Source organism: Alteromonas sp. 07-89-2, assembly GCF_013113925.1.
Classification (GTDB): Bacteria; Pseudomonadota; Gammaproteobacteria; order Enterobacterales; family Alteromonadaceae; genus Alteromonas; species Alteromonas macleodii.
The window spans coordinates 173,015-221,331 of sequence record NZ_VTYM01000005.1; the positions used below are offsets into that span (position 1 = coordinate 173,015).

Annotated in this window: 44 protein-coding genes and 1 pseudogene (1 of these 45 cut by a window edge); 16 read left to right on the forward strand and 29 right to left on the reverse strand. The window is 46.1% G+C overall.

Features of this window, described 5'->3' with window-relative positions; genetic code table 11:
- Positions 1-494, forward strand: partial view of a 16S rRNA (guanine(966)-N(2))-methyltransferase RsmD gene (rsmD, locus tag F0261_RS05690; protein WP_171337432.1) — the 3' portion only. It extends 190 nt beyond the left edge of the window; the window shows 494 of its 684 coding nt (coding positions 191-684); the start codon falls outside the window, past its left edge; the stop codon is at positions 492-494.
- Between the two features lie 132 nt (positions 495-626).
- Here the strand turns inward: rsmD and F0261_RS05695 are convergent, their stop codons facing one another.
- Together F0261_RS05695 and F0261_RS05700 are read right to left on the reverse strand one after the other, a co-directional pair.
- Positions 627-1,205 (reverse strand): YjaG family protein, encoded by a 579-nt coding sequence (locus F0261_RS05695; protein WP_014977586.1) that lies wholly within the window; start codon positions 1,203-1,205, stop codon positions 627-629.
- Complete coding sequence (locus F0261_RS05700) at positions 1,206-1,808, reverse strand: YhgN family NAAT transporter (RefSeq protein ID WP_014977587.1); 603 nt, start codon at positions 1,806-1,808, stop codon at positions 1,206-1,208.
- A gap of 437 nt (positions 1,809-2,245) precedes the next feature.
- On the opposite strand from F0261_RS05700, the gene F0261_RS05705 reads away from it, so the two are divergent.
- A complete protein-coding gene (locus F0261_RS05705) occupies positions 2,246-2,428 on the forward strand; it encodes a hypothetical protein (RefSeq protein ID WP_014950994.1) in 183 nt (60 codons plus the stop codon).
- A gap of 179 nt (positions 2,429-2,607) precedes the next feature.
- On the opposite strand, the gene pepB is transcribed toward F0261_RS05705, so the two are convergent.
- A complete protein-coding gene (pepB, locus tag F0261_RS05710; protein WP_014977588.1) occupies positions 2,608-3,891 on the reverse strand; it encodes an aminopeptidase PepB in 1,284 nt (427 codons plus the stop codon).
- A 202-nt stretch (positions 3,892-4,093) separates the two neighbouring features.
- On the opposite strand from pepB, the gene sfsA reads away from it, so the two are divergent.
- The 7 genes from sfsA to panC all read left to right on the forward strand — a co-directional run bounded on the left by sfsA (position 4,094) and on the right by panC (position 10,119).
- Positions 4,094-4,810 carry a DNA/RNA nuclease SfsA gene (gene sfsA / locus F0261_RS05715; protein ID WP_171337433.1) on the forward strand — a complete coding sequence of 239 codons (717 nt, stop codon included), beginning with the start codon at positions 4,094-4,096 and terminating at the stop codon, positions 4,808-4,810.
- Between the two features lie 239 nt (positions 4,811-5,049).
- Positions 5,050-5,499: an RNA polymerase-binding protein DksA gene (gene dksA / locus F0261_RS05720; protein ID WP_014950997.1), complete on the forward strand. Its 450-nt coding sequence runs from the start codon at positions 5,050-5,052 to the stop codon at positions 5,497-5,499.
- 73 nt (positions 5,500-5,572) lie between these two features.
- Entirely contained in the window at positions 5,573-6,496 is a 924-nt protein-coding gene (gluQRS, locus tag F0261_RS05725) for a tRNA glutamyl-Q(34) synthetase GluQRS (RefSeq protein ID WP_014980492.1), read from the forward strand.
- A gap of 98 nt (positions 6,497-6,594) precedes the next feature.
- Entirely contained in the window at positions 6,595-7,914 is a 1,320-nt protein-coding gene (gene pcnB / locus F0261_RS05730) for a polynucleotide adenylyltransferase PcnB (protein ID WP_171337434.1), read from the forward strand.
- Positions 7,907-8,404: a 2-amino-4-hydroxy-6-hydroxymethyldihydropteridine diphosphokinase gene (gene folK / locus F0261_RS05735; RefSeq protein WP_014980493.1), complete on the forward strand. Its 498-nt coding sequence runs from the start codon at positions 7,907-7,909 to the stop codon at positions 8,402-8,404. Before pcnB ends, folK begins: the two co-directional genes overlap by 8 nt.
- Positions 8,405-8,461: 57 nt before the next feature.
- Complete coding sequence (gene panB, locus F0261_RS05740) at positions 8,462-9,256, forward strand: 3-methyl-2-oxobutanoate hydroxymethyltransferase (RefSeq protein WP_014980494.1); 795 nt, start codon at positions 8,462-8,464, stop codon at positions 9,254-9,256.
- Between the two features lie 11 nt (positions 9,257-9,267).
- On the forward strand, positions 9,268-10,119 hold the full coding sequence (panC, locus tag F0261_RS05745) for a pantoate--beta-alanine ligase (RefSeq protein WP_014980495.1): 852 nt from the start codon (positions 9,268-9,270) through the stop codon (positions 10,117-10,119).
- A 115-nt stretch (positions 10,120-10,234) separates the two neighbouring features.
- Here the strand turns inward: panC and panP are convergent, their stop codons facing one another.
- Positions 10,235-11,869 carry a pyridoxal-dependent aspartate 1-decarboxylase PanP gene (gene panP / locus F0261_RS05750; protein WP_171337435.1) on the reverse strand — a complete coding sequence of 545 codons (1,635 nt, stop codon included), beginning with the start codon at positions 11,867-11,869 and terminating at the stop codon, positions 10,235-10,237.
- A gap of 563 nt (positions 11,870-12,432) precedes the next feature.
- Here panP and F0261_RS05755 point away from each other — a divergent pair.
- A complete protein-coding gene (locus F0261_RS05755; RefSeq protein WP_014951004.1) occupies positions 12,433-13,164 on the forward strand; it encodes an EAL domain-containing protein in 732 nt (243 codons plus the stop codon).
- Positions 13,165-13,260: 96 nt separating this feature from the next.
- Here F0261_RS05755 and F0261_RS05760 read toward each other — a convergent pair whose 3' ends face one another.
- From F0261_RS05760 to F0261_RS05770, 3 genes are read right to left on the reverse strand one after another with little or no spacing between them, the layout of a single operon-like run.
- Complete coding sequence (locus F0261_RS05760) at positions 13,261-13,929, reverse strand: tRNA (guanosine(46)-N(7))-methyltransferase TrmB (protein WP_168533207.1); 669 nt, start codon at positions 13,927-13,929, stop codon at positions 13,261-13,263.
- Positions 13,929-14,744, reverse strand: coding sequence for an ABC transporter permease (locus F0261_RS05765; protein ID WP_014980497.1), 816 nt, complete (start codon positions 14,742-14,744; stop codon positions 13,929-13,931). The genes F0261_RS05760 and F0261_RS05765 overlap by 1 nt, the downstream gene beginning before the upstream one ends.
- A gap of 26 nt (positions 14,745-14,770) precedes the next feature.
- Positions 14,771-15,703, reverse strand: a complete 933-nt coding sequence (locus tag F0261_RS05770; RefSeq protein ID WP_014980498.1) for an ABC transporter ATP-binding protein — start codon at positions 15,701-15,703, stop codon at positions 14,771-14,773.
- Between the two features lie 741 nt (positions 15,704-16,444).
- Here F0261_RS05770 and pdsR point away from each other — a divergent pair.
- The 4 genes from pdsR to F0261_RS05790 all read left to right on the forward strand — a co-directional run bounded on the left by pdsR (position 16,445) and on the right by F0261_RS05790 (position 21,588).
- Positions 16,445-17,134 (forward strand): proteobacterial dedicated sortase system response regulator, encoded by a 690-nt coding sequence (gene pdsR / locus F0261_RS05775; protein WP_014951008.1) that lies wholly within the window; start codon positions 16,445-16,447, stop codon positions 17,132-17,134.
- A 61-nt stretch (positions 17,135-17,195) separates the two neighbouring features.
- Positions 17,196-19,364, forward strand: a complete 2,169-nt coding sequence (gene pdsS / locus F0261_RS05780; RefSeq protein ID WP_014980499.1) for a proteobacterial dedicated sortase system histidine kinase — start codon at positions 17,196-17,198, stop codon at positions 19,362-19,364.
- Between the two features lie 227 nt (positions 19,365-19,591).
- Entirely contained in the window at positions 19,592-20,359 is a 768-nt protein-coding gene (locus F0261_RS05785) for a methylamine utilization protein (RefSeq protein ID WP_014980500.1), read from the forward strand.
- A complete protein-coding gene (locus F0261_RS05790; RefSeq protein WP_014980501.1) occupies positions 20,359-21,588 on the forward strand; it encodes a hypothetical protein in 1,230 nt (409 codons plus the stop codon). Before F0261_RS05785 ends, F0261_RS05790 begins: the two co-directional genes overlap by 1 nt.
- Positions 21,589-21,608: 20 nt before the next feature.
- On the opposite strand, the gene F0261_RS05795 is transcribed toward F0261_RS05790, so the two are convergent.
- The 18 genes and pseudogenes from F0261_RS05795 to F0261_RS05880 form a co-directional block, all read right to left on the reverse strand.
- Positions 21,609-22,787: an energy transducer TonB gene (locus tag F0261_RS05795; protein ID WP_171337436.1), complete on the reverse strand. Its 1,179-nt coding sequence runs from the start codon at positions 22,785-22,787 to the stop codon at positions 21,609-21,611.
- A gap of 51 nt (positions 22,788-22,838) precedes the next feature.
- On the reverse strand, positions 22,839-23,918 hold the full coding sequence (locus F0261_RS05800; RefSeq protein WP_014951013.1) for a CNNM domain-containing protein: 1,080 nt from the start codon (positions 23,916-23,918) through the stop codon (positions 22,839-22,841).
- Between the two features lie 147 nt (positions 23,919-24,065).
- Positions 24,066-25,105 (reverse strand): annotated as a pseudogene (locus F0261_RS05805) (permease).
- Between the two features lie 271 nt (positions 25,106-25,376).
- Positions 25,377-27,068, reverse strand: a complete 1,692-nt coding sequence (locus tag F0261_RS05810; RefSeq protein ID WP_014951015.1) for a carbon starvation protein A — start codon at positions 27,066-27,068, stop codon at positions 25,377-25,379.
- A 370-nt stretch (positions 27,069-27,438) separates the two neighbouring features.
- Positions 27,439-28,836 (reverse strand): flavodoxin domain-containing protein, encoded by a 1,398-nt coding sequence (locus F0261_RS05815; RefSeq protein WP_171337437.1) that lies wholly within the window; start codon positions 28,834-28,836, stop codon positions 27,439-27,441.
- A 112-nt stretch (positions 28,837-28,948) separates the two neighbouring features.
- The gene (locus F0261_RS05820) at positions 28,949-29,782 is read right to left on the reverse strand and encodes a DUF4198 domain-containing protein (RefSeq protein ID WP_171337438.1); all 834 of its coding nucleotides are present in this window, start codon (positions 29,780-29,782) and stop codon (positions 28,949-28,951) included.
- Positions 29,783-29,837: 55 nt separating this feature from the next.
- Positions 29,838-30,368: a DUF2271 domain-containing protein gene (locus tag F0261_RS05825; protein ID WP_171337439.1), complete on the reverse strand. Its 531-nt coding sequence runs from the start codon at positions 30,366-30,368 to the stop codon at positions 29,838-29,840.
- A 46-nt stretch (positions 30,369-30,414) separates the two neighbouring features.
- Positions 30,415-31,014 carry a PepSY-associated TM helix domain-containing protein gene (locus F0261_RS05830; RefSeq protein WP_039227019.1) on the reverse strand — a complete coding sequence of 200 codons (600 nt, stop codon included), beginning with the start codon at positions 31,012-31,014 and terminating at the stop codon, positions 30,415-30,417.
- Between the two features lie 144 nt (positions 31,015-31,158).
- Entirely contained in the window at positions 31,159-31,509 is a 351-nt protein-coding gene (locus tag F0261_RS05835) for a DUF3325 domain-containing protein (RefSeq protein ID WP_171337440.1), read from the reverse strand.
- Positions 31,506-33,122 carry a PepSY domain-containing protein gene (locus tag F0261_RS05840; RefSeq protein WP_253819197.1) on the reverse strand — a complete coding sequence of 539 codons (1,617 nt, stop codon included), beginning with the start codon at positions 33,120-33,122 and terminating at the stop codon, positions 31,506-31,508. Before F0261_RS05840 ends, F0261_RS05835 begins: the two co-directional genes overlap by 4 nt.
- Before the next feature lies 1 nt (position 33,123).
- Positions 33,124-33,426 (reverse strand): hypothetical protein, encoded by a 303-nt coding sequence (locus F0261_RS05845; protein ID WP_171337441.1) that lies wholly within the window; start codon positions 33,424-33,426, stop codon positions 33,124-33,126.
- Entirely contained in the window at positions 33,423-34,796 is a 1,374-nt protein-coding gene (locus tag F0261_RS05850; RefSeq protein ID WP_171337442.1) for a tetratricopeptide repeat protein, read from the reverse strand. Before F0261_RS05850 ends, F0261_RS05845 begins: the two co-directional genes overlap by 4 nt.
- 76 nt (positions 34,797-34,872) lie before the next feature.
- Complete coding sequence (locus F0261_RS05855) at positions 34,873-35,493, reverse strand: energy transducer TonB (protein ID WP_014977608.1); 621 nt, start codon at positions 35,491-35,493, stop codon at positions 34,873-34,875.
- Between the two features lie 18 nt (positions 35,494-35,511).
- Positions 35,512-35,919: a biopolymer transporter ExbD gene (locus F0261_RS05860; RefSeq protein ID WP_014951024.1), complete on the reverse strand. Its 408-nt coding sequence runs from the start codon at positions 35,917-35,919 to the stop codon at positions 35,512-35,514.
- Positions 35,920-35,921: 2 nt separating this feature from the next.
- A complete protein-coding gene (locus F0261_RS05865; RefSeq protein ID WP_014951025.1) occupies positions 35,922-36,308 on the reverse strand; it encodes a MotA/TolQ/ExbB proton channel family protein in 387 nt (128 codons plus the stop codon).
- Positions 36,308-37,684 carry a MotA/TolQ/ExbB proton channel family protein gene (locus F0261_RS05870; RefSeq protein WP_171337443.1) on the reverse strand — a complete coding sequence of 459 codons (1,377 nt, stop codon included), beginning with the start codon at positions 37,682-37,684 and terminating at the stop codon, positions 36,308-36,310. The genes F0261_RS05865 and F0261_RS05870 overlap by 1 nt, the downstream gene beginning before the upstream one ends.
- A complete protein-coding gene (locus F0261_RS05875) occupies positions 37,681-38,457 on the reverse strand; it encodes a DUF3450 family protein (RefSeq protein ID WP_014980512.1) in 777 nt (258 codons plus the stop codon). Before F0261_RS05875 ends, F0261_RS05870 begins: the two co-directional genes overlap by 4 nt.
- Before the next feature lie 102 nt (positions 38,458-38,559).
- Positions 38,560-40,851, reverse strand: coding sequence for a FepA family TonB-dependent siderophore receptor (locus F0261_RS05880; RefSeq protein WP_171337444.1), 2,292 nt, complete (start codon positions 40,849-40,851; stop codon positions 38,560-38,562).
- 373 nt (positions 40,852-41,224) lie between these two features.
- On the opposite strand from F0261_RS05880, the gene F0261_RS05885 reads away from it, so the two are divergent.
- On the forward strand, positions 41,225-42,322 hold the full coding sequence (locus F0261_RS05885; RefSeq protein WP_014980514.1) for an alpha-hydroxy acid oxidase: 1,098 nt from the start codon (positions 41,225-41,227) through the stop codon (positions 42,320-42,322).
- Positions 42,323-42,379: 57 nt separating this feature from the next.
- Here F0261_RS05885 and F0261_RS05890 read toward each other — a convergent pair whose 3' ends face one another.
- The 3 genes from F0261_RS05890 to F0261_RS05900 all read right to left on the reverse strand — a co-directional run bounded on the left by F0261_RS05890 (position 42,380) and on the right by F0261_RS05900 (position 46,592).
- Positions 42,380-43,060, reverse strand: a complete 681-nt coding sequence (locus F0261_RS05890) for a Fe2+-dependent dioxygenase (protein ID WP_171337445.1) — start codon at positions 43,058-43,060, stop codon at positions 42,380-42,382.
- Positions 43,061-43,151: 91 nt separating this feature from the next.
- A complete protein-coding gene (locus F0261_RS05895; RefSeq protein WP_014980516.1) occupies positions 43,152-45,365 on the reverse strand; it encodes a TonB-dependent siderophore receptor in 2,214 nt (737 codons plus the stop codon).
- Positions 45,366-45,626: 261 nt separating this feature from the next.
- The gene (locus tag F0261_RS05900) at positions 45,627-46,592 is read right to left on the reverse strand and encodes an alpha/beta hydrolase fold domain-containing protein (protein ID WP_171337446.1); all 966 of its coding nucleotides are present in this window, start codon (positions 46,590-46,592) and stop codon (positions 45,627-45,629) included.
- Positions 46,593-46,996: 404 nt separating this feature from the next.
- Here F0261_RS05900 and F0261_RS05905 point away from each other — a divergent pair, with 404 nt between their 5' ends.
- Positions 46,997-47,884 (forward strand): TraB/GumN family protein, encoded by an 888-nt coding sequence (locus tag F0261_RS05905; RefSeq protein WP_039234928.1) that lies wholly within the window; start codon positions 46,997-46,999, stop codon positions 47,882-47,884.
- Between the two features lie 353 nt (positions 47,885-48,237).
- Here F0261_RS05905 and F0261_RS20190 read toward each other — a convergent pair.
- The coding region (locus F0261_RS20190) for a hypothetical protein (RefSeq protein ID WP_171337449.1) at positions 48,238-48,317 on the reverse strand (80 nt) is incomplete at its 5' end.

Here is a 48,317-nt window from a genome sequence, read left to right on the forward strand (position 1 = left end):
GGTTAAGGCCAACCACAGACAGAAACAAAGAAACCTTGTTTAACTGGTTAATGCCGTACATAAACGATGCACGCTGCTTAGATGTATTTGCGGGTTCTGGTGGGTTAGGTTTAGAAGCTCTGTCTCGCTATGCAGCACATTGTGATTTTATAGAGCTGGATAAACAGGCAGCAAGCCAGCTAAAAAGTAATCTTACCTTATTAAAAGCAAATGAATTGGCATCAGCAACCGTTCATCAAGGGGACGCACTAGGTATTTTAAAAGGCATCAGCCAAGCGCCTTACGATATTGTTTTTGTCGATCCGCCTTTTGCGAAATCATTGGTAGCACCTACGCTGGCTGCGCTAGAAGATAACAAACTTGTTCATAGTGGTAGCGTGGTGTATCTGGAACACGAAAGTGCGCTAACAACACCCGCTCTCCCCGCCCATTGGCAAATTATTAAAGACAAACAAACTAGCGCTCTGCGCTATATGTTAATTGAGGTATGTTGATCGATAACAATTGAAGTGCCTCAATTGAGGAGAGATAAGCCGTGACCTATGATTAAGCTCACGGCTTTTTTGAGCATAAGAGCTAAGGATCTGTTGCTCGTTTTACCTAAGCAAGACCAAGTTGCGTTGTCATTAAAGCTCAAGACCAATATTGGAGATTCCAGCTTCCAAGGCAAGTGCTTTCATTTCATCTGCCGCTTTCGCTGGGTATTTGGCTTGCTCTACATAATCAAGCAATTCGTTTTGTACCTCAACTTCAAACTCCATCAGCGGATGCCCTTTTACAGTCTCGTCATCGGCTTCTTCGCTTTCTAGCAAATAGGCTTCTACGCTGCCTTGCGATAACTTGCTGATGACCACTGCACCTTGCGGATCGTCGCCTGCCATCAAATTTAGCAAACCAGCTAGACCAATAGCTGCATCAATTGCTGGATAAACGCCATAGTTGTCATGCTCACTGGTATCAGGTGTAGCCACTTCAACTTTCTCAAGCTGTACCGCAATGTTGAATTTGCTCTTGGGTGATTTCAACGTTTCCCACACCAAATTCAAACAGTTGCGCAATGCGCTTGCATCACCACTTTCCGTTAATTCACAGAAAAGCGTGTAGTTGGGTAGCATACGCTCAAGTAATGCAGCACCGAATGCAACGGCTTTCCAGCCTTCCAAGGCGCGAACGCGCCCAAAGGTATTAAGTTTTTGCTTTGCCATTTAAAGGGCTCCAGTGGCATGCATGAAATATTGGGTAACGCCATCCAGCAACATTTGGATAGCAATCATAACTAGGATCATACCCATTAATCGCTCCATCGCAACTAGACCGCGCTCCCCCAGAATTTTATGGAACACATTTGAAAATAGTAAGATCACTGCGCTTATCGACCATGAAGCCGCAAGCGCAATCGACCAGTCAGCCATTCTGTCTGGCGCTTGGTTGGCAAGAAGAATAAGCGCAGCCAGCGTTGAAGGGCCCGCTATCATAGGAATAGCTAGAGGTACTAGAAAAGGTTCTTCACCTACAGCTAATCCACTGGGGTTGCCAGATGATGGAAAAATCATTTTAAGCGCAATAAGGAACAGAATAATTCCCCCAGCGATACTTACAGTCTCTTGTTCCACGTTCAGAAAATTGAGAACCGATTGGCCACTGAACAAAAAGAGAAACAGGATGCCAAGAGCGAATAATAATTCTCGAATTAGGATGACTTGACGACGCTTTGGTTCTATCGATTTGAGTACCGACATGAACACAGGGAGGTTACCTAAGGGATCCATGATCAAAAAGAGCATGATGGCAGCAGACCAAGTATCCATTTTTTTACTGTCTCCGGTTGTGAGGCTAAGCCCGTTTGCGCGTAAACCATTGAGTATAACTCAAAGTTCTTACAGATGGTCGTTTTAGGCGCGCAATGGTAAACCAAGCTGACTTAGTTAAAAACACCTTTTAAGGCATGATTGTTTTTCATTTATCTAGAGCCTGCAAAAAATACTCGAAAAATAACGAAAGTGCGCTTTACTAAAGCGTAGGGAGAAGTGTTTGTCATTTCTAAGCGGTGTTTTCGCCTTATTCACGGTCAGAATTCAAACAGCCCAATTGGCTTTTTCTACACCTTTTGGATAATGTCTTATCTCCAGAGCTTTTGATGTAATAGTGGGTAACATCATTTTGTTTAACGTTTTGTTCTGCGCATTGTTCGGCGTTGGAACCTGTTAATCCTCAATAAGAACAACCAAAAATAGGAAATATTGCAATGAGTTTGATGACTGTTAAAGAAGTGGCTGCTTTTCTTGGCGTACAAGAAGTGCGCGTAGAGCGCCTTGAGCGTGAAAGCCTTTTGGTTTCGAAAGATAAAGACACCGACGGTAACCCACTTTTCGACAGTGGCGACGTTGAACGCTATAAAACGCTAGCTGAGCGTTTAGGCGGGATCTAATTTACAGAAAAAGGGCGTGATTTTTTGCAAAGTCACGCCCTTTTTATTTTTTTGCGCGAAGCAACGTTAGTTCAAGTAACGTTATTCGCTTTGCCTCTACTCATCCACGTGGCACAACGTGCGACGTTTAAAAATAGAGCAGCGTTCGACAGCCGTTAGGGCGTCGAACGCTATTTTATTTATGCACTGAAGTCTTTCAGCATTCTCGCAATCGAGCGAATACCTTTCGCTGTTGCCCCTACCGGCATTTCAGATGTTGCCCCGCCATGGTAAGCAGCGGCTAAATCCAAATGTACCCAGCCTTCTGGCTTAACAAAGCGTGATAAGAAGCCCGCAGCGTTTGATGCACCGCCACCACCGCCACCTTTCATCGGGCGACTGTTTGCTGTATCTGCGAACGCCGATGGACAGCGCTCTGCGTGGAAATCTTCAAGTGGTAGCGGCCAAAAACGTTCGTTTTCTGCCTTTGCTGCTTTAAGCATTTGTTCGCGGGCATTATCATCTAACGAGAATACGCCATGGTAGTCAGAACCCAGTGCAACCACTGCAGCACCGGTTAGCGTTGCTGCATCAATAATCAGCGGTGCGCCCGTCTCTGTTGCCGCCATAAGGCCATCAGCCAACACTAAACGTCCCTCAGCATCGGTATTAACCACTTCAACGGTTACCCCATTTTTATAGGTAAGCACATCACCCAACTTATAAGCGTGACCGCTAATAAGGTTTTCTGCACAGCATAAAATAAGCTGAATACGCTTTTCACTGCCTTGAGAAATAGATAGCCCTAGTGCCCCTGTTACCGTCGCTGCGCCGCCCATGTCACATTTCATATCTAACATGCCTTCGCTTGATTTAATGCTGTAGCCACCGCTGTCGAAGGTGATGCCTTTTCCAACTAGCACGGCATCAACGGGCGCATCTGCATTACCTGTTGGGTTGTAATCAAGTACCAGCATTGCAGGCGGACGTTCACTACCGCGGCCCACATTATAAATGCCAATCCAGCCCTGCTCTTTAAGATCTTCACCTACCGTCATTGAGTAGGTTACCTTGTCACCACCCAGTGACTTAAGCCACTGTGCTGCTCGGGTTGCTAAGGTTTCAGGGCTTAGATCTTCAGGTGTTTCGTTTACCAGCTGACGGGTAAATAGTAACGCCGCATATTCTTGCTCTAGCGCTTCTTTGTCAGCCGTTTCGGCCCATTTTATTGATGCTGGCTTGCGCGCGCGCGTAAAGCTTAGTGCAAAAGCCCACTGCTGCTCTTTGTGCCAATCACCGCTTAGCGTAACTGCTGGCAGGCTTAAGCCATCTAGCTTTCTTGCCGCTTGCTGAATTAAACGCTCATTAAGCTTGTCGTCAGGCAGGTGAATAACTGCACCTGATTCAGTGAAAGAAAGCTTAGCACTCTCGCCCCACACTGTTTCAGCACTGTTTCTAGAAAGGCTAACGGTAAATTCTGCCATCGCGTTTTATTCCTTATTACATCGTTATATTATTGCAAAGCGCTTTTTGCGCTTGCACAAATGTTTGTTACTCTTTGGCGCCTTGTTTACTGCGCTTGTTGTTCGCTAAGCGCATACGCTATATGTGCTCGTTCAAAAGCACACATATCAATTAGCGAAACACACTAACGTGTTTTCACCTACATTCTAAAAAAGGCGACACATGAAGTTTTCACCTTCCTTATTACGCGGCACCCTTATAAAAAGGTACAAGCGATTTCTTGCCGATGTTGAGTTAGACGACGGCACTATTGTAACTGCACATTGCCCAAATACTGGCGCTATGACTGGTTGTGCTGTTCCTGGATACACTGTCTTTTTAAGTGAGTCCATCAACCCAAATCGAAAACTCAAGTATACATGGGAGCTAGCCCAAACATTTGATGGTCACTTCATCGGCATTAATACGCACAATGCTAATAAACTGGTGGCGGAAGCGCTAGATAACAAGGTGCTAAGCGAATTTTCAGACATCACAGATTGGAAAGCAGAAGTAACACCGCCAACCGCCAATAGCCGGTTCGACTTTGCATTAACCCGAAAAAATGCCGAACATCAGAGTGTTACTGAGTATATGGAAGTTAAATCCGTCACCTTAGCAGATGAAAACAAAGGGTTCTTCCCCGACGCAGTCACTCAACGCGGCGCGAAGCACTGTCTAGAACTTGCTCGTTTATCTGACAGTGGTATAAAAACCAGTCTATTATTCTGTGTACAACACACTGCTATAGAAAGCGTTCAAGTGGCTGAGCATATTGATCCAACTTATGCAGAAAGCGTAAAGATTGCCGCTGACGCTGGTGTAACAGTTTTAGCAGCAAGCTGTATAATAGACGAACAAAAAATCCTATTAAATCAAACACTCCCTTTGATTTTATAAAAAATAGGTTGATTTTTTTCATTTCGGCTTCATATTTGCGCCTTGTTTTAGTGGGACAACGCACTAATGCGTTTGCTGGTAGCCAACTGGTTAAATGAAAACACCTGGCTAATTTATGAAAGCAATACACCAGCATAATAATTACATAGACACGATTGATTGCCTGAAGTTGTCGAGTCTGATATAGATATCGGTCCAATCAGGACAAGATGGATGTCGTAGTGTAGGAGATGTGGCAGATGCCAACAGGAAAAGAAACAAAATCCCTAGGACTATTAGCGCTGGCAGGTTTACAGCCGTACGAGCCAAAAGCTGACGAAGAGTACATGGGCGAGCCCCAAATGGAGCACTTCCGTCTATTGCTTAAAGCATGGCGCAACCAACTTCGTGAAGAAGTTGACCGTACAGTAACGCACATGAAGGATGAAGCAGCAAACTTCCCTGATCCTGTAGACCGTGCAGCTCAAGAAGAAGAGTTCAGCCTTGAGTTACGTACACGTGACCGTGAGCGTAAGCTAATAAAGAAAATTGAAAAAACGCTTAAGCGAATTGAAGAAGACGATTTCGGCTTCTGTGATCAGTGTGGTATCGAAATTGGTATTCGTCGCTTAGAAGCTCGTCCTACAGCAGATTTATGTATCGACTGTAAGACCATGGCTGAAATTAAAGAAAAACAACTTCAAGGTTAAGTTACTAGCCTCGATTACGTTGATATAGAAAGCCTCATCCCGAAAAGATGGGGCTTTTTGTTAAGCCTTTATTATGCATAACCACTATGTAGGGCGCTTTGCTCCCTCTCCATCCGGCCAACTTCACTTCGGTTCGTTAGTTACCGCTGTTGCCAGCTACCTAGATGCTAAAAGCCATAACGGAAAATGGCTGTTACGCATGGAAGATATAGACGAGCCGCGCTGTATTGAAGGTGTAGATAAAGACATACTCACTACCCTAGAAGCCCACGGCCTGTATTGGGACGGCGACGTCATCTATCAAAGCCAACAACATGCCCGTTATCAAGCGGTTCTCGATGACTTGCTTACACAAGAAAAAGCCTATTTTTGTACCTGCACACGTAAGCAAATTAAAGCCATGGGCGGTGTTTATAACGGCCACTGTCGGACTGAGCCAGTGCACTCAGCTACACAGGACTGTGCCGTTCGCTTAAAAGTAGATGCGCAACTTGAAGCCTTTGATGACGTGCTTATGGGCAAAGTTATGCCCTCTAATTCAAGTACTGATTTACTAGCGGAAGACGTAGTGCTGAAACGACGAGATGGCTTATTTTCGTACAACCTTGTCGTGATTTTAGATGACGTATTTCAGCAAGTTAACCATGTCATTAGAGGGTGTGATTTAATTGATGTCACCCCTTTACAGCGCGCCGTGTACCACACGCTGGGCTATTCTGCTCCTGAATACGGTCACGTGCCGGTCGCTGCCGTGGCGCCAGGCAGAAAACTAAGTAAACAAAACCGTGCAGCGCCGGTTAAAAACGAAACAGCTTTAGATAACCTCGTGCGTGTGATGCACTTTTTGGGCTTTTCCTTTCCAAATGCGTCAGAATTTGGTGATATTGATTTGGCGCTTAAGACGGCTATTTCAATGTGGGATAGGAAAAAAGTAGTGAAAACACCCGAAATTATTGTTCCACAGCATGAATCCACTTATTATAGCGAACCTTTATAGTCTGCGGAGATACCATCATCATTCATCGTGTTTTTAAATCTGTTAAGCGCGCTTTTTCAAAAGAGAGTTCGTCTCCTAACGCTTTAAAGCCAAGGACTATGACCCGTGGAGAACACGGTATATCTCGCGAAGACGTAAGCGCAAATGCATTGAAAGTAATGTATCGCCTTAATGGAGCTGGCTTCGAATCCTATTTGGTAGGAGGCTGTGTACGCGACATTTTGATGGGTCACGAACCAAAAGATTTCGACGTGGTGACGAACGCCACACCTGAACAAATTAAAGGCTTGTTCAGAAATTGCCGCCTTATCGGCAGGCGATTTCGCTTGGCCCACATTGTATTTGGCCGTGAAATCATTGAAGTTGCCACGTTCCGTGGGCATCACCAAGAGACTGACGAAGACGAAAACCTTCCCAAGGGCAAGGCTGTCGCAAAGCGCGACGCTCACGGTCAATTAGTACGCGATAACGTATTTGGCACCATTGAAGAAGATGCTGAACGCCGTGACTTTACCTTTAACGCCATGTATTACAGCGTGGCAGACTTTACGGTAAAAGACTTCGCTAATGGCTTAGCCGCCATAGAAAAACGAGAAGTTGAGCTTATTGGCGACCCGGAAACACGCTACCGTGAAGATCCGGTACGCATGTTACGTGCGGTGCGCTTTGCCGTTAAGCTTGGCATGCGCATTGAAGCAAAAACCGCTGCACCGATTAAATCTCTGGCCAACCTTTTACAGAACATTCCACCTGCGCGCTTGTTTGAAGAAACCCTTAAACTGTTTTTATCGGGTAAGGGAGAAGAAACTTTCTTAATGCTGCACGAATACGGCTTAATCGAGCCTTTGTTCCCTCAGCTAACGCCGTTTTTGAAAGATGAAAACAGCCGTGAAATGCAGTTTGTACGTCGCGTACTTGCCAATACCGACGAGCGTATTAATAGCGACCAGCGAGTTACGCCAGCGTTCCTTTATGCCGCACTACTCTGGTATCCGGTTGAAGAAGAGTCACAACGCTTACAAAGCGATTCTGGCTTAAATGCTCACGATGCATTTAATATTGCGTCAGGCGAGGTTATCGCCCGTCAAACGCAACGTATTATGATCCCTAAACGCTTTTCTACCGTGGTGCGGGACATCTGGATTTTACAGCAACGTCTACCTAAGCGCTTTGGCCGTCGCGCTTTCCAATTGCTCACGCACCCTAAATTTAGAGCTGGCTATGACTTTTTACTTGCCCGAGGCCAAATCGAAGGTGGCGATCTCCTTGAATTAGCTCAGTGGTGGACGCACTTCCAGCACGCTGACAACGGTAAGCAGAAAGGCATGCTTAACGCCCTTCGCAAAAGCGAAGGCGGCGCAAAAGGTGCCCCGCGTAAGCGCAAGCGTAAACCAGCGAAGCGAGGTCCTGATGCATAAAGAACATGTGTACATTGGTGTAGGTAGCAACCTCGGCGATTGCCAAGGAAAAGCCCAGCGCGCGTTTGATGCGATAGGTCAAATCGAAGACACCCGCGTACTTAAAACCTCTTCACTTTATTCTAGTAAACCGATGGGGCCGCAAGACCAACCTGACTATATTAACGCGGTGTGCTTAATTGAGACCTCGTTAAAGCCGCACGGCTTATTGAAGCAGCTGCAACGCATTGAGCTGGAAGAAGGCCGTGAGCGCAAAGGTGAGCGGTGGGGACCACGCACGTTGGATTTGGATATTTTGTTGTACGGCAGCGAAACCATCGACACCGCAGACTTAATCATTCCCCATTACGGCATGGCAGAACGCGAGTTCGTTATGGTGCCGCTGTTTGAAATTGCGCCCAATATGGTTATGCACGATGGCAAACCCATTTCGGCATGGGTCGCTAACTGCTCGCTGGATGGACTTCGTCGCCTGCGCTCTTCCAATTAGCGGCAAAATCCGTATAGTTCGCCACACGATACCAACAATATCAATCTGAGACATGTCATGAAGAAAGTAACTGTATCGGGCTTGCTTAAGAAAAAGCAGGCCGGGGAAAAGATCACCTCTTTAACCGCTTACGACGCCAGCTTCGCCAAAATGTTCGACGAACAAGGTGTTGACGCCCTTCTTATTGGCGACTCTTTAGGCATGGTCCTTCAAGGTGAAGACGACACCCTACCGGTAACCATCGATGACATTGCCTACCACACGAAAAGTGTGCGTCGCGGCACTGAACGCGCCTTCGTATTAGCCGATATGCCGTTTATGTCTTACGCCACTCCTGAGCAAACCTACACCAATGCAGCAAAGCTTATGGCTGCAGGTGCAAGTATGGTTAAGATGGAAGGTGGAAGCTGGTTGTGCGACACCATCAAAGGCTTAAACCTGCGTGGCGTACCTGTGTGTGGCCATTTAGGCTTAACGCCTCAGTCAGTGCACGTTTTCGGTGGTTTTAAAGTACAAGGCCGCGAAGCAAGCCAAGCAGAAAAGCTGCTTAGTGAAGCAAAGGCATTAGAAGAAGCCGGTATTCAGTTACTGGTACTTGAGTGCGTGCCTTCATCGCTAGGCAAAGCGGTTAGCGAAGCCCTAACCATACCGGTAATCGGTATAGGCGCAGGCAAAGATACCGACGGTCAAATTCTGGTGATGCACGACATGTTTGGCATCAGCGCGAACTACATGCCGAAGTTTTCAAAGAACTACCTTGTAGAAACCGGCGATATGCGCAAAGCAGTATCAAAATATATTGAAGATGTGCAAAGCGGTGCGTTCCCATCGGCTGAACACAGCTTCGAGTAATGAGGTAAATTATGAAGGTGGTTGATAGTATTTCAGCATTACGCAGCACGGTGAACGCATGGCGACGTAATGGTGAAACCGTAGGTTTTGTACCCACTATGGGCAACCTGCACGATGGTCATCTCAAACTAGTTAAAAAAGCGAAAGCGCACAACGACAAAGTCGTGGTTAGCATTTTTGTTAATCCCATGCAGTTTGGCGCGAACGAAGATTTAGACGCCTATCCACGCACTATCGAAGAAGATAAAGCTAAGCTTATTTCTGTGGGTGCAGACGCGGTGTTTTTACCTAGCGTAGCGGAAATGTATCCGGCAGGTCTGGATGCGCAGACGTTCGTTGAAGTGCCCGGCATTTCAGGCTCGCATTGTGGCGCGAGTCGCCCAGGCCATTTTCGCGGCGTAGCTACCGTGGTGACCAAGCTTTTCAACATGGTACAGCCAGACGATGCGTTTTTTGGTGAAAAAGACTTCCAGCAGCTACAAGTTATTCGCGCGTTAGCTCGCGATTTATCAATGGCAGTGAAGGTTCACGGGGTGCCTACTGAGCGCGAGACGTCAGGCCTAGCAATGAGCTCTAGAAATGGCTACCTGACAGACACTGAAAAAGCGACGGCGAGTGCTATTTTTGCAGAAATGCAGCGCTTAAAAGCGGGCATAGAAAGTGGTAACACCGACTTTGTTCAGCTTGAAAATGCCATGGTCAGTAACCTTGAAGCAAAAGGCTTTAAGAAAGACTACTGTCAGGTAGTTAACGCCGCCACCTTTGAACCAGCTAACGATAGCGACAAAGAATTAGTTCTGCTTGTTGCTATGTTTATGGGCAAGACACGCTTAATTGATAATATGCAAATTACGCGAGATTAAGCGTAATACCAATCCTCGCGGATAGTCTCGAACTACAAAAGAAAACGCCCGATGCATGACTCCTAAACAGAGCCTGTATCGGGCGTTTTTTGTGTGTTTCTGTTAAAGTTCGCGGTTAAGACGCAACGGTTTCTGTTTCGCGAACGAAATCCATTAGCTCTTTCCAAGCCTGTGTCTCTTTCGCAATTAAGTGTTGCTCAGCCAAAATCGCGGCCAAGTCGTTATGGCTAGTAAGCGGATTCGCTAACACTACGCGAAACACGGTAATACACTGGGAAGGGTAATCAGGCGCTTCCAGGCGAGTACGAGACACAAAAGACTTACCTGCTTCACGCTGCTGCTTTTGTACCGCAACAACAAGGGCGTCAACCTTCTCATTAATAGCGTTGCGGGTTTTAGCATTCACATGCTTCAGCTTTTCCTGCACTTCAGCGGGACAAACGCGATAGGTCAACAGTGATAGAATAGGTGTGGTCGTCAATTCAAAGTCTTGGGCTTTATCAATCATCTGCGCAAAGTCTTTGGCTTTATCAATGCTGCGATCAATAAGTAGCTCGTACCCTTTGCGACCGAATATATGTAGCGCCGAGTACACCATCATGGCCATACCGTTTCGGGAGCCTTCCAGCGTGGTAGCACCTAAGTCTTTAGAGCCTGCACGCAAAATATATTGCGCGTGATGTCTTACCGCATTGGCATTTTGTGGGTCTTTGAAAAGCGCCATTCCTGCGCCCATTGGCACGTACATTTGCTTATGCGCATCAATAGTGACAGAGTCTGCTCGCTCTATTCCCTTTAATCTGTCGCGATAGCGCACCGAGAATAGCGTAGCGCCGCCCCAGGCTGCGTCTACATGGAACCAGCAGCCTAGCTCTTTGGCTACGTCAGCAAGCTCGTCTAGCGGGTCTACATGCCCTGTTTCAGTGGTGCCGCCTACCCCAACAATCGCCAGAAGTTTATTGCCTTCCTCTTGATAACGTTTACCAATGCGAAGGGCTTTTGCTGGGTCTAGGGTTTGTTTTGGCGCGGGCACAGTTAATAATTGTTCACGACCTAGCCCCAATACATCCACAGCCTTTGACAGCGAGTAATGCCCACGTTTACTGCACATCACGCCTAAATTGTTAATGTCGTAGTGACGATAGGCTGCGGCAAGACCTGCTTTAGCCACGCCTGAAAACCCTTTTTGTGGGCCAAGTAATTTGTTGCGAGCCACCCATAATGCGGTGATGTTGGCAATGGTTCCGCCAGAGCAAAATGCCCCCAAAGAATGGGCCGCACTGTGTAGATGGTTGTCGTAAAAGCTTTGAGGCTGATCGTACACAAGGTTGTGCATCATGCCCAATACTTGACGTTCTAGCGGCGTGAAAGCTTTAGAAGTTTCTATTTTAACCAAGTTCTGGTTAAGCCCTACCATTAACTTAGAAAGCGGCAGGTGAAAATAGGGCAACGCTGAGGTCATGTGACCAATAAAGGTAGGCGAGTAAGTATTAACTGAATGCGCAACAAGCTTATCTAACAAGCTTTCAGCATGAGTAGACACAAACTCGGGTGACTCAGGCACTTTGGAGTCTGAAAAGTCTTTTTCAATTTCTTCTAACGACGTCTTTTTTGTCACTACGTGCTGCGACAAAAAATCTAAGATATTGTCAGATAAATGCTGCTCTATTTGAGCCAGCTTTGAGTCTTTGTGTTCAGGCTTGGTAAAGACCCTAAACAGGTGCTCTAAACTAACTTGCGCTTCACCCACTCAACACACCTCATACTTAAAACAATCACACATTTCGCTTACATTTATTGGGCGAAATCAACAGGCGGTTTTGTAGGACACCGGCCTGACACTTACTTTTCCTTTTAGCCAACTAGCATTCGACACAATTACTTTGTGACTGGTGCAGCTATTTATCCAACATATCCCTTAACGGTACATCGGCTGGGCTAATGCGCGTTGACGCGGTCCATTCGTTGCCAAACCTGAAAACTTATCACAATACTTTCAGGGTGTCGCACTTTACATCAGATTGCAATGCTCGCCAAGGGTTAGCGCACGGCATTTAAGCGACTATTAACGTTTTATTACATGCAAAAAACTTATGAAGCGGTTAACTCTGCACACGTATTTAAACGAATTCCCCCGAATTTTGTACCGCAAATTTTATCAGTCTCTACTATATTTAATTTATGAATAGTACCAACACGGGTCTCTCGTATTGGTTTTCCATCTTCTAATTGCGAGCCTAAGTAGCCATTGAACTCACATTCAAGCATTCATAGCTGCGATAAAGTACTGCTTCAAAGCAAGGGGGTCTGTTTATGCCCATTCGTGAAATTTCCGAGGATTTCTCTATCGATGATATCGTGCCTTATTTTCAACCCATCGTTGACTTACAAAGCCAAGGAGTATGGCGCTACGAGTGCCTGGCACGCTTGATAACCCGAGGTGATAAGACTTTTTTACCTAGCGAATTTCTCTACCTTATAGAGCGCGAACAACACGTAAATACGCTTGCAGCGAGCATGTTTGTGCAATGTGCCAGCTATTTTCACGACGTTAATATCCCTTGGAACATCAATATCACTGCCAATGACCTTCACAATGTAGAGCTTACTAATACCCTCATCACCCATTTAGCAAGCTATCCCACGCCGGAGCGTGTAAGTATAGAAGTAAGTGCTTCTACTGCCCTATCCAATCCGAAAAGCCTTACCGCATTTATCGAAAAAAGCATGCATGTGGGGCTGGGCGTTTTCATCGATAACGTTGGATCATGCCCAGGTAACATACGAGCGCTTATGAACTTGCCGGTTCGGGGGATTAAGCTCGCTGGCGGGCTAATTAAACACTATGACGAACAAGAGGCAGTGAGGGAATATGTAGACTATCTGCTGTCGCTATGTGAACGCCATGGAGTAAGCACTATTGCCGAGCACGTAGAAGATGAGGCGCATCTAGAACGCGTAAAACGCCTGCCCATTCGTTATGCACAGGGATATGTGTTTAGTCCGCCCATGGCGAATGTGCGAAGTGCCACTGCGCGCCATTAACAAGCGAAATATAAAAATTTGAATAACAAACGGGGCGAGATTTTCATCTCACCCCACTTTTATCAGCTTTCAGTATTTCTTGCTGCTATAGCAGACTCAGCTTTCTTCGCTACGGCAGTTAAGCTGCCAGCACGATTGACCGCTCCCTCGGTACTTTCGCTCAAACGGCGTCATGTGATCATCGCCAGTAACTTCAGATAAATCAGATACCATGCCGTAATGTTTAGCCGCTTGCGCAAATTCCATTAGATAAATAAGCCAGTTGCTACGCACTTCAATATTTGGAGTGATCGCCATCAGGTCCACCATGGCCGCACTACCGTGCCAGCGCTTTTGAACCTGCGTTTTTTTAGGATAGGGGTTGGGATACAGCAGAAAGTGCTGAGTCACGTTCCAATTAGACTGCTTTACTAAGCGCCAAAAGTCGTTCACATCGGCACGAATGACCCGATAGTTATCTTGCTGTGCACTGTAATGTTCATGTTTATCCACCCGCAGCGCCGACTTATCGATACCGATAACACGCGCATCGGGGTTTGCTCTTGCAATATTCGCCGTACTTTCGCCAACGCCGCAGCATGAATCTAAAATGATCTCGCCGCTAAAGCCATCAAGCCACGCGCTGACATCATCAAACGCGGCTTGTGTATGGTCGCTAATCGGTCGCTTATTTTCACTCGCTTGGTACTTTTTCACTAAATCGTCTAACTTATCGTGAATACCTACCTGCGATGTTGTGATTTCTCTAGAATTACCGCTGGCCATTAGCTACGAATACCTTTACCCGTTTTAAGTAGGTAGTACGCCACACCAAATAGCAGTGCATTAAAGCCCACTAACAAGGCAAGCGACAAGGTTACATTTACGTCAGAGACCCCTAAGAAGCCATAACGAAACCCGTTGACCATATACACAACAGGGTTCGCCTTACTCACCCACTGCCAGAATTCAGGCAATAGGGTAAGTGAATAAAACACACCACCTAAGTAAGTTAACGGTGTTAATACAAACGTTGGAACTACGCTAATATCATCAAAAGTTTTCGCAAACACTGCATTAATTAAGCCTGCCGTTGCGAACAAGGTAGAGGTAAGCAGCAAAGTGAGCGCAATAATGCCGAGGTGATGGATTTGAACATCAACGAAAAATAGCGACACTAAGGTAACAATAATACCTATCAGTATGGCGCGGGCCACGCCGCCGCCCACATACCCAAGAATGATGACCGAAGTGGGTACTGGTGACACCAACAGCTCTTCAATGTTGCGCTGAAATTTAGCACTAAAAAATGAAGAGGACACGTTGGCGTAGGAGTTTGTGATCACCGACATCATAATAAGGCCGGGCACAATAAACTCCATGTAAGTAAAGCCGCCCATTTCGCCAATACGGTTGCCGATGAGGCTACCGAATATCACGAAGTACAAACTCATTGTAATAGCTGGCGGCACAAGGGTTTGTACCCATATGCGCAAAAAGCGCGTGCATTCTTTTATCCAAATAGTGGTTAGCGCCACATAGTTTTGCTTAAACCAACCCACGTTTTCTTCTGTGTTCATTTGTGTACTTTCAGTTTTCATGTTTTTCACCTTTACCTGCTGTGGGTTTAGCCAGCTTGCTTCGCTGATTCAACTAAACGCACAAATAGCTCTTCAAGGCGATTTGATTTATTGCGCATGCTCATTACTTGAATACTCTTTTCACTTAGCTGGGTGAAAACCGGGTTCAATCCTTCCGTTTTCTCAACATCAACTTCAAGGGTATGGTCGTCAATCAAACGGTGTTCAAAACCCATTAGTAGGTTGTCCGTATTCGACACACCATCTGGAATTTTGATATCCAACACAAAGGTTTCTAGGCTTAGTTTAGACAATAAAGCTTTCATGCTGGTGTTCTCGACAATGGTGCCCTTGTTAATAATGGCGATATTGCGACACAACATTTCTGCTTCTTCAAGATAGTGGGTAGTGAGGATAATCGTGATCCCCTGACGATTAATCTCTTCTAAGAAGCCCCACATAGAGCGGCGAATTTCAATATCTACGCCCGCGGTTGGCTCATCTAAAATAAGCAATTTCGGCTCATGCATGAGTGCTCGAGCAATCATCAGTCTTCGCTTCATACCACCCGATAGCTCACGCGCGCGGGCATCGCGTTTTTCCCACAGGTCAAGCTGGGCAAGGTATTTTTTAGCGCGCTCTTTCGCAATACTGCGCGGCACACCGTAGTAACCTGCCTGATTCAATACAATTTGCAGTACAGTTTCAAACTGGTTGAAATTGAACTCTTGTGGCACCAGACCAATGCAGGCTTTGGCTTGCTCTTTTTGCGTTGTGAGGTCATAACCAAACACCGACACACTGCCATTTGTTTGGTTTACAAGTGAACTGATAATACCAATAGTGGTAGATTTACCCGCCCCATTTGGGCCAAGTAATGCAAAGAAGTCTCCTTCTTGTACTGTAAGGTCGACGCCTTTTAGTGCCTGTACGCCACCTTTGTAGGTTTTGGTTAACCCTTTAATGTCCAACGCTTTCATGATTTGCCCGTAGTGAGAGTGTGATCACTAAGACGTATTGACCTTTGATGCACACCAAAGGTCAGCACGCCCTAATTAGCTTTAGTGAGATGCAGTTATCTGTCGCTAACAACTTACAACCAACGAAGTGTAACCTAGTTCATGCTATTAAATGAATACACTCGCGTTTAGTGGTTGCTTTAAACAGTTTAACCTTTCGTCTTCTAAGTGAGAGCGAAAACGCCTTTTTTCAACCCCAATAAAAAAGCGCCGCGTACCGTTGGGGTAGTACGCAGCGCAAAGGGTAGCTTAATACCAGTCTGAATAGATAATTGAGACTTTTACGTAGAAGTTCAGCCTTACCGCTTCCACGGCACTGTTTCCCCTCTCCTAGTCTTTGAAGAGGCTTCTACAGTGCAATCCGCCTAGCTTGCTTAGCACTTAAAAAAAGCAGTGCGCTAAACTCGACGGACAAATACTATTAAACCCGTTATTCATGGCAAAAAAAGCGCGTAATTGTGGAAATGTGGTGGTGATTTAGCTTTCCTATAGATTTAGCACGTGAAACTGCACTCCAAGCGTTTTATTAATCCGCGCTTGGGGACGTTGTGTGGGGCTGCCGCCAAAGATAAAGTTCACGATAAGCCCCTCAAATATGGCGTAAATGAGGCAGGCTTGAGGATTTTATGCCGAACTTAGGCAATAGCTGTCAATCATAGGTATAGTGTGCGCTCTATCAGAATTATATTTGCGGGTTAATGTATGCCAAAGACAATTGCATTAGTGGAAGATGACGCGGCCATTCGCGAAAATTACATTATGGCGCTTAAAGCGCAGGGCTATAGCGTGAATGCCTATGAGGACAGGCCTTCTGCTGCTGAAGCGTTTAACCACACCCTACCCGACCTAGCCATTATCGATATTGGTTTGAAAGATGAAATTGAGGGGGGCTTTATGCTGTGCCAGCAACTGCGAGGCCTATCACAAACCCTACCTATCATCTTTTTTACTGCGCGAGATAACGACGTAGATACTATCAGCGGCCTTAGAATGGGCGCGGATGACTACCTGACTAAAGATATCAGCATGGCTCACCTGCTAGCACGCATTGCAGCCTTGTTCAGGCGTACAGACTTACTTGCTGCCCCCACAGAGCAAAAAGATGAGCTAAAAGTGGGCGACTTAAAAGTAGACGTGTCGAGAATGACGGTAAGCTGGCAAAACCAACCCGTTTTGTTGACGGTAACAGAGTTTTGGATGCTGCATGCGCTCATTAAGCGCCCTGGTCATGTGAAAAGCCGCCAACAGCTAATGGATGAGTCCAGAATGGTGGTAGACGACACCACCATTACTTCGCATATCAAACGTATGCGTAAAAAGTTTGTGCAGCTTGACCCAAACTTCGATCATATAGACACCGTGTACGGCATGGGATATCGCTGGCAGCTATAGCTGGCTTTCGACAAAGACCACGTTTCATCTGATTAAATGATAAGGGCAACCGACTAAAAACATGGGATTTCGCTTTTCAATACGCCTGCAGCTTATGGTGCTGTCGCTGTTCTTATTCACCATACCCTACTTAGGTTATAACTATGTGTGGGAGCTTGAACAGTATCTGCGAAACGGTCAAGAGCAAACCATGATTGGCACGGCGCGAGCTGTTGCCACTGCCCTCCACGAGCGTCCCGCTTTATTTGATAGCCAATCGGCGTATCTTCAAGACGTGCGCCCTGGAACAGATCTTTACGCGCCACCTATCCCGTCCCCCATTCGACTTGATGGCGAACTTAACGACTGGCAGCAAGTCAGCGAGTTAATGAGTGAGTATGGCAGTGGCGAAGTTATTGAGTACTACAATGGCTACGCGGGAGAACCTACCAGCTTATCGTTCAAGCATATGGTGGGGCGCTACGGTCAATTTTTGTATGCCATGTTTGAAGTCAGTGATGACGTACTGCTGTGGCGGCAACCCAATAGTTTAAGCGTGGAGACTGGCGACCACCTGCTTGTGGGCATGGAAACTCCACAGGGAGAATTAGCAAGGTATGTTGTCGCTCCTTATGAAAGTGGCTGGGTAAATGCGTACAAGCTGGCAGATAACACAACGACAACTCGGGCTGTAGAGAACGCGCTCTCTATTCAAGGCCGATGGCAAGAGACTGCCACGGGCTACAACATTGAACTGCGCTTTCCGCTATCTATGACCACAGGCGGCTTGGCATTTTCAATTGTCGATGTAGACGACAAGGCAAGTCGATTGAAGCAGTACGCGTTAGGTACGGCGAATACAAAAGAGCTCGCTGAATTAGGTACTGTTATCACCCCTTCCCCTGAAATCGAGCGTATTCTGGCAGGTTTAAAATATGCCGATTCACGGGTGTGGGTTGTAGATAAGCACAAACGGGTACTCGCTCGCGCTGGTGACATTCAATCGGCCACAGGCATTGAGGTAGATGAAAAAGAAACCTCTTCAAATGCAATTTGGCACTGGGTTGAAAGTGAGTGGTTACTTCCACTTTATTATCAGATTCTTACGCGGCCACCTGCCGACTTTATTGACGAGCTAGACGATGCTTATGCATTGGTAGGGCAGGATTTAGGCACGGCGCTGAATGGCCAACCCGATTCACTATGGCGTTTGTCACCCGATAATAAAGCCATAGTACTTTCCGCTGCCTACCCCATTTTTATTGAAGGCAACGTAATGGGTGCAGTTATTGTAGAGCAAACCACCAATGGTATTCGTACGTTGCGGAACCGGGCGTTAGAACAGCTCTTTCACGTGATTTTAGCGGTGATGACCATAGGTACATTAGGGTTACTGCTGTTCGCTACGCGAATTTCAAACCGCATTCGGTCCCTTCGCGATAACACCGAAGCGGTGATAGATGATAATGGCAAAATCATTGGAACCCTGCCGGTATCCAATCAGCGTGATGAAATTGGTGATTTATCCCGTTCATTTGCGGATGTGCTTTCGCGGTTACAGCAGTACAACTCCTATTTAGAAAACATGGCATCCCGCTTGTCTCACGAACTTAGAACGCCCATTGCCGTGGTAAAATCGTCGCTGGATATGCTGACTCAGGTGGATGATGCCGACCAACAAGCTGTTTTTGTTGAGAGGGCGCAATCAGGGGTGAACCGCCTAAGCACCATATTAAATAGTATGAGTGAAGCCACCCGATTAGAGCAGGCCATTCAACAAGAAGATTTAGAGCCATTCGACTTAGTTAAGGTGATATCTGGGTGTATTGCTGGTTACGAACATGCCTATAGCCATCGACGCTTTAGTTTTACCCACAATGCTGATACTGCGCGCATACTTGGCTCACCCGAACTTACTGCGCAAATGTTCGATAAAATTATCGCTAACGCCGTAGATTTCAGTGAAAAAGAAAGTGAAATCCAAGTCAGTATTACGGTTAAGGACAAGCAAGCTGAGTTAACCATTAGTAATACCGGGCCGCTTCTTCCTGAAGGAATGAGGTCTCAGTTGCTTCAGTCTATGGTGTCGGTGAGAAAAGAAAACGATGTGCAAAATGCCTCTTCACCGCACTTGGGGCTGGGACTTTATATTGCCAACATCATAATGACCTTCCACAAAGGTCAGTTATCTTTATTCAATCGGAAGGATAGTACAGGTGTCGTCGTCAGCGCGCGCTTTCCTTTGATGTAAATGAATGAAAAAAACGCCCAACTCGGTCTATAGTTAGAGTCTAATAAACTTTGCTACATCGATAGCGAAAGCCGAGCTCATACCTTATACCAGTCCGCATAGGTTATTATCTATACGGATTGGTATTAAATAGGCTATACGTAGTCATATGCTTTCGTGTCAACAATGGACGCATAGCGCTTTGTCTTTCTGTCTAAGGCTAAAGCCATTATAAAGAATGAATTACAATGCCAAAAAACAACTCGTTATTGATTAAATCCATGTCATTTGCGCTTTCTATTTTCTTTACTCCTCATCGAAGGACGAGCACGTTCAACATAACTAGTTTCATCACAGGTACATTCACATCGAGCGCTCTCTTACTAGCCGGCGCGACACTTTCATGGGCACATGCCGCTGAGACATCCTTATCAGCAACGCCAAGCATTTCGATATACGTTAGCGACGCCAATGGGGAGCCTGTGAAAGATATGGTGTTAACCCTAACGCCTAACTTTACGCTTGCATCAACACCACAGCGTGAAGAAGAGCCCGCCATAATGAATCAAATCGATAAACAATTTGCACCTCACGTGCTTGTTGTTCAATCAGGCACAGATATTTCGTTTCCAAACGCAGATAATCTTTTTCATCACGTGTATTCTTTTTCACCTACAAAACAGTTTGAGCTAAAACTCTACAAGGAGTTTACCGCTGAACCGCTTCGCTTTGAGCAAGCTGGTATTGTAGATATTGGCTGCAATATTCACGACTGGATGCTGGGCTATATTGTGGTAACCGACAGTCCATTTTTCGCAAAAACCGATGAAGAAGGCGTAATGAATGTTTCACTTCCGGTAGGCGAGTACAGTGTTATGACCTGGCACCCGCAGCAACCTGATGTGAAACTATTCAACAGCTCAACATTGCATATCACCAACTCACAAGAATACAAATTTGTTCTTGATGCAGTTTTCAGTGACGATGACTTCGACGAAGGATTTGGCGATTATTAATGCGTAATGTCTTTGCCTTAACCGTCTGCTTGCTTTGCACGAGTTTAGCACTTCAGGTTCACGGAGAAACCAAGGCCCTAGTAAGAACAAGCTTTGTGGCAAAAGATGATTCGCGAAGCTTTCAGCAAATGGGAACCGGCCATCAGCGTTATGAAAGTAACGGCATACAGCTTTCTCATGCCCTAGTGACAGCTGACTTTAAGTTAGCAGATAGTTGGTCAGCGGTTGGCGTAATTAATGGCTATAGCGATGGGGAACAAAAGGTTGGATTCTCCGAGCTTTATTTAAAATATCGCCCGTTAGTCGCATCCAGCATAAAGCCTGAAGTAAAAATAGGGGCATTTTTTCCCGCTCTCTCAGCGGAAAATACCGACGCGGGTTGGTTATCGCCTCATTTTCTGAGTAACTCAGCAATTAATAGTTGGGTGGGTGAAGAACTAAGAACGGGCGGCATCGAAGTAAGTCTACGACAAAATGGCAGGCAAATAAGAAGCCACTGGTCATGGAAAGTATTGGGCAGCGTATTCAAAGGTAACGATTCCACCGGCACTCTGCTTTCTTGGCGAGGGTTTGCCCTTCACGACAGGCAGTCCGTTTATAATGATCGCGTAAACCTCCTCCCCATTCCAGGCGTCGTCGATGAAGATAAGTTAAACTCACCGGCATGGACGGAACCCTTCAGGGAAATTGACAATCGGTTTGGGTACTACGTAGGAGCTCACTTAGCTTATGCTAGAAAGGCCGAGTTGCGTTATTACTATTACGACAATAATGCAGACCCGAACATTGTTGACCCAGACCGCATTTATGCCTGGCATACGCGTTTTCATTCATTAACACTGCGATATTTACCACGGCCTGGGTTAACGGTGTTTTCTCAAGTGCTAATAGGTGACACTTTGATGGGAGAGCATATCGTAGACAACGGTTTTTCCAGTGCGTATATCGGTGCGGCATACAACCTAAAGCAATTAGGCTGGGAAGATTTAACTTTAGCCATGCGTGGGGACTGGTATCAGGTGATAGATAACGATGATGTTATGTATGACCCGAATGGGAGCAGAGGTAACGCCTTTACCGTTAGCGTAAGGTACGACATTACCGCTTATTTATCCGTTAGCACAGAGTGGCAATTAAATTCAGGGCATCAGGAGAATTTGCGTTTTTTCCAATCCGACGAGGACTATAGAGAGCAACTATTTCAACTGGCGTTCACTGTAACTCTGTAGCGAAGCGACTGTTGTTCGTCCTACCCTTTCGCCACTTCAATTAAATCAAACTTTGTTTCGCTGTCACCTTTCACCATCACCTGACACTGTCCCCAAGAGTTTGGAATTTGCCAGACATGCGCTTCGGCAACCGTGAATTTTTCTCGATGAGTATCACAACGGACTTCAACGGTATCAAGCTCGCCTTGGATGTTGCCAAAAGCAAACTTATTTCGCACAAGAGTATGGAACCAATTCCCATCACTTCCTATCGTTACGGGCACGGTTAAGTTTTGCTCAGATGCAATAGATTCTTCAATCTGACTAATTAGCGGCGCGATCTCGCCAATACGCGTTTCTTGCGCTTCCATGTCTTGAAGTGTGGTGTAGGATTTTAATGCTTCTGCATAATACCCGCGCTGAGCATCGAGTATGATTTTTCTTTGAAGGGCGTATGCCACATAATCTTCATCAAACACCATGTTATTGAAGCGCTTACTACCGTTGCTGGCAAGTAATCGCGTTAGGCTTTGCGCTTCCCTCTCTACGTCGCCTTGTTTGCTCGCTATATGAGACTCCAAGTTTAGCAACCACGTATTTTCATAGCGGTTTAGCGTATCCCAGCCTAGAAGCTCTTTAAGTGCTTCATCAGCCGCGTCAACATCACCCGCATTAAAGCGCTCGTCTGCGTCTTTATAAGCTTTAATAAATTTGCGTGTGGCACCGCTTTTTCCGCTTATAGCGAAATCCATTTGGACTGCTTGATGACACTGCTGGGTAGGTTCGCCATCTTTGATCGCGGGATTATACTGCCATTTCTTAACCGCTGACAGTGCACTGCGTTTGAACGAAGGGCTTCCAAAGAAGTCTTCTACAACAGGGTCTTTCACTCTGCCTTCTTCGTCGATAACGTAGCTTAGCCTAACCCAACCTTCTCGGCCTTTTCTAATGGCTTGAGATGGGTATTTAGGGTCGATACGTTTCAAAGGCGTCGCTGGTGTAAATGCACTTATGCGCTCTACTTCATCAGCTTTCGATTCAGAGAGCGCTTTTTCTTCAAGATCATCACATGGGATACTCAGTTCCTGTGCAGCTGCACTTGCCGTGAAACCTGTCGCGAGCAAAGCCGCTAAAACGAGCGATGGTTGGATTCGCTTAACAATATTTTCGCGGGCTGAATATTCTGTTCTCAATGCTTTTTTCCATAAATCCTGTTTCATATTTATCATCCTTAATAATGGCTAAACATTACGAGTGAATTGGCGCTAATTCTATTTTTTAGACGAACTCTCAAGTGACGCATCGGGTACGTTTTTGATCATCATTTGTTCTTTGCGTTTCATCATCATCTTGGCAAGCCTACGCATGCTCACCGTGGTGTCTTTTTCATCTACGATATCGACACCTAGCAAGCGTTCGAGCAGGTCTTCTAGCGTAAGCACCCCTTCTAAACCGCCGTACTCGTCAACCACCAGTAACATATGCACGTGCTTATTGATGAAGTGCTCAAAGGTGACTGACAGCGGCATAGTGTTTAACACGGTAACCATATCTTTTGCGTATTCAGAGAGCGGCTTATCAGTGTTACCTCTGGCTTGTGCCACCAATAAATCAGAACGCATCACAAAGCCGGTAATGTTTTCTGAGTCGCTGTCTTCAAACACAGGGATACGAGAAAATTCTATATTGGCGTGCTTGTGGAAAAAGCCTTCTACCGTCATCGACTCCGACACTTTAAATAGCGCCGTGCGGTGGGTAATCGCATCTTTCACTTTCAGCTCGTGCAAACTTAACAAGCTTTGCAGAAACGCCGCTTCGTGATTCGCTAGCTGACCTTCTTGCCCCGACAACTCTGCCATGGCGTGTAGCTCACTACGGCTTAACCCGCGAAGTGGGCTGTCTTCTTTAAAGCCTTTCGTCATTAGCTCAGACATTTTAACGAACGGCATAAGTACAATTGAAAGGTATTTAAGAAAATATGCGGTTACTGGCGCTAGTGTTCGCCAATAGGTTGCACCAAGTGTTTTAGGGATAATCTCAGAAAAAATAAGAATAAGGAGTGTAAGGACTGCTGAAATAACGCCTAGATAGGCGTCACCAAATACTGCTGCCGCTTGCGCACCTGCCCCGGCAGCCCCCATAGTATGAGCAATAGTGTTCAGCGTTAATATTGCTGATAAAGGCGTATTTATATTATCGGTTTGCTTACGTAGTAGCGCACCACTGGCTTTGCCCTCTTTCTCTAAAACAGAGATATAAGCGGACGAAACACTCAGAATCACAGCCTCTGCAATGGAGCACAAAAAAGAAAAGCCCAGTGCAATGAAGACGTACACAATAAGTAAAAGCATGTAGTTATTCCAAGCGTCCTTGTAGGTTTAAACGCGTTTTAATTTTAATAAGTTGAACGACTATTATGGATAATAGAGCGGGATATACAAGCGCTCTATGAATATCATTTGAGCGCTTTATTATGAAAGGCATCCGCTGGGCTACTGTTAGCCGCAGCACGCCGAATGTTGCTCTTGGTTATGACGGTGTTGCTGCAGCTTTTTCAGACCCAGCCTTAACATTAACCCCGCCAATAAAATCGCGCATAGCCCATAAATCACTTGAACGTCTGCACCGTGCTCATGAACATGGCTTTGCGTTTTGATCATAGAGGCTAAAGAAAACGAAGATACTAGGTAGTTCAGTGCGTAACCAAAACCAATACTCGCAGAGATAACACTGAAAAGGTAAAGCACTAACGTTCGCGTGCCCATTTCTTGTTTGATCATTCCCATCGTTGATACGTTAGTGGCGGGACCACGCCATCACCCCATTGCGTTAAAAAGTCGGTGGGTACCCACGTTTTAATTGCCGCGGCAAGTGCTAATCCAACTAGTAACCATATCACAATGTCTTCAAGTAACTTGCCACTGGCGTATGAAAGCACGCTTGAGACTTTCGAAGGCGAAGACTCGTGTTTAGGCTTGTCTGTACTTTCGTGGTTATGAGCATGTGTTTTTTCGCTTGAACAACAGGACGTGCTGGCCTGTATTTGCGGCTCAGGTTTAGGTGCTTGCTTTGAACCACAGCACGATGACTGCGTCGCCTCTGATTGTCGTTGTTGAGCCTCTTCTGCTTCTGCGAAAAAACGCACCATCAATCCAGCATAAATAGCACTTGTAATGGCCGCGATAGGTCTAACAATGGCATACAACGGTCCAAGCAATGCGTAGGACACAGAAACACTGTCTACGCCAGTCTCGGGCGTAGACACTAAAAATGAGATAGTTGAAGATTTAGATGCACCGCTACGTCTAAGCCCAAGTGCCGCTGGGATAACGCCGCAAGAGCACAGAGGTAAAGGCGCACCAATAACCGCGGCCTTTGTAATTGAGCCAAACGATGAACTGCCCATGTGCTTTTCCAAAAACGAAACGGGTACCAATTCGTGCATGATACCCGCCACCAGCAAACCGAGAAGTAACCAAGGCGCGGATTCAACGAAAAGTGCTAGGAAATTTTGTCCAAGTAAAATGATTTCTGACACAAAGCCTCACAGGTTATTTTGTTGAAAGGTCACTTTGAAGAACGTGGCTTTTGACAACAAAAATAACGGTGTTTTAGAACGGTAAGTATAATAACAGATATGCTGTATGACAGAAAATCAGCAAAACTGATTAACCTGATTTATGCGAGTGCGTTTTGCTTTTAAAGGAAAGAAAAATGGCCAGCACAAATGCACTGGCCGAATGTTGACTATCTCGAAAGTGTGATTTTAAACCACGAGGTCAACCATGAAAGTTTTTGTCGCTAGTGAATTATCCGTTGGCTTGCTCTTTTTTAAGCTTTGATTCCTTTTTGAGTTTTGACACCACAGAAAAAGCTTCAAGCATAACAAGCACAGACACAATAAGTACTACTGCGTCTAAGAACACCAATAGATAGTTACCTTCAACGTAGTATTCTTTAAGTTTAATAAGCCCAGCAAAGAAGGCCATAATCAGTACAAACACCATTGGAATCAGCGTATATTTCGCTGGTCGACCTAATTTAATCAGCATAACCGAGATTACTAACAGGGTTAAACTGGCTAGTATCTGGTTAGTAGAACCGAATAACGGCCAAATAATCATACCGCCACTGCCTGACGCACCACCTGCACCGAAGGCCAGTAATAAACAACATCCAACAGCTACGAGCGTTGCAACCACGCCGTTCTTAAGTGCACCAATTGAATAGATATCGCCCCATTCTTGGATTATGTAGCGCTGCAGACGCACACCCGAATCCATGGTGGTGCCAGCAAATAGAACAACCATTACCGCAAGGATCGTTGACGAGAAATCTACCGGCAACCCCCAACCCTGCTGAATTAGGTTCGCACCACCAGTGATAAATGCACCCACGCTACCCGCACCCAAATGGCTGTATACTTCGTGCCATTCTTCTGGAGAAGCTGCAAACGCAACGCCGCTCACAGCGACAATGGTAATAAGTGCCAGTGAACCTTCACCGACCGCGCCTAGGTAACCAACAAAGCGTGCATCGGTCTCTTTGTCTAGCTGCTTAGAGCTGGTACCTGAAGACACAATACCGTGGAAACCAGAAACAGCGCCACACGCTATAGTAACGAACAACAGCGGGATAAGACTTGGAGAATCGACAGCGGTTTGAGCGTTAAATGCTGGCGCCGTGATATCCGGCATAGCAAAGAACACTGCACCATAAAGCAGGAACAAGCCAACAAGTAACTGCATACCGTTAATGAAATCACGAGGCTGTAACAGCATCCAAACTGGTAACAGCGATGCAATAGCGGCGTAAATAAATAAGATAATGATCCAATTTGCTTTATCTGCTAAACCAAACATGGTTTCCGGCAGACTTAGTGGGATATAGCTGCCCGCATACACCGATGCGTAAAGCACAATAATCCCCACAATACACAAGGGTATGAGGCTGAAATTACGTTTAAGCAATTGACCTATGACTAATGCAACTGCGATTGCCATCCAAGCTGGAAATACCGCATTGGGTTGGGAGACAAAAGAGTTCGCGATAACCACGCCAAATACCGCGTTAACCATTAAGAGTACTAGGAAGATAACTATCATAAATAGTGAACGAGAGCGTTTTCCGATGACGGTCTCAGACAGCGCGCCCATTGATTTGCCTTTGTGGCGTGCGCTGGCCCATAAGGCGCCCATATCGTGCACACCGGCAAACAATATCGTACCGAACACAACCCAAAGTACCGCAGGAACCCATCCCCAGTAGACAGCAATCGCTGGACCCACGATGGGTGCTGCCCCCGCCACGGAAGTGAAATGGTGCCCCCACAATACAACTTTATTGGTGGGAACATAGTCCACCCCATCTTTCATTGTATGGGCTGGTGTTACAAAACTATCATCCAACTTAAATATACGGCTCGCAATAAACTTCGAATATACGAACCAACCGAGCAACATTCCGATGATGCCCAGTATAACAATGGCAATAGACTGCATACTGTCGTCCTAATTTGTTTTATCGACAGGCCCTAGGGCCTATTGTTCTTTGGTGTACGAATTTTGGTTTAAACGTACAACAAAGGTCAGCAGCCCCTAGCCTGTTGATTTTCTTATTTTCAGTTCAAACATTACACCAATTATCGGTGGCGAAAGGTCATACCTGAATAAGAAAACACCTATTTAAGGTATGCCCACCGTACTGTTGCGCATATTTAAACATGCGACAAGGCAAGGGCCTGACACATTAGACTAAAGTCTAACTCAAAGTTTGGGATTTAGCTGTGGGGCTTTTGAGGTTTATTAGCGATGATTCAGCGGTGAAACAGGAAAGCGTAAAACAGACATTAGTTGCCTGCTGTTCTCCACATTAGTAAAGGTCGCGGTGATAACGTCCTTCGTCAGCTAACGTATTGTAGGCTTGCGCTTCAAGTATGGACTGCAAAGCCATGTCAACGCCTTGGCCCATTCCCTCAAAATGCCCACAAACGTATACTTGTCCGGTATCGCCTAAGAAGGATTTGACCTCATCTCGCTGCTCAACAAGACGCTGTTGAACATAACCACCACCTTTCTGTCGGGAGAAAATCACTGACTTTTTAAAAATACAGTCACTATTCTGGAAAGGCGATAGCGTTTTATCAAGCACATCATCTTGCATGGGATGACGTTCGCCAAAAAATATCCAAACTGGCCCAGCGTTCTCAAGCAATGCGCGTTTTGCAAGCTGAGCTCGTACCCCCGCAATGCCGCTACCCGCAGCAATTAATAACAATGGGCACTGAGTATTAGTAATAATAGCGCTGGTATTTTTCCGAATGTAGGCCTGTACTGGCTGAGATACAGGTAAAGAACGGGTAAGTAATCCAGAACCTAGCCCAAGTTGGCCGTTGTCTTTAACCAGCTGTCGAACTACGAGCTTTACGTCGTGTTCTTGTGGTACCGACGCAATGGTGTAGCTTCGGCTTACAATCGGTGACTGCCCTTGCTGAGGAATAAGGACTTCCAACACGTCTCCCGCTTCCCATTGTTCATGTAATTCTTGTGTATGGTTAGAATGGTCAACGTTCAAAGACAAGCCGAACAGGCCTGGCGACGCTGGGTTTGAAGGTTTGCTCTCAGAGTGGTCAGAGGGTTCGTTTGAAGTCTCGCCAGAAGCTAGACTTATTTCATTTAATTGAACCCGGTTTTTCAGCGTGAAAGCATGGGTGGGGTGCTGTTCATCCTGTGGCAACGAACCAAGCAAAGACAAATGCTCACCTTTCCCTGAATCTAATGTCGTTAGCGGAGAAAGCGCACGTGCTCCTAGTGCACTGATATTATCAAACAACGTGACTGCGAATTGGCAAAACGCGGCGTATTGCTTATCGCCTAATCCCACCACTTCAAAAGACAGATGGGAAAGGTAATCAGATTGATTCGACGACGCTTTTTTTAGCGCTTTACTAAAGGTTCTACCCGCATCAGGGGGCTCGCCTTCACCGTAGGTACTCACAACAAAAATGACTTTCGACACACTACTTAACGTGTTGAGTTTCAAAGATGCCATGGACACGACCGACGTTTGCTCTTGCTGTGATAGCGCCGCGGCCTTTGCGCGGGCAATTTTTTCAGCCGTACCGGTTTGGCTTGCGTATACGACAAGGGTCTCCTCGCCTGATACCGCATAGTTGTTTTTCTTTCGATGTTTAAAAAATAACACCGCTACCCACAGCATATACAGGCCAATGCTTACTATTGCTATGAGTAGACGGTGTGTTTCTGTCATGTGCTTAACTTTTATGCCGTTGTATTGAGATGGCTAGAGACTTAAGAGGCTGTTGCTCTGTGAGTATTCAAAGAACGTTTACAGCCCCTAGCTGCGAAATAACGTACGGTTATTACAGCGGAAGTACTTCAAATGTGCCTGAGTAGCTACCGTTACGAGACGTTGCAGGCTTTTGCGCTTTATCGTCTTCATAGCCAATTTCTACAAAGTACATACCGGCTTGCGGCCATGTAATTTCAATCTGACCATTCTTGTCAGACGTGACTTTAATCGTTTCCTGATCATTTCTGTAGCGCATACCACCGCGCACAACTTCCACCTCGGCGCCAACCGCAGGCTCACCGTCAATAAGTAACTTAAACGTTGCCGTTTCGGTGGCGAACAAATCATTAGGGTGAGTCACTGGCACTAGTTCTAAGCCCACATTTTCAGGCGTAAATACTTTACTCGATGGCGCACCAAGAGTAACAAACGTTTCTACGCGGCGAGAGCTTTGCATTACGCGGAGATCTTTTGCTTTCTTAGGCACGGCTGTTGCGAACTCTTCCGGCTTATATTCTTCACCACGGCCCGGCCACATCTTGCGCTTGCCTTCTTCATCTCGCCAAAATGCGCGAATACCATTGCTGGCAGACGTCAGTTTGTATGTACCTTCTTTGTTTAATTTCAAATCGAACGTGGTTCGGTACTTACCGCGTGCCATATTTTCTACGTCTACGGCTTCACCTTCTGGCGATTGAACCACTAAGTTACTGGCGTTCATTGCGAAGTGGTCAGGGTGAAAAATAGTATTTGAAATAGCAGCATCAAACGTCACGTAAGCTTCTTCACCTGATAGTACGGTAGAGCTTGGAAGTAACCACGCGCGATGCGCACTGGCTGAAAATGACACGGCAAGTGTTGCTGCTAGCGCAATGGCTGAAGCTTTTACTGATAGTTTTTTCATAATGTCCTCTTATTGGATCTCTACTGAGTGAGCGTTGAATTAGCGCCTCAGCAGATTAGTCTTCCAGACGCAGTACTACACGCCCAAGTTCTGAATTTCCTTTCACCTCTACCGGTAGTGACGCAGCAGATAGCGGTAATGAAAATGGCAGAGACAGTACTTCTCTTCCGCCTACTTCTCGTGATGCCTCAACGCGAAGCGTGTAATCGCCCTCTGGCAGTTCTGCTAACGCTTTATTTAGCTGCGAATCAATACTGTAATCGCCTGGGCCTTTTGTTGCACTGGTAAGTCCGTCATAAGGCAAATCAAGGCTTCGCCCACCACGACGCCACCATTGGCGCAAGTCTTTAAGCCACTCTTTCCCTTTGTCTTCACGCATTTCAACGTCGTACCATACGGCGACTTGAGTAGCCTTGCGTTTACTGTCTTCAATCCACACGGCAAGATAAGGTTTGTGATATTCAGCCACATCAAGTTGCGGTAAGGCCACGTCAAGTTTGGCTTGGCTTGCCGCGTGAATAGCGCCAGAGGCAAATGCCATACTTAATAAAGTCGATGCGATAACTGCGCCTTTTCGCATTTTCATGTAAACACTCCTTAAAATTGTGTAGGTAAGTGCCACTAGCGTCGCGCTAGTGCACAAACAGTAAAATAATGACAAACGGGATGAGCACACCGAGCGTAGTAATGGGCCAAGTAGACGCGCGCGTTTTCGAGTGACGCATTAATAGTTGCAGCCCAGTTACGCTAAAAATAATGCAGGCAACAGCGAAGATATCGATAAACCAGCGCCAGGCATTTCCCGTATTCCGCCCTTTATGCAGGTCATTGAAATAAGATATCCATCCTCTATCAACGTTTTCATAAGTCACTGTGCCAAGTTCAGCATCTACTGCTATCCAACTGTCAGCACCGGGTCCAGGCCAAGCGGCATAAAATTCAATACCATCCCACTCTCCCGTCACCGATGAAGGTAGTGAAATACCCTCTTGCGACTGCATAAACGCGACGAGTTCGCTTGGAATGGCTATGTCACCGGTGTCCAGAGAAACCAATTGTTCGACAACCAACGGTGGTAAGCTTGATTCAGCTGACGTTACAGTTCTGTTCGCTGGAATGTCTGCAGCGTGATTTAGCGTAATCCCCGTTAGGGCAAATAACATCATCCCGACGAGACAGACTGCGCCACTAATCCAGTGCCATTGGCGGATGCCGCCTAAAGAAAAACTCATAATTTCGTTGCTAACTCTCTGTACTACTCGGTGATATTGATTAATTCAACGGGCTAAATAATACAGATATTTCCACCCTTTTCAATGTAAATGAGATTTATTCTCATTATTGTATTTTTTGCTCAACAACCTTTAAGTATTGCTTCACTTTTCGCGTAAACGAGGCCCCCAAACAGCGACAAGCAATAGGTAATTACACACCACGGTGTAAAGGGTAGGTAAATAGGTAAACGTTGCTGAAACCATTACGCTTGCAAGCTGTAAAAGCCCTATCCATACCACCACGCCAATTTCGGTCTTCCACACGTCTATGCAGTTCATGAGGCTTATTGCCATAAGCAAATACGCTAAACTATGAAGCACAATCAAAAGTAATGGTGAAGGTGTGCTGGTCAACCGGGTGATACCGGCATGCTTCTTGTTGCCAAGCGAGAGTAGTAAGAAACTCAAATAAATAAGCACAAATGCGAACACCACATCCAGAATGATACTCATATTAATGCCTCGCTGTTGTCACCTTGCGGCTTATCTTGGCGAGCTTTGTCTTTTCGCTTAGGTGACGGTGTGCTTTTCACCCGTTTTGCTTTCACGGCTTTAGCTTTTTGGACGTGGTAAGCAGCATAGCCGAGTACTGCCGCAAGTGTTATGCACATAAGGTCAAAACCCACTCTCAGGCTATCACCATTTGCAACCGCGAAATCTAAGCCTGTTGCTGATGTGAGGTGGTCAAGCAAAGGGACAAGCGCAAACAACACTGCTGCAAAGCCAAGTTGAATTACCCACCCTTTTTTGTCTCGCCAAATAAACCCTGCAACCACACACACCAGCCATATTGCGAAAAAGACCTTAATTTCCCATAAGCTTCGAGACGTTAGATCAGCAGGAAGTAGTCTATTTACCCAAAAGTAGCCACCGGTCGCACACATTAATCCTGCAATGCTTCCTATATTACTGCCTCTGACCAATTCAAAACCAAACTCTCCAAGCTGCTGCTTTGCCCGTTTCACTACCCACAAAACAGAGCCCGTTCCCACCATAATGGTACCCAGAATACCGGCAAAAAATAGTAACCAGCGAGTGAGGGTATCGGCGAAGCGCGCTTGATGTAGCATATCCAAATAGTTATACGTCGCCTGGCTGGCGTTAGCGGCTACTGAGGCTGGGCGCTCGTTAATGACTTCGCCTTGTGCGTTAAATACCAGCGCACTACTTCCTCCACGCCCCGCACTTAACTGCGTTCTGTTGTTTCCACTTAGCGTAAACTGAGCGTTAGCTTCACCCGGGTGAGTAATAGAAAGGCTTTCAACCGGCACCTGCCATGTGCGCTCAGCGTGAGCAATCATCGAAGAGATGGGTAAGGCCAATAAGGCATTAATGTCTGGTGAAGCTAGATTTTGCTGCTGCACATTCTGGCGTACTTCTGTACCTTGAGGACGGTGCCGCACGCGCTCCTCGCTGTTAAAAGGCAATAGCGTGGCGCCTAATAGAATCAAACCAGAAAAGGTGATCATGATATGAAATGGTAGTGCTAATACCGCACTTATGGCGTGCCCATCTATCCAGCTCAGCAGCTTCTTCTTTGGCCTGAACATAAAGAAATCGGCAAAGATTTTTCTGTGCATGATGACGCCGCTGATAATAGCAACAAACATCATCATACTGACTACGCCTACTATCCAGCGTCCAATGGTTCTGTCTATGCCGTATAACTCGAAATGAAAACGATAAAGGAAGTTGCCACCGGCCGTTTCCCTTACTTTTATCTCTTCACCCGTGGACGGGTTCAACATGACCCGTGGACCTCGACGACGCTCGTTACCTGCATTAGCGTCGCGCCACGACAAGTCGAGTGTATTCGAGCGCGCATCTGGTAGTGAGAGTTGCCATTCACTTGCATTGGGCGCATTGATCGCAAGATAACGTAAACCGTGCTCTAGCGCCTTTTCGCTGGGTACTGCGGCGTGTTGTTCTGGCTGCATCCAATAGGTTATTTCGGTTCTAAAAAACGACAGCGTACCGGTGAAAAAAATAGCAAAGAGTAACCAACCAACAAGTACCGAGCTCCAAGTATGAAGCCACGTCATAGACTTTCTGACATTCCCTTTCATGTTAAAGCCCTGTACTGACTGAATAAAGACATAAGGCTAACGCTGAGAGCGCTGTCATTACGATGGACGCCTTTTTCGTCGTATCAAAGATGAACGTAAAAAGGATAAAGGTGCAGTAAACACAAAAGAACAGCATTCTTACCAGCACTTCGTGTTCTCGTCCGTCAGCCCCTATAAAATTGGCGATAGCACTGCTTAGCCACGCTGAAAAAGCGTAGCCCAGTGCCACAGCAATCAGCGTTCTAAGTGCGACATCCAATCGTTCACGATTTATGGCGACGCGGTTTACCGTTTGGCTCTTCATATTGTGTTCTTCACTAGGTTTTCTAGTGACTGGATGTTGCCAAGTAAATCAGAACGGGATGGGTACGATTTATAGACTTGTCGTAAAAGCGTAAGTGCATCTTGGTACTGACGCTGATCTATGGCAATTTGCGCACGCCCGAGCATGGCGCGCTGTTTAACGTCGGCGAGTGACTCAGCTCGTAGATAGGTCATTTTGGCACGTTCGACGTTGTTCTGTTGACGATAAAGTGAAGCAAGAGACAACAGCGCCTCTCCATTGTCAGGGGCGTCAGCAATGGCTTTGGTTAACAGGGAAATTGCCGTTTTGCTTTGCCCTTTGCCCATGGCCAACTGAGCTTTAAGTACATTAAGCGTAGCTGCTTGAGAGGTCGTGAGCTTTTTCACATTGTTGTCGGCAGCTTGCGTTAATTTACCTAAATCAGACCACTGTTCATTAGCCGCTAAGTAAGCCGCTATTTTGGAGTAAGCGTCAAAGCCTTCCCCATCTTTGTCGGTAATGAAAGTCTTAGCATGGGTAGCCAGTATATCTGCTGCGCGCCGCGGGCTGCCGTCAGAAACGTGCAGTTTAGCCACTGAAATCAAATTCGACAGCGAGCGGTCACCTAAAGAAAGGGCAGTCTCTAAGCTGCTCAGCGCCTTTACCATGTCACCCTGCTTTAACGCTATTTGTCCCCGTTGGAGCCAAAGCTGCTGATTACTTTCATCATCTACCAACATTTCGCTTAGCAAGCTTTCCGCCTGTGCAAGTGCATTACTTTCAATAAGCGCGAACAATAAGCCTTGATACCATTGCTTGTTTTCAGGTTCGAGCATCAACGCATTTTGATAAGCACCAATAGCGGTGACAGGTTTGCCAAGCTGGACATTGGTATAGGCTAGCTGCCCGAAAAGTTGGGCATCTTGAATACCTAGTTCTACGCTTTTAGTTAAATGAGTGCGTGCTTTGGCCAATTTATCTGTCATTAAATACGCCATGCTCAAACTTCTGTGCGCCGATGGAAGATTTGGCATAGCGTCTATAACGTCTAACAGCACTTTTTCGGCAAGCGCGTAGTTCTTCTCATTCAATAGCACTTGTCCGTAAAGCTCACGCAAGCGTGGACTAAATTGAGAAATATCCTGGGTTGCAAATGCGCTGGCAACGTTTGAATAATTGCCTGCTTGCAAGTCGGCCTGAATGCGCCCGATAAACTCACCTTCTTCACGGGATATACGTTCACGATGATCATCTCTATGGTGCTGACGCAGGACAAACTGCCAATCGGGTTCTTCCAATTCCACCGTTATTTTTGCACTCACCGGCTTAACAAAAGCCAGCACGCTCACTACACAGCTGAGGACAGTTACGGCTGTAATCTTGTTTAACATTGTCACAATCAACCTCTAAATTCTTTAGCTTCCATTTCGCTTCATTGCGCTAAACCAGGCCTTTAATAGGCTTCTATTAGGCCTCTATAACTACAGGCCAAATAAAACGCGCCTTCACCGCTTCATCTTCTTTGTAGGGCGATGTAAATTTGCTAGCTTTAACAAAACGCATTATTTCTTTATTGAGCTCGTGATGCGGGTTCTCGACAATATCCATCAGCTTTACGTTGCCGTGTTCGTCAATAATGACGTCGAGCTTTACAATCACCCGCTTGATACCTTGCTTTTTAAGTCGCTTGGGGAAACGTATTTTGACCGGAGTCAGCAAGGTAGGCTTTGAATCCAGTTCGCTTAGCCCAAAGGCGTCCAATTCAATATCAGGCATATCCCATTGGGTTTGGGTCACTTTGACGTTTGGCATGTCGGGCTTTGGCACTTGAATATCTGGCTCAACACTTAAATCCGCCATGGTCATGGCTGCGCCACTGCCCTCTACCTGCATAACAAGCTCAGTCTCTTCCACTACATTTTGCGTTTTAGGGGGCGGCGGCGGTGGAGGCGTTACCGCAATGTCTAACTTGCGCACAACCATAGTGTCGGGCTGCAGATTAGACAAAAAGTGCCCTAGCCACATAACGCCAAGCGCACTAACGAGCACCGCACCGCTAAGTAGAGAAGGTTGAAGATTGTATTTCATTGAATTTTGCCTCGTTCGCTATGGCTTCAAAGTGGCGATATTTACCGTGTCGGCACCCGCCAGTTTGGCTTCATCTATGACTTCTACCAGTAATTCAGAGCGAACGGCTTTATCTACCTGAATGACTACTGGGCGTTGTTCTTTCATCAACAATTGCTCAACGGTAGAGCGCACACCGCTCACACCGATATTGGCACTGTCATACACCACTTCACCGGTTCGGGTAATTGCCAGCATAATGGCCATTTGATCGAGCTTTTGTGCTGATATTGCCTGTGGTTTATCTACCTCTACCCCAGTCTCTTTTACAAACACTGTTGAAACGATAAAGAAAATTAAAAGTATAAAAACCACGTCTAGTAGCGGAGACATATCAATGCCTTGCGCTTGCTGGTTTTCAAGGCGTCGCTGTAATCGACTTGCCATGTTTACGCCTCCCTTGCTACGGCGCGCTTTACCGCACCATTAACAAACATCAACAAAAGCCAGCCAGGAATAGCCAAGGTTAAGCCAAGCTGAGTGGTAAAAAGTGCATCGGCAATCCCACCAGTAACGACTTGACTATCGACACCTAACGACATCATTCCGGTGAAACTCACTTGTAGGCCTGCAATTGTGCCTAGCAGGCCCATCAAGGGAAGAGCACTAACCAGTACGGCAGGTACCATTTCTCGCTTTGTTAGCTCTTTCTCTCCATCACGCACTTGGGCTATCTCTTTGCGTGTAGTAAACAACACAAAGATTTGCTGGTAAGCAAACCATGCCACCAGCAGCATTAACCAACACAATGCATTCCCCGCTAGCTGTTCAATCATTAGCTTGCGCTCGCTTGCTTTTGACCATCACTCTTTTGGTCGTTTTTCTTAGCAACGTCTGGCTCGTCATTGCTAAGTACAAGCGCGAAACTTTCGAGCTCTTCGTAGTAATGTCGTGCTTTGCGAGAGAGTACGGCATTTAGAATTAATGCCGGTATGGCCACTACTAAGCCTAACTCTGTTGTAACCAAGGCTTTAGCGATCCCGCCAGAAATAACTTCGGGGTCGCTTGAGCCAAATGCCGTCATCATTCTAAAGGTTTCAATCATGCCGCTTACCGTACCTAGAAGACCTAGCAAGGGTGCAACGGCAGCAGTTACAGCAATGGTGCCGTTGTATTTTTCAAGCTTGATTTTGTCTTGCTGGAGTGCAGAAAACAGCTCATCGTCGCGTTCAGTTGGCGTGCTTGCACGCTTAGTTATGTCATACAACTCGCGCTGCATGCCATCAAAAAAGCCCACACCTGAACTGCCCACCATGTTCACCAGAGCTTTGCCTGATGCTACTTGCTTAACCTTCGGTAAGCGCCATAGCTGAATAACTTTAAACAGTGCGATAAGCGTAGCGAGAAGGGCAAACAACACGATAGGGATCACCCACACTCCGCCTTTCACAACATGCTCAATTACCCCTTCTGACGCTTGCTTGCGTGTAGCTGCACGGCCAAGGGTAGGATCTATTTTAATGCTGCCACTGCCGCTGCTTGCCAAGCTTGCAAGGCTTTCGGTATCCGTATCTGAAAACGTGGACGTAGAGGTAAACAGGTCTTGCTTACGCTCTGCCGTACCCGCAACGTTTTGTGCTTGCGCCAGATACCACGTCACCGGGCCAAGAGTAAGCACTTTTGCTTGGGTCACTTCGCCATTCGCCAGTACAACCTTTCCTGCACTGAAATTAGGCGTTTGTTGATTCGCAAACACTTTCGCTTTTTCACCCACTTTTTGGACTTTGTCAGACAGGCTCATTTCGCTTAATGACAGACTGTCTACACCGGTTTGAAGGAGGAAACGACTCAACAGATTTTGTTGGAACTCTTGTTGCTCGCTCCAACTCGATAGGCGATTTTCCAACTGGGAAAGACTAAGGGTTCTTTCGTCCATTTTACGGCGGGCGACCGTGGTTTCATTGCGCAGTTTCATTACCTGCTGTTCAAGCGCACGCAATTCGTTAGCCAGCGCTACCCGCTCTTTGCTAATTTTGCTTTCTGTGCGTTCCAGACGCGCTTTTGCCTCTTTAATATTGGCCAGCATGCTATCTTCAGGCGCAGCCTCTGCAGGTGCACAAACTACCGCTGCACATAAAGCAACACATGCGGCAATGAAAGAGGATTTCAAGATTGGATTAAATGTTGTGAGAACGTGAGATAAGCGTTTCATTCGCCTTCTCCTTGAGCCAGCGTAAGTGGTAAAGAAACAAAATCAGGCTCATGCTTCTTCTCGAAAATAGCAACGGCAAGGGCCACCGCTTCGCTATCTACATTGTCACTAAATTGCCACTGCCACTCGCCATTTTTAACGTGACCGGCCCCCTGATATTGACCATCGGCATTGGTAAACCACGCATAGCTGCTGCCAACAAAGAACTGCTTAACTAATACATCTTTGTCATCGGGAGCACGCATTACGGTTTCGTTAACCAGAAGTTTGCTATTGAATTGCGCAAGGGATGAAAGTTTTGCAAGGGTGACCTGAAGCTTATTTGACGTGTCAGCGTCAGCCGCTAATTCGGCTTGCTCTTTATCCCACGTCTGGCGAATAATTTCAGGCAGCGACGAGTAAAGGCTGTCTACTTGCCCTATTACTCCAGTCAATGCACGCTCTACCCCACCCTGTTGTGCTTCAAGCTCACTTTGCTCAGCAAGCAGTGCTTCTCGCTGGGCTTCCACGTCGGTGGTTGCAGCTTTACTTTCGTCAATCATACTCTGCAGCTGAGTACGTTCAGCTTTAAGTAATTGAATGCGCTGACGCAATGCAGGCTCTGATTCGCGCCACTCGTTTTCTAGCTTTTGCGTCTGGCGTTCAATGCTAATCCACTTTTCAGTGAGCCCATCAATATCGCTGGCTTTTGTCGCTGCCATCACAATACCTGATGAGGCCACGGCAAGTGATACCAGTACAAAAGAAAGCAGTGCACTTCTTTTAACTTTCATTCAAATCCCTTACATCTCTTAGCTGAATTAATGAGATTGCCGGCACGTCGATATCGCTATCGAGGCCGGCATTTTTAATGTCTTGTTACTGCTTGCTAAGTATTAGAACTGGTAAGTAGCAGACAACAAGAAGCTTCTTTCTGGTTCATTGAAAGTATTCGCCCCTGCGTTAGATGCTTGTGTACCTTCACGCTTAACGCTTTCGTTAAACAAGTTCTTAACCGACACGTTGAAGCTTAAGTTTTCGTCGAACGCGTAAATGGCGTTAATGTTGGTGATGGTATAGGCCTCGCGATCATCAGCTTCGATAACGGCGCCCGAGTTTACGCTTGCCGTAGGGCTTTCTGTCTCACCGTAGTGCTGAGCGCTAAGCACAAGCTCAAGTGCATCGGTGGCTTGCCAGCTTATTAGCGAGTTCACTGTGTAGTCAGGGACAATTGATAATGGCTGGCCAGTAGATTTATCTTCTGACTCAAGCATCACGGTAAAGTTGGTCGACCACTCAATAGTACTAGTTACAGGGAACAACAAGTTACCTTCAAGGCCAGAAATAACCGCTTCAGGAACGTTAAACCACTGGAATACCTGAACGTTTGCCTCGCCACCTTCTTCGCCAGGTAGCACATATTCTGGCGGCACATTACCGGTGCCAATTTTGTCTTTATAGTCGTTGTGGAAGTAAGTAATACCCGCATTCAAGCCCTCTTCATTGGTGTAATTAACACCAATTTCTTTGTTTACTGAGGTTTCGTGCTCTAGGTCAGGGTTTCCTAGAATATGACACCCGCCACCTAAGTTAGAGAAGTCAACTGGGCAACCATTACCTCGTGTGTAGTACACATAGTTAGGGTTTAATTGATAGAGATTTGGTGCTTTAAAAGCACGGCTAATACCACCTTGAACCACAATATTAGGGGATGCCTGCCATGATGCATTCAAGCTCGGGCTAAGGTTTGTACCCGCTTTGCTGTGATCATCAAAACGCAGTCCAGGCGTAAGCGTGATTGAATCCGTTAGCATGATGTTGTCTTCAACATACACACCTACCAACGTGGCGTCGGTTTCAGATGGACGATTTTCTGGGTCACTCTCTACGCCAGGAATAGTACCGTCATCAACCACGTTCAGAGAAAGCTGATTGCTAACTGAATCGTCTAGGGTCTCTTTGCGGTATTCCGCACCAATCGTTGCGGTTTGATTGAAACCGCCTAACGTTAAAGGCACATTCCACTCGGTTTTTGCGGTTATGTTCTCTAACTTGATGGTGGACATTTCAAGGCTATTAATACGCCCTTCAGTTCCACCGGCCGCACCTTCACCTAAACGGCTGTTAGACGTGCTTTCGTATTGAACGTAGCTAAATGAGTCGCCGAAGTCATATTCGCCGTTGTGTGTTACGCCGAACGTACGACGGTGCATCACTAGTGTTTCTTCACCAATTAGGCTCTGAGCATCAGTTTCTGCCAAATCTTCAGCGTCTGGAATGATAACGTTGCCGTTTTCGTCAACGGGGTACCTTACGCCTTGAAATGCATTGTCACCGGCATAGCGGTTACCTTGGCGGCTATAGGCTGCTTCAAAGTCCCAGCGATTAATTTCATCTTGGTCGAATCGAACAAGAGTACGCACGTCGATGTTTTCAACACCTTCACGTCCTGCCCCTACCGCTTTCGCTGTACCGCCACGTCCCGTTGTTACGTCTGTTGCGTCTAAATTTACGCGTGGGTCGTCAGCGTCCTGTTCGTTGTAGTTAACAATAGTGCGATGAGAGAAGCGCTCAGATAAAGGCGCACTTGTTACTAGGTTAAAACGACGGTTATCGCCTTCGTATTTATTTGAAGAAAGTTCGGTCTGAGCGGTGATAGAGGTAGAAGCTTCATCAGGAGATTTAGTGATGATATTGATAACACCACCTGATGCGCCAGAGCCATAGCGAGCCGCTGCTGGGCCACGGATGACTTCAATACTTTCGATAGCTTCTGCAGGAACCCAGTTGCTGTCGCCTTGTGTGTTTCGCTCGCCTGAACGACCCATTTTTACAGAATTTCGCGACAACACTGGCTTGCCGTCAATTAGAATAAGCGTGTTCTCTGGGCCCATTCCGCGAATGTCGATTTGGCGCTTGTTGCCGTACTGACCAGAACTTGAGTTACCTGTGAGGTTGATACCTGGCATGGTTCTTACGATTTCAGCGATATCATTGGTAACAGGGCGACGTTTGAAATCTTCTTCGGTGATGATAGACACGCCTTGTGCTTGTTTAAGCTCTTCTGATGCAGATTGCACGATAGTGGTATCGAGTGTTTCTATCTCTTCACTTTGCGCCAGCACACCCGCTGACAGCATGGGAAACAGGGTTCCTAACAAAATAATGCGCTTACCAGTTACAGGCATTTGATAATCCTTAATGAGTTGAGTGCTAGCCAGCTAATAGCTAGACTTTTCAATATGTTGTGTCTTGTTATGCGCAGCTTGTCTTTTCAAATGGTGATTAAACCAGATGGAAATGAAGCGCTATGTATTTGAGTTAGGGCTGCTGGTGTGATTATTGTTATTCCAAGAAAGAGCGCCCAAAAATGAGACTATCCGTAGAAATATGCGTGCCCTTATCTGTCGTAGGGTTTATTTATTGCTTTATTTCTCTTCTTGTTTGCAAGAAGTGGCTAATCATGCTCAAATCGCCCTGCATCTTAATAACAATTATTATCATTTGCAATTTAATTAATATTGAAAGGCTTTTTACTTTCTTTACATAAACCTGACGAATATGCTTAAAACACCATTGAATGCCATCCCACCGACCCTTGCTGCGCTGTCTGACTACGAGAGTTTGGCTCGTGAGAGACTTACAACCCAATCCTGGGCTTATATTTCCGGCGGTTCTGCTGACGAACTGTCAATGAAAAGAAACCGTGAAAAACTAGACGACTTATGTTTGCTTCCTCGCACTTTGTGTGACGTCGCTAAGGGTGAAACAAAAACCACCCTGTTAGGGCAGCAGTTTGAGCATCCAATAATTTCTGGCCCGGTTGCATATCAGGCACTGGCGCACCCCGATGGCGAAATAGCGACCGCGCTGGCAACACAAGCTCAAGGTGGCTTGTGGGTAATGAGCACGTTAGCCAGTCGCTCCTTTGAGGAGATACCAAGTCAGGTTCAGAGCCCTCGCTGGTTTCAACTCTATGTCCAACCTACCCGTTCACAAACCTTAGAACTCATACAAAAAGCAGAACACTTTCAGTTTTCAGCATTGGTAATTACCATCGATGCACCCATTAATGGCTTGCGCAATCGTGAGCAAAGGGCGGAATTTTCGCTTCCACCCAATGTACGTGCCGTCAATATAGATTCGACCTCTCCCTTGGTACATCCTGGAGAGGGCAAGAGCGTAGTGTTTCAGGGGCTTATGGCACAGGCTCCTACGTGGGACGATATTGCTTTTATCCAGCAAAACACGTCATTGCCCATTGTACTGAAAGGTATCCTTAATCCGTTGGACGCTCAAAAAGCAGCGGAACTTGGCGTAGCGGGTATCGTTGTGTCGAATCACGGCGGTCGCGCTTTGGACAGCGTGCCTTCACCGGTAGAGATGCTTCCTATTATTCGCCAAACGGTTGGTGATGAAATGATGGTACTGGCTGACAGCGGTGTGCGCAGAGGCGCTGACGTGGTGAAGCTCATTGCACTGGGTGCCAACGCCGTGCTTATTGGCCGGCCTTTGATGTACGGATTAGCCACGGCGGGCGCATTAGGTGTTGCTCACACTATTCGCCTTTTACGAGACGAACTTGAAATGACGATGGCACTTTGCGGGGTTGACGCTATAGAAAACATTAATAAGCACTGTTTATGGCCAGCAACTTAGTCAATTTCTTAGATAATTTCACTGCGCGATTCGCGCATTACTTGCAGGTTTACAAGCTTAGGGTTCACTCCACTGCCTTAACAGATTGTGATACACACCCGAAAGCCTGACAATTTCAGCGTTATTTGGAGTCTCGGCGCTAAGTGCCTGAATACTCATATCTAAGTCGTACAGAATACGTCGTTGTTCAGCACTTCTCACTAAACTTTGCATCCAAAAAAAGGATGCGAGTCGACGGCCCTTTGTAACAGGTGTCACTCTATGTAAACTGGTTGAAGGGTACATTACCATATCGCCCGCCGCGAATTTCACACGCTGCTCTCCATAAGTATCTTGGATTACGAGTTCTCCCCCTTCGTATTCTTCGGGCTCACTGAGAAAAACCGTCATCGAGATATCCGTACGAACCTTTACAGCAGTTCCTGCCACCCGCCTAATGGTATTATCGATATGATCGCCAAATTCTCCTTCGCTCTGATAACAGTTGAACATGGGAGGGTATATTTTGTTTGGTAATCCTGCTGCAAGAATATGCTGCGACTGACCCATCAAGCTCAAAATGAAATCTCCGAGCTGACGTGCCGTGGGAGAATCTTCAGGCAACTGCAGGTTTTTCTTAGCATGTAACGCTAAATGCCCCGCTGTTACAGCGCCATCAACCCAATCGGCTTTCTCAAGAAGCGACACAGCATCAGCAACTTCTTGTTTGGTAAGGAAGTTCTCAATTCTAACCAGCATGTTGTTCCCATTGTGGCAAAGCGAGTAAAATATAAAAAACCAGCCAGAGGTCTTTTTACCTAAGGCTGGTTTTATAATAACGAATACTCAATTAGAAAGTATAGTTAGCAAAGACAGCTACACTTCGAGGGTTCCCTGGACGGAAGTGCCCTTTAGCGCTGTAATCTACCACGTACTCTTCATCTGTTAAGTTATCAACGTTTAACTGAAGCTTTAGATCCTCTGTCACTTGATAAGATGCCATTAGGAAAAGCGTAGTGTAAGAATCGACCGTGAAATAAGCCGTATTTCTGCGCCAGTAGGTTTCACCAGAGTTGTAATAGATACCACCGCCCACATTCAGTTTGTTATGCATTGCAGCATAGTTAACCCAAATGTTAGCCGTATCATCTGGCGACGCTTGTAGACCGTTACCGATAGAATCCGCTGTCGTGTCCTGGGTAACTTCAGTATCTAAACTCGCATAGTTTGCGGAGATTGATAGTGAGTCCGTTAGCATACCTGTAACGCTGACTTCATAGCCTTTAGACTCTTGCTCACCCGCTAGCGAATACACTGTGACACCGTCTTCAATATTTTGTGAATCGACCACGTCTTTCGTAGTTTCAAATACCGCACCGCTAACAAGAAGCTGGTCGTTAAAGAACTGCCACTTAACACCAAGTTCAGTAGTTACCGCATTTTCAGGCCTTACCGCATTTTGCGCGGCGTTGGTTGATAGCGCTAACGCTACGCCAGGAGGTTGCTTGGAGTTACTACGACTAAGGTAAATACTGCCGTTCTCTGTTGGCATATAGCTCACCGCTGCACCGTAGCTAAAGTAACTATCTTGCGCATCTAAGCCATCGAAGCATCCGTTACGTCGGCTACACGCAGAACCAGAAATATCAAAATCGTCATAACGCGCGTTGATGTCTACTTGAAGGTGCTCACCTACTTTAATGGTATCTAGAAGATATAAGGCTACCGTGCTCGCTTCACCCAAAGTATCACTACCGCTGCGCGTTGTTCCGCCTGTAACAAACACGTTATTTTGCAAGTCAAAAGGGTTAATCGTTGGCGCTTCCAGGACATTACCTTGCGCATCTACATAGGTGTAATTTGCTGTCACACCAAAGCTCGTACGCTCTTCTTCAGCTATTTCTGCACCCAGCACAACACGGTGTTTTAAGGCACCTGATTCCAGCGAAAGAATGGCGTCTAGCTGTGATACAAATAAGTCGGTCTCTTCATCTAATGCTTGCAAGCGCTCAGCATTCAATAGATTAGCTTCTTCATCTGAATTCCACCATGGACGACCAATTACAGACTCTTTTTCGTTGCTACCAAAACGGGTTTGGCTACGAAGCGTTACCACATCATTTACTTTGTGATTGATAACTAAGGTGTACATTTGTGTCGACACTTCTTCGAAGTCACGGCCCGGAACACTGTAATATTCGTCCCATAAACCCGAATCTATCGGTCCTTCGGGCTGACCTGTAGCTTCTGCAGCCGCTGAAGTTAGGAAGGGAAGACCAAGCACCGGAACGTTATCCTGCTCCATCACAAATACATCAAGGTTTATGTCTGTTGCTTCATTCACTTTATAAAGTAATGAGCCCGCCACACCAGTGGTTTGGTATTCCTCAACGCCATTGTCAAAGAAGTCACCGCCATCGCTGTATAACAGGTTTAAACGGCCCGCAACATTCTCAGAAAGCTTCTTATTGTAATCCAGTGTTACACGTGCGTTTTCGAAAGAGTCATAGCGACCTGACACTGCACCAAAATCTTCAAGTCGCGCACGTTTAGTTGCTAGGTTAACGCTACCACCACCAGTAGAGCGACCATCTAAAGAACCGCTGCCGCCCTTAATGACCTCTACGGCTTCGTAATTAAAAGTATCGCGGCTGTAACCGGCAATATCGCGAATACCGTCTACATAGATATTTGAGCGTGCATCAAAACCACGAATGGTAACCTTGTCACTGGCAGACACGACGCCACCACCACCTTCACCACCACCAAAGGTTGATACGCCGGCAACATTTCGAAGCGCATCATTTAAGTTGGTAATCCCTTGGTCTTCAAGAAGACGTTCTGAAATAACATTGATCGAGCGAGGGGTATTCGCAATCGGTTGGGTGAGTTTTACTGAAGAGCTTTCATCGACTTTATAACCCGCTTCTTCGGTTGCTTGAACCTTGGTAGTTTCTAATTCGTGAATTGCTGCATTCTCTTGCTGAGCAAGTGCGGTTCCAAAAGGTATTGCCGCTGTAATCGTCAGCGCAAGTGCGCTTTTCTTTGTATTCATTTTCGTCATGAAAAGGAAGTCCCTTTAGTGCTTTTAAGTGTGTGATTAAATGCCTAAATGTACCGAGTTGAATCTTGGCACCGAGTAAAATACAGAGAGATTAAGCTAAATGCAAACTATTATTATTTTCATATGCTTTTGCAAATTTACACTAAACTGACAGTTAGAACTGATAAAACGCGGGTTGATTAAGAATAAGCACAAGCTTATATGGCTTTCTTTTTCATTGGCTAAAGGTGTTTTATAACAGTATGGTTTTGTAGAATTAAGCTAGAGATGCTGTAAGAAAAATGCCCGTAATTCATCATAAGTCATATAAGACTCTGGAGTTTCATGGGCGATGAGGTATTCCGCATGAGACAGTCCTTCCACAATCTCAAGTTGACTCGTACCGTTGAAATCGCGAATTTTTCTATGCAGACGGACTGCATCACTTAAAAAAAGATCGCGTGTTCCTGCCACGATGAAAACAGGCGGAAACGAAGTAAAGTCACCATAAATAGGCGAAACACTAGGGTGTGATAAGTCGATATTTCCAGCGTAAAGCGCTGCCGCAGATTGTAGTAGTCCTTCGTAGGTAACTAGTACACGATCAGCACCTTCATTAACTTGTCGACTATCCCCTGCCTGCGTTAAATCTACCCATGGTGTGCCTGTATAGATAGCGCAAGGAAGGCTTATACTCTCGGCGGCCAGTGATTGTATAAGCGCAAGAACCAGCCCGGCGCCTGCGGATGTCCCTCCAACGAGGATGCAACGACTGTCAACGCTATCTAAAAGCGCTAGGTATACAGCTTTTAAATCACAAAGCGCGGCAGGTGCTGGGGCATTCGGCGGCATAGCGTAATCTACACTCAATACGGTTATTCCTAACCTTGATGCAATCAATAACCCTTCTTCAATACTCGGCAAGCCGCCAAAAAATACATAGGCGCCCCCATGCACGTCTATATAAACATGGTTTTCAAAATGCGGTGACACCTCTTTCGGCGTGAGCTTACGAACTGTTACGCCGGCTATTTCCAGTAACTCCACACTGACACCTAATTGTTTGCGCATGTTCTTTACTTTTTTCTTTTGCTGCGCATTTCGTTGCTGCACGAGCTCCCGCCAACTAGCAGCATCTTGAGGTACCGTTGCCTTAACCTCTGCGATAGGTGTCGTCGGAAATTTTTCGATAGCATGCTTAAGAGCATCACTAACGGTCTGTGTTTTTGGTTCGTTAGCTTTTGACATTATTTTTGCAGTGTTAAAGTTAATAAGCAGCGAGTCGGTGTCGGGAATGTATAAATCCTACCAGCCTACACCGAATATGGAGTGCATAGCGTAACGTATTAACTCGCCCGAAGCTTCAACATATAGTTTATACCAGTCCGCACAGATAATTACCCACTCAGCGAGTGTTAAAATGTTCGCGACCGCGGCGTGTTACCGCAGGTATAGTGGTTCTGCATCAAAGTGACACAACAAAGAGTAATAAAATCTGTATTGAAGATCAGTCCTTACTTGGTTGTGCATCTGATATGATTGGAAATACTAGTCGAGCGCAGCGTGTTTTGGGGCAGACAGGAAGAATTAAGCTGCATGTAGCCAATACACTTTAAGACATCTTGGTAGAATAATTAATAAGGATATATACAATGAAAAGAATACCCCTTCGTAAATGGGCAATGGCGGCAAGTTTCGCTATTTCGGCAACAGCCTTTGCAGGAAATGTAGAGCACGACCAGACCTCGGTTTGGAAAGTGTCGAAAGGCGATGATGCGGTTTATGTAGGTGGTACAATACATATTCTGCCAATCTCTGAATTTCCATTGCCCGCTACGTTCACTGAAACCTATGAAAAAAGTGACACTTTAGTTTTTGAAGTAAAAATGCCTGCCCCAACGGATATTGAAGGTCAGCAAAAAATGATGGCTGGGCTTGCTTACAAAGACGGTAAGTCGCTTAAAGATGATGTATCAGAAGAGACCTATCAGGCTCTCAATGTTTATTTAGCCAACTTTGGCGCAACAGCCGATCAGTTAGCGCAATTTAAGCCAGGCATGGTTGCATCAATGCTGGTAGCTATGGAAGCACAACGCTCTCAGTTAGCTGGACAAGGTGTAGATGCCTACTTCATGCAGTTAGCAGCTCGCGACGGAAAAGCCAGTGAATATCTGGAATCGTTAGATTTTCAGATCAGTATGCTTGCCAATATGGGAGCCGGTGAAGAAGACCGCCTCATTTCTGAAACTTTGGAAACGCTACCAGAGCTAAAAGACATGCTTAAAAGCACCATAAAAGCATGGAGAGAAGGGAATACTCAGAAAATCGATGAACTGGTGGTAGACACATTCAAACGTGAATCTCCCGCTTCGTACGACGATGTTTTTACTAAGCGCAACCAAAACTGGCTACCTCAAATCGAAGCCATGTTTGGCGATGATGACCAAGAATTTGTCTTAGTCGGTGCTGGCCACCTAGTTGGCGATGACAGTGTTATCGCCTTATTGAAAGCGAAAGGCTACAAAGTCGAGCAAATGTAACCCCCTTGTTGCTACGGACCTTAATATCAAAGCTAGGCATAGTCCTAGCTTTTTTATGTCTATTATAGAGGGAAATCGCTCTCTAAATCTGACACCCCAGGGATGCGGTATCGGAGCTCTTACATAAAACTTTACGGCGAACTCCCTCCTCTCTCCAAAGCTTTCTGGCATACAGATTGCGGAGGGAGTGAAGCCCCATCAAAAACTCTCAGCAGCAGGGATGCTGCTGCGAAGCCGCCATGGATGGCTTTACGGCGTGTTTTTGATGGGGCTCCACTCCCGAAATTCCAAATCGCAGGCATAAAAAAAGCGCACCTAAGTGCGCTTTTTTGGCTTGTGTTGCTAAGTCTAGATTAGTCTAGGATCTTAGATACAACACCAGCACCTACTGTACGACCACCTTCACGGATTGCGAAACGAAGACCTTCTTCCA

Excerpts from the sequence above, each read along its gene's own strand:
- F0261_RS05695 (WP_014977586.1), bottom strand. The coding sequence starts at position 1,205 with ATGGCAAAGCAAAAACTTAATACCTTTGGGCGCGTTCGCGCCTTGGAA.
- F0261_RS05700 (WP_014977587.1), bottom strand. The coding sequence starts at position 1,808 with ATGGATACTTGGTCTGCTGCCATCATGCTCTTTTTGATCATGGATCCC.
- F0261_RS05705 (WP_014950994.1), top strand. The coding sequence starts at position 2,246 with ATGAGTTTGATGACTGTTAAAGAAGTGGCTGCTTTTCTTGGCGTACAA.
- pepB (WP_014977588.1), bottom strand. The coding sequence starts at position 3,891 with ATGGCAGAATTTACCGTTAGCCTTTCTAGAAACAGTGCTGAAACAGTG.
- sfsA (WP_171337433.1), top strand. The coding sequence starts at position 4,094 with ATGAAGTTTTCACCTTCCTTATTACGCGGCACCCTTATAAAAAGGTAC.
- dksA (WP_014950997.1), top strand. The coding sequence starts at position 5,050 with ATGCCAACAGGAAAAGAAACAAAATCCCTAGGACTATTAGCGCTGGCA.
- gluQRS (WP_014980492.1), top strand. The coding sequence starts at position 5,573 with ATGCATAACCACTATGTAGGGCGCTTTGCTCCCTCTCCATCCGGCCAA.
- pcnB (WP_171337434.1), top strand. The coding sequence starts at position 6,595 with ATGACCCGTGGAGAACACGGTATATCTCGCGAAGACGTAAGCGCAAAT.
- folK (WP_014980493.1), top strand. The coding sequence starts at position 7,907 with ATGCATAAAGAACATGTGTACATTGGTGTAGGTAGCAACCTCGGCGAT.
- panB (WP_014980494.1), top strand. The coding sequence starts at position 8,462 with ATGAAGAAAGTAACTGTATCGGGCTTGCTTAAGAAAAAGCAGGCCGGG.
- panC (WP_014980495.1), top strand. The coding sequence starts at position 9,268 with ATGAAGGTGGTTGATAGTATTTCAGCATTACGCAGCACGGTGAACGCA.
- F0261_RS05755 (WP_014951004.1), top strand. The coding sequence starts at position 12,433 with ATGCCCATTCGTGAAATTTCCGAGGATTTCTCTATCGATGATATCGTG.
- F0261_RS05760 (WP_168533207.1), bottom strand. The coding sequence starts at position 13,929 with ATGGCCAGCGGTAATTCTAGAGAAATCACAACATCGCAGGTAGGTATT.
- F0261_RS05765 (WP_014980497.1), bottom strand. The coding sequence starts at position 14,744 with ATGAAAACTGAAAGTACACAAATGAACACAGAAGAAAACGTGGGTTGG.
- F0261_RS05770 (WP_014980498.1), bottom strand. The coding sequence starts at position 15,703 with ATGAAAGCGTTGGACATTAAAGGGTTAACCAAAACCTACAAAGGTGGC.
- pdsR (WP_014951008.1), top strand. The coding sequence starts at position 16,445 with ATGCCAAAGACAATTGCATTAGTGGAAGATGACGCGGCCATTCGCGAA.
- pdsS (WP_014980499.1), top strand. The coding sequence starts at position 17,196 with ATGGGATTTCGCTTTTCAATACGCCTGCAGCTTATGGTGCTGTCGCTG.
- F0261_RS05785 (WP_014980500.1), top strand. The coding sequence starts at position 19,592 with ATGCCAAAAAACAACTCGTTATTGATTAAATCCATGTCATTTGCGCTT.
- F0261_RS05790 (WP_014980501.1), top strand. The coding sequence starts at position 20,359 with ATGCGTAATGTCTTTGCCTTAACCGTCTGCTTGCTTTGCACGAGTTTA.
- F0261_RS05795 (WP_171337436.1), bottom strand. The coding sequence starts at position 22,787 with ATGAAACAGGATTTATGGAAAAAAGCATTGAGAACAGAATATTCAGCC.
- F0261_RS05800 (WP_014951013.1), bottom strand. The coding sequence starts at position 23,918 with ATGCTTTTACTTATTGTGTACGTCTTCATTGCACTGGGCTTTTCTTTT.
- F0261_RS05810 (WP_014951015.1), bottom strand. The coding sequence starts at position 27,068 with ATGCAGTCTATTGCCATTGTTATACTGGGCATCATCGGAATGTTGCTC.
- F0261_RS05815 (WP_171337437.1), bottom strand. The coding sequence starts at position 28,836 with ATGACAGAAACACACCGTCTACTCATAGCAATAGTAAGCATTGGCCTG.
- F0261_RS05820 (WP_171337438.1), bottom strand. The coding sequence starts at position 29,782 with ATGAAAAAACTATCAGTAAAAGCTTCAGCCATTGCGCTAGCAGCAACA.
- F0261_RS05825 (WP_171337439.1), bottom strand. The coding sequence starts at position 30,368 with ATGAAAATGCGAAAAGGCGCAGTTATCGCATCGACTTTATTAAGTATG.
- F0261_RS05830 (WP_039227019.1), bottom strand. The coding sequence starts at position 31,014 with ATGAGTTTTTCTTTAGGCGGCATCCGCCAATGGCACTGGATTAGTGGC.
- F0261_RS05835 (WP_171337440.1), bottom strand. The coding sequence starts at position 31,509 with ATGAGTATCATTCTGGATGTGGTGTTCGCATTTGTGCTTATTTATTTG.
- F0261_RS05840 (WP_253819197.1), bottom strand. The coding sequence starts at position 33,122 with ATGAAAGGGAATGTCAGAAAGTCTATGACGTGGCTTCATACTTGGAGC.
- F0261_RS05845 (WP_171337441.1), bottom strand. The coding sequence starts at position 33,426 with ATGAAGAGCCAAACGGTAAACCGCGTCGCCATAAATCGTGAACGATTG.
- F0261_RS05850 (WP_171337442.1), bottom strand. The coding sequence starts at position 34,796 with ATGTTAAACAAGATTACAGCCGTAACTGTCCTCAGCTGTGTAGTGAGC.
- F0261_RS05855 (WP_014977608.1), bottom strand. The coding sequence starts at position 35,493 with ATGAAATACAATCTTCAACCTTCTCTACTTAGCGGTGCGGTGCTCGTT.
- F0261_RS05860 (WP_014951024.1), bottom strand. The coding sequence starts at position 35,919 with ATGGCAAGTCGATTACAGCGACGCCTTGAAAACCAGCAAGCGCAAGGC.
- F0261_RS05865 (WP_014951025.1), bottom strand. The coding sequence starts at position 36,308 with ATGATTGAACAGCTAGCGGGGAATGCATTGTGTTGGTTAATGCTGCTG.
- F0261_RS05870 (WP_171337443.1), bottom strand. The coding sequence starts at position 37,684 with ATGAAACGCTTATCTCACGTTCTCACAACATTTAATCCAATCTTGAAA.
- F0261_RS05875 (WP_014980512.1), bottom strand. The coding sequence starts at position 38,457 with ATGAAAGTTAAAAGAAGTGCACTGCTTTCTTTTGTACTGGTATCACTT.
- F0261_RS05880 (WP_171337444.1), bottom strand. The coding sequence starts at position 40,851 with ATGCCTGTAACTGGTAAGCGCATTATTTTGTTAGGAACCCTGTTTCCC.
- F0261_RS05885 (WP_014980514.1), top strand. The coding sequence starts at position 41,225 with ATGCTTAAAACACCATTGAATGCCATCCCACCGACCCTTGCTGCGCTG.
- F0261_RS05890 (WP_171337445.1), bottom strand. The coding sequence starts at position 43,060 with ATGCTGGTTAGAATTGAGAACTTCCTTACCAAACAAGAAGTTGCTGAT.
- F0261_RS05895 (WP_014980516.1), bottom strand. The coding sequence starts at position 45,365 with ATGACGAAAATGAATACAAAGAAAAGCGCACTTGCGCTGACGATTACA.
- F0261_RS05900 (WP_171337446.1), bottom strand. The coding sequence starts at position 46,592 with ATGTCAAAAGCTAACGAACCAAAAACACAGACCGTTAGTGATGCTCTT.
- F0261_RS05905 (WP_039234928.1), top strand. The coding sequence starts at position 46,997 with ATGAAAAGAATACCCCTTCGTAAATGGGCAATGGCGGCAAGTTTCGCT.